The organism is Facklamia lactis, from assembly GCF_015863205.1.
GTDB classification, from domain to species: domain Bacteria; phylum Bacillota; class Bacilli; order Lactobacillales; family Aerococcaceae; genus Facklamia; species Facklamia lactis.
This window is the reverse complement of record NZ_JACBXQ010000002.1, coordinates 173,015-230,685: the sequence shown is the minus strand read 5'-3', so window position 1 is coordinate 230,685 and position 57,671 is coordinate 173,015. Positions and strand designations below refer to the sequence as shown.

Annotated in this window: 55 protein-coding genes (2 of these 55 running past the window's edge); 46 read left to right on the top strand and 9 right to left on the bottom strand. The window is 35.6% G+C overall.

Annotated features, from left to right (window positions below; genetic code table 11):
* A protein-coding gene (gene selB, locus HZY91_RS04015) for a selenocysteine-specific translation elongation factor (RefSeq protein WP_197114984.1) crosses the window boundary here: on the top strand, positions 1-473 show its 3' portion. 1,441 nt of this gene lie to the left of the window's left edge; 473 of the gene's 1,914 nt are visible here — the last part of the coding sequence; its start codon lies beyond the left edge, outside the window; its stop codon occupies positions 471-473.
* Positions 473-1,861 (top strand): L-seryl-tRNA(Sec) selenium transferase, encoded by a 1,389-nt coding sequence (gene selA, locus HZY91_RS04010; protein ID WP_197114983.1) that lies wholly within the window; start codon positions 473-475, stop codon positions 1,859-1,861. Before selB ends, selA begins: the two co-directional genes overlap by 1 nt.
* 48 nt (positions 1,862-1,909) lie before the next feature.
* On the opposite strand, the gene HZY91_RS04005 is transcribed toward selA, so the two are convergent.
* The 4 genes from HZY91_RS04005 to HZY91_RS03990 form a co-directional block, all read right to left on the bottom strand.
* The gene (locus HZY91_RS04005; RefSeq protein WP_218958239.1) at positions 1,910-3,634 is read right to left on the bottom strand and encodes an ABC transporter permease; all 1,725 of its coding nucleotides are present in this window, start codon (positions 3,632-3,634) and stop codon (positions 1,910-1,912) included.
* 1 nt (position 3,635) lies between these two features.
* Entirely contained in the window at positions 3,636-4,658 is a 1,023-nt protein-coding gene (locus HZY91_RS04000; RefSeq protein ID WP_197114982.1) for an ABC transporter ATP-binding protein, read from the bottom strand.
* Between the two features lie 71 nt (positions 4,659-4,729).
* Positions 4,730-5,788, bottom strand: coding sequence for an extracellular solute-binding protein (locus HZY91_RS03995; protein ID WP_197114981.1), 1,059 nt, complete (start codon positions 5,786-5,788; stop codon positions 4,730-4,732).
* 168 nt (positions 5,789-5,956) lie between these two features.
* Positions 5,957-7,189 carry a glycosyltransferase family 4 protein gene (locus tag HZY91_RS03990; protein WP_197114980.1) on the bottom strand — a complete coding sequence of 411 codons (1,233 nt, stop codon included), beginning with the start codon at positions 7,187-7,189 and terminating at the stop codon, positions 5,957-5,959.
* A 258-nt stretch (positions 7,190-7,447) separates the two neighbouring features.
* Here HZY91_RS03990 and grdA point away from each other — a divergent pair, with 258 nt between their 5' ends.
* The 3 genes from grdA (at position 7,448) to grdD (ending at position 10,786) form a co-directional block, all read left to right on the top strand.
* Complete coding sequence (gene grdA / locus HZY91_RS03980; protein WP_235991453.1) at positions 7,448-7,921, top strand: glycine/sarcosine/betaine reductase complex selenoprotein A; 474 nt, start codon at positions 7,448-7,450, stop codon at positions 7,919-7,921.
* A 144-nt stretch (positions 7,922-8,065) separates the two neighbouring features.
* Positions 8,066-9,616 carry a glycine/sarcosine/betaine reductase complex component C subunit beta gene (gene grdC / locus HZY91_RS03975; protein ID WP_197114977.1) on the top strand — a complete coding sequence of 517 codons (1,551 nt, stop codon included), beginning with the start codon at positions 8,066-8,068 and terminating at the stop codon, positions 9,614-9,616.
* Between the two features lie 15 nt (positions 9,617-9,631).
* Positions 9,632-10,786, top strand: coding sequence for a glycine/sarcosine/betaine reductase complex component C subunit alpha (grdD, locus tag HZY91_RS03970; RefSeq protein WP_197114976.1), 1,155 nt, complete (start codon positions 9,632-9,634; stop codon positions 10,784-10,786).
* Between the two features lie 51 nt (positions 10,787-10,837).
* Here grdD and HZY91_RS03965 read toward each other — a convergent pair whose 3' ends face one another.
* The 3 genes from HZY91_RS03965 to yedE form a co-directional block, all read right to left on the bottom strand.
* Positions 10,838-11,365: a TDE2712 family protein gene (locus tag HZY91_RS03965; RefSeq protein ID WP_197114975.1), complete on the bottom strand. Its 528-nt coding sequence runs from the start codon at positions 11,363-11,365 to the stop codon at positions 10,838-10,840.
* 86 nt (positions 11,366-11,451) lie between these two features.
* Positions 11,452-11,679, bottom strand: a complete 228-nt coding sequence (locus tag HZY91_RS03960) for a putative Se/S carrier protein (protein WP_197114974.1) — start codon at positions 11,677-11,679, stop codon at positions 11,452-11,454.
* 31 nt (positions 11,680-11,710) lie between these two features.
* A complete protein-coding gene (yedE, locus tag HZY91_RS03955; protein WP_197114973.1) occupies positions 11,711-12,799 on the bottom strand; it encodes a YedE family putative selenium transporter in 1,089 nt (362 codons plus the stop codon).
* 124 nt (positions 12,800-12,923) lie between these two features.
* Between yedE and HZY91_RS03950 the strand changes: the two genes are divergently transcribed.
* The 30 genes from HZY91_RS03950 to HZY91_RS03805 all read left to right on the top strand — a co-directional run bounded on the left by HZY91_RS03950 (position 12,924) and on the right by HZY91_RS03805 (position 40,801).
* Entirely contained in the window at positions 12,924-13,451 is a 528-nt protein-coding gene (locus tag HZY91_RS03950; protein ID WP_197114972.1) for an SGNH/GDSL hydrolase family protein, read from the top strand.
* 26 nt (positions 13,452-13,477) lie between these two features.
* Complete coding sequence (locus HZY91_RS03945) at positions 13,478-14,383, top strand: ROK family protein (RefSeq protein WP_197114971.1); 906 nt, start codon at positions 13,478-13,480, stop codon at positions 14,381-14,383.
* Positions 14,384-14,649: 266 nt separating this feature from the next.
* Positions 14,650-15,048 (top strand): GrdX family protein, encoded by a 399-nt coding sequence (locus tag HZY91_RS03940; RefSeq protein WP_197114970.1) that lies wholly within the window; start codon positions 14,650-14,652, stop codon positions 15,046-15,048.
* Positions 15,049-15,081: 33 nt separating this feature from the next.
* Positions 15,082-16,368, top strand: coding sequence for a glycine/sarcosine/betaine reductase component B subunit (locus tag HZY91_RS03935; RefSeq protein WP_197114969.1), 1,287 nt, complete (start codon positions 15,082-15,084; stop codon positions 16,366-16,368).
* Between the two features lie 23 nt (positions 16,369-16,391).
* Positions 16,392-17,693 carry a glycine reductase complex selenoprotein B gene (gene grdB, locus HZY91_RS03930; protein WP_235991589.1) on the top strand — a complete coding sequence of 434 codons (1,302 nt, stop codon included), beginning with the start codon at positions 16,392-16,394 and terminating at the stop codon, positions 17,691-17,693.
* A 243-nt stretch (positions 17,694-17,936) separates the two neighbouring features.
* Positions 17,937-18,347: a DUF4418 family protein gene (locus HZY91_RS03920; RefSeq protein ID WP_197114966.1), complete on the top strand. Its 411-nt coding sequence runs from the start codon at positions 17,937-17,939 to the stop codon at positions 18,345-18,347.
* Between the two features lie 16 nt (positions 18,348-18,363).
* A complete protein-coding gene (locus HZY91_RS03915; RefSeq protein WP_197114965.1) occupies positions 18,364-19,569 on the top strand; it encodes an ABC transporter permease in 1,206 nt (401 codons plus the stop codon).
* Positions 19,570-19,581: 12 nt separating this feature from the next.
* Positions 19,582-20,274, top strand: coding sequence for an ABC transporter ATP-binding protein (locus tag HZY91_RS03910; protein WP_197114964.1), 693 nt, complete (start codon positions 19,582-19,584; stop codon positions 20,272-20,274).
* A 90-nt stretch (positions 20,275-20,364) separates the two neighbouring features.
* Positions 20,365-21,525, top strand: coding sequence for a double-cubane-cluster-containing anaerobic reductase (locus HZY91_RS03905; protein ID WP_197114963.1), 1,161 nt, complete (start codon positions 20,365-20,367; stop codon positions 21,523-21,525).
* A gap of 1 nt (position 21,526) precedes the next feature.
* The gene (locus HZY91_RS03900; protein ID WP_197114962.1) at positions 21,527-22,327 is read left to right on the top strand and encodes an acyl-CoA dehydratase activase; all 801 of its coding nucleotides are present in this window, start codon (positions 21,527-21,529) and stop codon (positions 22,325-22,327) included.
* Positions 22,328-22,470: 143 nt separating this feature from the next.
* On the top strand, positions 22,471-23,505 hold the full coding sequence (locus HZY91_RS03895; protein WP_197114961.1) for a uroporphyrinogen decarboxylase family protein: 1,035 nt from the start codon (positions 22,471-22,473) through the stop codon (positions 23,503-23,505).
* Between the two features lie 19 nt (positions 23,506-23,524).
* Entirely contained in the window at positions 23,525-24,757 is a 1,233-nt protein-coding gene (locus HZY91_RS03890) for an ABC transporter substrate-binding protein (RefSeq protein WP_197114960.1), read from the top strand.
* Complete coding sequence (locus HZY91_RS03885) at positions 24,758-25,633, top strand: carbohydrate ABC transporter permease (protein ID WP_197114959.1); 876 nt, start codon at positions 24,758-24,760, stop codon at positions 25,631-25,633. It abuts the gene before it with no gap.
* The gene (locus HZY91_RS03880; protein WP_235991588.1) at positions 25,614-26,450 is read left to right on the top strand and encodes a carbohydrate ABC transporter permease; all 837 of its coding nucleotides are present in this window, start codon (positions 25,614-25,616) and stop codon (positions 26,448-26,450) included. The genes HZY91_RS03885 and HZY91_RS03880 overlap by 20 nt, the downstream gene beginning before the upstream one ends.
* A 5-nt stretch (positions 26,451-26,455) precedes the next feature.
* Positions 26,456-27,502: an ABC transporter ATP-binding protein gene (locus HZY91_RS03875; protein ID WP_197114958.1), complete on the top strand. Its 1,047-nt coding sequence runs from the start codon at positions 26,456-26,458 to the stop codon at positions 27,500-27,502.
* Positions 27,503-27,534: 32 nt separating this feature from the next.
* Positions 27,535-28,440, top strand: a complete 906-nt coding sequence (locus HZY91_RS03870) for a DUF7916 family protein (protein WP_235991451.1) — start codon at positions 27,535-27,537, stop codon at positions 28,438-28,440.
* 135 nt (positions 28,441-28,575) lie between these two features.
* The gene (locus HZY91_RS03865; protein WP_197114957.1) at positions 28,576-29,364 is read left to right on the top strand and encodes a uroporphyrinogen decarboxylase family protein; all 789 of its coding nucleotides are present in this window, start codon (positions 28,576-28,578) and stop codon (positions 29,362-29,364) included.
* Between the two features lie 25 nt (positions 29,365-29,389).
* Positions 29,390-30,040, top strand: a complete 651-nt coding sequence (locus HZY91_RS03860; protein WP_197114956.1) for a corrinoid protein — start codon at positions 29,390-29,392, stop codon at positions 30,038-30,040.
* A 22-nt stretch (positions 30,041-30,062) separates the two neighbouring features.
* Positions 30,063-31,703 (top strand): ASKHA domain-containing protein, encoded by a 1,641-nt coding sequence (locus HZY91_RS03855; RefSeq protein WP_197114955.1) that lies wholly within the window; start codon positions 30,063-30,065, stop codon positions 31,701-31,703.
* 7 nt (positions 31,704-31,710) lie between these two features.
* Positions 31,711-32,796: a uroporphyrinogen decarboxylase family protein gene (locus tag HZY91_RS03850; RefSeq protein WP_197114954.1), complete on the top strand. Its 1,086-nt coding sequence runs from the start codon at positions 31,711-31,713 to the stop codon at positions 32,794-32,796.
* A gap of 113 nt (positions 32,797-32,909) precedes the next feature.
* Positions 32,910-33,362 (top strand): YaiI/YqxD family protein, encoded by a 453-nt coding sequence (locus HZY91_RS03845; protein WP_197114953.1) that lies wholly within the window; start codon positions 32,910-32,912, stop codon positions 33,360-33,362.
* Between the two features lie 60 nt (positions 33,363-33,422).
* On the top strand, positions 33,423-34,280 hold the full coding sequence (locus HZY91_RS03840) for a glutathione S-transferase C-terminal domain-containing protein (protein ID WP_197114952.1): 858 nt from the start codon (positions 33,423-33,425) through the stop codon (positions 34,278-34,280).
* Between the two features lie 167 nt (positions 34,281-34,447).
* Positions 34,448-34,981: an NADPH-dependent FMN reductase gene (locus HZY91_RS03835; protein ID WP_197114951.1), complete on the top strand. Its 534-nt coding sequence runs from the start codon at positions 34,448-34,450 to the stop codon at positions 34,979-34,981.
* Positions 34,982-35,196: 215 nt separating this feature from the next.
* Positions 35,197-35,397, top strand: coding sequence for a cold-shock protein (locus HZY91_RS03830; RefSeq protein ID WP_197114950.1), 201 nt, complete (start codon positions 35,197-35,199; stop codon positions 35,395-35,397).
* Between the two features lie 229 nt (positions 35,398-35,626).
* A complete protein-coding gene (locus HZY91_RS11080) occupies positions 35,627-36,001 on the top strand; it encodes a PTS transporter subunit EIIC (RefSeq protein ID WP_268888812.1) in 375 nt (124 codons plus the stop codon).
* Entirely contained in the window at positions 35,899-37,110 is a 1,212-nt protein-coding gene (locus HZY91_RS11140) for a PTS transporter subunit EIIC (RefSeq protein WP_328752111.1), read from the top strand. The genes HZY91_RS11080 and HZY91_RS11140 overlap by 103 nt, the downstream gene beginning before the upstream one ends.
* 233 nt (positions 37,111-37,343) lie before the next feature.
* Entirely contained in the window at positions 37,344-38,012 is a 669-nt protein-coding gene (locus HZY91_RS03820) for an amino acid ABC transporter permease (protein WP_197114949.1), read from the top strand.
* Positions 38,013-38,018: 6 nt separating this feature from the next.
* Positions 38,019-38,807 carry a transporter substrate-binding domain-containing protein gene (locus HZY91_RS03815; RefSeq protein ID WP_197114948.1) on the top strand — a complete coding sequence of 263 codons (789 nt, stop codon included), beginning with the start codon at positions 38,019-38,021 and terminating at the stop codon, positions 38,805-38,807.
* A gap of 374 nt (positions 38,808-39,181) precedes the next feature.
* Positions 39,182-40,120, top strand: coding sequence for an AEC family transporter (locus tag HZY91_RS03810; protein WP_197114947.1), 939 nt, complete (start codon positions 39,182-39,184; stop codon positions 40,118-40,120).
* A gap of 27 nt (positions 40,121-40,147) precedes the next feature.
* The gene (locus HZY91_RS03805) at positions 40,148-40,801 is read left to right on the top strand and encodes a YggS family pyridoxal phosphate-dependent enzyme (protein WP_438940305.1); all 654 of its coding nucleotides are present in this window, start codon (positions 40,148-40,150) and stop codon (positions 40,799-40,801) included.
* 333 nt (positions 40,802-41,134) lie between these two features.
* Here HZY91_RS03805 and HZY91_RS03800 read toward each other — a convergent pair whose 3' ends face one another.
* Positions 41,135-43,420 (bottom strand): glycogen/starch/alpha-glucan phosphorylase, encoded by a 2,286-nt coding sequence (locus HZY91_RS03800; RefSeq protein WP_197114945.1) that lies wholly within the window; start codon positions 43,418-43,420, stop codon positions 41,135-41,137.
* Between the two features lie 675 nt (positions 43,421-44,095).
* Complete coding sequence (locus HZY91_RS03795) at positions 44,096-44,923, bottom strand: DUF368 domain-containing protein (protein WP_197114944.1); 828 nt, start codon at positions 44,921-44,923, stop codon at positions 44,096-44,098.
* Between the two features lie 148 nt (positions 44,924-45,071).
* On the opposite strand from HZY91_RS03795, the gene HZY91_RS03790 reads away from it, so the two are divergent.
* From HZY91_RS03790 to HZY91_RS03740, 11 genes are all read left to right on the top strand, one after another.
* Positions 45,072-45,308 carry a glutaredoxin domain-containing protein gene (locus tag HZY91_RS03790; RefSeq protein ID WP_197114943.1) on the top strand — a complete coding sequence of 79 codons (237 nt, stop codon included), beginning with the start codon at positions 45,072-45,074 and terminating at the stop codon, positions 45,306-45,308.
* 68 nt (positions 45,309-45,376) lie between these two features.
* The gene (locus HZY91_RS03785; protein WP_197114942.1) at positions 45,377-46,657 is read left to right on the top strand and encodes a hypothetical protein; all 1,281 of its coding nucleotides are present in this window, start codon (positions 45,377-45,379) and stop codon (positions 46,655-46,657) included.
* 16 nt (positions 46,658-46,673) lie between these two features.
* Complete coding sequence (cdd, locus tag HZY91_RS03780; protein WP_197114941.1) at positions 46,674-47,081, top strand: cytidine deaminase; 408 nt, start codon at positions 46,674-46,676, stop codon at positions 47,079-47,081.
* Between the two features lie 69 nt (positions 47,082-47,150).
* Complete coding sequence (gene gloA, locus HZY91_RS03775) at positions 47,151-47,540, top strand: lactoylglutathione lyase (protein WP_197114940.1); 390 nt, start codon at positions 47,151-47,153, stop codon at positions 47,538-47,540.
* A 411-nt stretch (positions 47,541-47,951) separates the two neighbouring features.
* Positions 47,952-49,850, top strand: coding sequence for a 1,4-alpha-glucan branching protein GlgB (gene glgB, locus HZY91_RS03770; RefSeq protein WP_197114939.1), 1,899 nt, complete (start codon positions 47,952-47,954; stop codon positions 49,848-49,850).
* A 44-nt stretch (positions 49,851-49,894) separates the two neighbouring features.
* Positions 49,895-51,046 (top strand): glucose-1-phosphate adenylyltransferase, encoded by a 1,152-nt coding sequence (locus tag HZY91_RS03765; RefSeq protein WP_197114938.1) that lies wholly within the window; start codon positions 49,895-49,897, stop codon positions 51,044-51,046.
* Positions 51,033-52,187 carry a glucose-1-phosphate adenylyltransferase subunit GlgD gene (glgD, locus tag HZY91_RS03760; RefSeq protein WP_197114937.1) on the top strand — a complete coding sequence of 385 codons (1,155 nt, stop codon included), beginning with the start codon at positions 51,033-51,035 and terminating at the stop codon, positions 52,185-52,187. Before HZY91_RS03765 ends, glgD begins: the two co-directional genes overlap by 14 nt.
* Positions 52,188-52,197: 10 nt before the next feature.
* A complete protein-coding gene (glgA, locus tag HZY91_RS03755) occupies positions 52,198-53,637 on the top strand; it encodes a glycogen synthase GlgA (RefSeq protein WP_197114936.1) in 1,440 nt (479 codons plus the stop codon).
* 177 nt (positions 53,638-53,814) lie between these two features.
* Positions 53,815-55,944, top strand: coding sequence for a transglycosylase domain-containing protein (locus HZY91_RS03750; RefSeq protein ID WP_197114935.1), 2,130 nt, complete (start codon positions 53,815-53,817; stop codon positions 55,942-55,944).
* Positions 55,945-56,050: 106 nt separating this feature from the next.
* The gene (locus tag HZY91_RS03745; RefSeq protein WP_197114934.1) at positions 56,051-56,395 is read left to right on the top strand and encodes a YlbF family regulator; all 345 of its coding nucleotides are present in this window, start codon (positions 56,051-56,053) and stop codon (positions 56,393-56,395) included.
* 119 nt (positions 56,396-56,514) lie between these two features.
* On the top strand, positions 56,515-57,671 hold the 5' portion of the coding sequence (locus HZY91_RS03740) for a metallophosphoesterase family protein (RefSeq protein WP_197114933.1). It continues 115 nt past the right edge of the window; the window shows 1,157 of its 1,272 coding nt (coding positions 1-1,157); the start codon lies at positions 56,515-56,517; the stop codon falls past the right edge of the window.

Sequence of the window (57,671 nt, the reverse complement as noted above, 5' to 3'; positions counted from 1 at the left end):
TTATTCAGACATTGGTAGATAGCGAAACGTTTGTAATTGAAGGGGAATTGATTCGGATGCAAGGTCATTCGATTGCGATTTCACCCGCACAAGCTAAGGCAAGGCAAGAGATTGAGGAGCAATTAGCAGAGAATCCTTTTGCTCCCCCATTGTTTGAAGAAGTGGTAGGTAAAGATAAAACTAAGCGAGAAGTCTATATGCAGATGCGTAAAAGTAATGAATTTTATCGTCTTGATAAACAAGTTGAATTGCATGTTTCCTATTATAATGAGGCACTAAGACGTCTAGCAGCTTTCTGTCAAGAACATGGTGAAATAGCATTAGCAGATTTTCGAAATCTACTTGGTACTAGTCGTAAATATGCTTTATTATTATTAGATGATTTCGATAAACGAGGAATTACCCAACGTATTGAGGATTCTCGAATTATGGATCCAAAATATTTAGATAATATTGAGGAGGCACTACTATAATGCGGCATTTGTTAGCCAAACTACCTAAAGTTGATAAAGTGTTACAAGAAGACTCGATACAGAAATGGCAACATAAATTAGATACTTCATACATTAAAGAAACAATTCAAAATGAAATTGATCAGATTCGTCAAGGAATTTTAGAGGGGGAATTAACTGACGAAAGCATTGCAAATTATGATTGTATACTGGAAAATATAAATAAATCCTTAGAAAATCGGGTGGCCTCCTCATTAAAACCAGTTATTAATGCTACGGGGACAGTTTTACATACTAATTTAGGAAGAGCGCTCTTATCTCAAGAGGTTATTAATTCAATTATAGAGCTGGGACCTTCTTATTCTAATTTAGAATATGACCTTGAGGCGGGGAAAAGAGGCTCACGTTATGTTCATTTGAAGGATGTGTTAAAACAGATTACTGGCGCAGAAGATGCCTTAGTTGTGAATAATAATGCAGCAGCTGTTCTGTTAATGTTATCCGCTTTAACAGATGGAAAAGAGGTCTTGATTTCTCGAGGAGAATTAGTTGAAATTGGGGGAGCCTTCCGAATACCTGAAGTCATTACTCGTGGAGGAGCGATTCTTCATGAGGTAGGAGCGACGAATAAAACGCACTTGAAAGATTATGCAGAAGGTATCAATGAAGAGACAGGGGCCTTACTGAGAGTTCATACTTCTAATTATCATTTAGTTGGTTTCACTGAAAAGGTGGATGACCGAGAACTAGTAGATTTAGCACATGAGAATGGCTTGCTCGCTCTAAATGATCTAGGCTCAGGATTGTTCTTAGATATGCAGCGATTTGGTTTGCCTTATGAACCAACAGTTCAGGAAGCTATTGATGCTGGTTTTGATGTCGTTACTTTCTCCGGTGATAAATTATTAGGAGGCCCACAGGCTGGAATTATTGTAGGAAAGAAGGCCTTGTTAGATAAAATGCGATCTCATCCGCTAACTCGTGCTTTACGAACAGATAAAGTTACTTTGATGGCTTTAGAGGTAACGATGCGTCAATATTTAAATCCAGAGTTGGCTTTAGAAAAAATTCCGGTTTTACAAATGATTAGTCAATCAAGGGAAGAACTAGATCAAAAAGCAAGAGAGTTAAGTGATCGTATTCAAACTATAGGAAAGCAATGGTCTGTTGAAGTTATTGTAGGTGAATCACAAATTGGGGGTGGCTCATTTCCAGGTGCGACCCTACCAACGAGCTTAGTTCAAATTGCTCATCATAGTATCAGTGCAGCTCAAATTGAAATGTACCTACGTTCATTAGCTAAGCCTATTATTGCTAGAGTTCACCAGGATGCAGTTCAATTTGATGTGAGGACACTTCGCAATGATGATATTGATCAGATAGTAGAGGCGTTAGTAGAAATTGAATAATAAAAATATAGGGCACACTTAACTTTAAAGTTAAGTGTGCTTTTTAAATTAAAGATGACCTGCTTTTTGATTTAACTGTTGGCTGCCAGAATTATAAACACAGTATAAGGCAAGGCCTTTAATGAACATTAAAATAACAGAGTAAACTGCGTTTATGGCTTGAGCGTTAATGTTCATGTCTGGATTAGCATTTTTCCGGATTTCAATACCTAAAGGAGGATTCGAAGACCTGTACAAGAAGACTGAAAGGTCATAATCATCAATTAATGAATTGAATTGAATAGCAATTAAAGCCAATAAAGTTGGAATTAATATTGGAATAATTATTTTCGTAAATGTTTGGATCTTCGAGGCACCTAACATTTTAGAAGCGTCTTCTAATTGATTGTCCACACCATAATAGGAAGCCTTTATATATCGCAAACTATTCGGTAACGAAACGACCATATAAGCTAGGGGCAAAATCCACCACGAACCAATCACAGAATGACCAAAAAGTAATTTAGTAGGTGAATCATAAGCGAATAAATAACCAAGAGCGAGTAGCAGAGAAGGGATCAACCAAGGAATATAAAAGCTGTATTCCAATAAAAAGGACCAGAATTTACGGCTGGAATTTTGGATGATACGTCCTACAATAGTCATTAAACTAACAGCAGAAAAGGCCGCTAGTGCAGAGTAGATAATGGATGTGAGGATAGGTCTATAACCTTTAATATTGGTTAACACATTTACATAGTTTTGAAGAGTGAATTGTTGAAAGGACAGTGTAAAGTGTCTCAGAGCTTCTGCCTTAGTAAATGAGGACAGAATGATTGCTATAAAAGGCAGTAAGAACAACAATAATAATAAGTATGCAAGAAAATGAATTCCCGTATTTAATAAAGGGGATGTTATTTTCTGTTTTTGAATTTTGGCCTTTGTTTTTGAAACAGATAAAAACTGCGATTTATGTTCATTTCTTGTTAAAAAATAAAGTAAAATGAGTTGACAGATTCCAAGAAAAATGGACATCAGTGCAGCAATTTCTCGTGATCGGGGACGATTAGCAAAAGTTAAAATAAGTGGCGAAATAGTTTGGAAATCTTTTCCACCAATCATAACAGGTGCTGAAAAAGCTCCGAGACCAGTTTGAAAAGTCATTATTAATAAAGTAAGTAGGACAGGTAGGATGGTAGGAAGAGCAACCTTAAATAATATTTGTATGGGATGAGAGCCTAAAATTTTTGCAGCTTCTAATAAATTAAAGTCAATTGAACGAATGGCATTTCTTAAGAAAAGCATATGAATATGGGTACATCCTAGTGTCATAACGAATAAGACTGCTCCATAACCTTCGAACCAATAAGAATCCCAATTAGGAATCAGTTGCACAAGTAATTTTGTAATGAATCCGTTTTTACCGTAGACTAGTAGGTAGCCAAAGTTCATAACTAGTCCGCCCATTAATAAAGAAGTTAAATAACCTAATCTTAGAAATTTTGCTCCTTTAATTTCGAAATATTCAGTGACTAGAACCATAAATAAACCTAATACATTACAGGTTATTGTTAAAGTGATTGCAAGAACAAAAGAATTTTTGATCGCGTTCATAGCTCGATTTGAGTTAAGAACTTTATAAATTGAATTGAGATTTAGGCCGTTTTTAGACCAAAGACTTTCACTGATTACGGCGGTGATCGGATTTATAATTGCCATAAAGATAAAATATATGAGAAAAATAATTAATAATGCAGTTAAAAATTTCTGTATTTTATTGGAAGCTTTAATCATTTTAATTTCCTCCAATGGGGTAATATAATACATCATCACGATTGAGGTACAAGGATAGTTTATCTCCGACTTGATAGTTATTACTTGAATGGTTAAGCTCTATAAATTTTATTTTTTCACCTTTTACAAGAACGGTATAGATAAATGAATTCCCTTGAAATTTCTGTTGATGGATTTCACCTATTAGTTCAATGTCATCTTCTCTTAACTTTTGACTATGAATATGTTCTAAACGGATATAAGCAATATTTTTTTCTGGAATCATCGGTGAAAAAGAATGGTTAAGTTGATTGACGAGAGTAGGTGTCAATTGATTTACTTCCCCAATAAAATTACACACAAATTCTGTTTTAGATTGATTATATACCTCAAAAGGACTACCTATCTGTTCGATTTTTCCATTATTAAAAACGGCAATCTGATCTGAAAGTTCTAATGCTTCTTCTTGATCATGGGTGACATAAACAGCCGTTAAGCCTGTTTTTGCTTGGATTTCTTTTAACTCATTTCTTAATTGTTTTCGGAGTTTTGCATCTAAGTTTGAAAGAGGTTCATCAAATAGAATTAGACGAGGTTCTTTAATGAGCGTACGAGCGATTGCAACACGTTGTTGCTGACCACCAGAAAGCTGGGAGATATTCTTGCTAAGTTGTTTCTCATTTAATTCAACAATTTCTGCTTGTTGATGAACAAGTTCTTTGATGATTTTTTCAGGTTTTCTTTCAACTCTTAAACCGTAAGCAATGTTATCAAATGCAGTCATAGTTGGAAAGAGGGCATAAGATTGGAAAACCATTCCAATATTTCTCTTTTCAGCAGGAACGTTTGTGATGTCTTGGCCTTGAAGTAAAATTTGCCCTTTATTAGGATTAGTTAATCCGGCAATTGCTCTAAGAGTTGTGGTTTTTCCACAACCTGAAGGCCCTAATAAAGTGAAAAAATCTCCCTCTTTAATTAGGAGGTTGATAGTATCGACAGCAATGAAATCTTGATATTTGATTTGGACGTTTTGTAATTCAATCATATTAGACTCCTTTAAAAAAGCATTTGCATTGAACGATGCAAATGCTTTTTAATAGCAAATTTATTAATATTTTATGGCATATAATCTAATTCTAGTTTTTCCACCCAAGCGTCTACATTCTCACGATAGAGATCCCAATCAACTTCCATTGGGGTTACTTGTTCAAGTAATGTTTTCATGGTATCATTCATTCCTTCTTTGGCAACATCAGTTAAAGGAACAAAACCAAATTCTTCTGCTAAAGTTTTTTGGATCTCATCAGAGCCAAACCAATTTACAAACCCTTCAGCAGCTGTATAGTCGTGATCTTTACCTTTATCAAGGATACCAATTTCTTCTGTCATGGTAAAGACACCATATTCAGGATCAATCGGTTTAATATTGTAGTCTTTGTTTTCATCTATTGCGACGGAAGTCCCTGAAGCGTGATGATAGTCGAATAACAAGGTCCCTTCGTTTAAAAGAGCAAAGTGGTCTTCATCTTCACGAATTTGATAGCCGTTGTTGATATAGTTTTCAACTTTTTGCCAGCCTTCTTCTGAAATGCCTAAATCACCATTTTCATCAGGGTATTGCATGAGAATGGTCAAAAGAATTTTTTGATGGGTTGAACCCGCGAGGTCTTCTGGAATACGGTATTTCTCTTTCCAATTATCACTTTCGCCTAATTCTTCTAATCGTTTTGGAATTTCTTCTTCGGAAACATTGTCTGGATTATATAGTCCAAAGATATATGATTCTGCAAAAGGGAAAAATTGACCACTGCCTAACAGTTTTGCTTCCGGTATATTTTCTGCCCAGACTGGCTCGAAGTCATGTAAGGCAATTTCTTCTTGTAAATTTAGCCAATTTGCTTCATCCAGTCCTATCACAACATCTGCTTGTGGATCATCTTTTTCGGCAAGGACACGGTTGTAAGTATCACCACCTGGAGCTGCTACTACTTCTAGCTTAAAACCGGCTTCCTTAGCTAATTCAGTGACACGCGCTTCGCGTGCCTCGTCAAATAGAGTATTAGAATAGACAACAACTGTTTGTTCTTCCTGTGCTGTGATAGATTCAACAGCTGTAGATAAGAGTGGTATACTGGATAAAATTATTGCAGAAGCTAAAGTAAAAACTTTTTTCATTATGATCCTCCTAAATATTGATTATCATTATTATATCATAAATGGAAAGAATCATTATTGCTTAGAAAACGGATATATTGGAAAAATAAATAATTATAGCGTTTATACCATATAATAAATGTATTAATATATATGATTTATGAATCATTGTGGAGTCAAACATGTATTTTAATCTTGTTTCAAACTTACTAGTAAACTATATTGCTTTTGAATAATTTTTGGCCAAGAAAACTGTGCAATATCTTCATAAATAGAGGCAGATAATTTATCTTCTTTTTTGATTCTATCAATTTGAATAGAAATGGCTTTTTCTAAATCTGATTGGAATTTTGGTAAATCATTTTTTACAGGTTGATCTAAATTAACAATTCTTGGCAAATCGACATATTCAATAATTCCTGATTCATTGATAGCATCTCCTAATAAGTCCTTTAAAGGTAATAAGTTTGTCGAGACCACTCTGAGTCCACATGCTAATGCTTCCAAAGCGATGGTAGCTAAGCCTTCATAATAAGATGGCAAGACAAAAAGATCGGAATTTTTCATCAGTTCAGCTAGTTTGACTTGTGAAATTGCATTTAAAAGCTGATAATCATTAGTATCAAGGCCTTTAAGAAGTTGAACCAAGTAATTAGTTGAGGTGCGATTTCCATTTCCTACAATAGAAAGTTCAATTTCAGGATATTTCTTCTTTAAATTAAGATATGCCTTGGCTAGTTCAAAGACTCCTTTACTTTCTGTAATTTTTCCAGCGTAAAGGATTTTGATATTTTTGTGATGAGAGGCAGAATTTTCTTTACGATTGAAAACGTAAGGATTATATCCGTTTCCTGTTACATGTATTTTCTCGGCTGGAATGTTAAAAACTGTTTGAACGGTTCTTTTATCTTGATGAGAAAGAGCGAACACCATGGCAAGTCGTTCCAATTCTTGTACATAAGAATTTTTGAGAATAGGACTGTGCTTGGCTTGACGTATATCTGTTCCATGACTTACTCCAACAACGGGACAGTTATCAAAAATATCAAGTGTCAGTGAGGTAAGAAACCATAGGTGATGGCTGATGACAATATCTGGTTGGAATTCATTTTTAGCTCTTATTAACTGCTGAGTAAAAGCATTGTGCCATGTTGAAATCTGATGATAAGTTAATTCAGAATATTTGGAGCTAGAATAGGGCATTGAGTCGGACATCCCTACAATAGGGAAGGGAAGTTTTTCTGTCATAAAGTGTACAGGATAAGTGGGAAAGTTGATGAATGAAACAGGGTTTTCTTTTTGTTCTGCATAAATCAGAGCATTATCTATCCCGTAGCTAGCAAGTCCATTTATCAAATTCTGGTAATAAATTCCTGATCCCGTTTGTCCAGGGAGTTGAGCTATTATATGTAAAATTTTCATAAGTCCTCCTAAATAGGAACTATATATTAGTAATAGTATACAATAATAGGTAATGAAGTATTTATTAAAATTCTTAATAGGAGTTGAATAGCTGTTATAGAGATAATTTGGGAGTGTTTGATCAATTATAATTAAGGAAACCCTTTTCATTTATAAAATATTTGACAATTTAAAGGATTGGTTATATACTGCTTATTGTAGTAGTGATATTGTTGTTGCGAAAACAATTTTATTTCAAATTTCTTAGGAGGTAATATAATGTCATTAGATAATAAAAAACTTCTAATCATTGGAGACCGTGATGGTATTCCAGGACAAGCTATTGAAGCATGTTTAGAAGGTAAACCAGTAGAGATTCTTATGTCATCAACAGAGTGTTTCGTTTGAACGGCTGCAGGAGCCATGGATTTGGAAAATCAACGTCGTATCAAAGAAGCCGCTGAGAAACACGGTGCAGAGAATCTAGTTGTAATCTTAGGTGGAGCTGAAGCAGAATCTGCTGGTCTAGCAGCTGAAACAGTTACCAACGGAGATCCTACATATGCAGGTGCTTTAACAGCCACTCCATTAGGATTAGCTGTATACCATGCAACTGAAGCAGAATTTAAAGAATATGCAGATCCAGACATTTACGATGAACAAATCGGAATGATGGAAATGGTATTAGATGTAGATTCAATCGCCGAAGAAATGAAATCAATTCGCGATCAATTTTCTAAATATACAGTTTAATTAGTTAAACAAACCATTATTAAAACCAGTATCAGCACTTTGCGGATGCTGGTTTTGTTTTAAATCCTTGTGAAAAGGCTTGCGTTTTAAAGGTTTATGTGAAATAATATACAATATAAAACTTAATAAAAAAGGAGAATGTAAATGACTTTTCCAGTATTAAAAGGCGCTGCATACACTTTAGCTCACTCACCAAATATGTTGATCCACAATGGGTCTACACAAACAACTGAGAAGATTACTACACCTGACTCTGAATATTTAAAAAATCTTCAAAATAATTTACGTACATATGAGGAAGTTTTAGCTGATCCAGCTAACCAGACTTATATCAACAATATGCACTATTCTGAATTAAAGCAAATTTCTGAACCTCGTTATGAAACAAAGGCTGAAGGTGGCCGTTATTCTAAACGTGGTGAAATTATGCCAGAAATGGAATTTTATGGATTACTTTCAGTAGTAGACGTTTTTGATTTAGTCTACTTAGAAGAATCATTCGCTGAAGAAGTAAAAGCTGTTTTTGCAGAAAATGATATGTTTAAAGATGATGTTGCAAAAATTAAAAATACGGAATCAGCTGAATGGTTACAAAAGCAAGTTGATGAGAAAGAAGCAGAAGGTTTATACTACGATGGTAAATTGGTAGGTGTGGTTGAACGCGCCCACGATATTGACGTTAACTTATCTGCACACGTAATGTTAGAGAACTTAGTCAATAAAGCTTCCGGTGTGTTATCATTACGTCATTTATTACGTGACAGTGAAGATATCAATGCAGAAGATATTGAGTATGTGATTGAATGTTCTGAAGAAGCAATTGGTGATGTTAACCAACGTGGTGGAGGTAACATGGCGAAAGCAATTGCTGAAATGTGTGGATTGAAGAACGCTTCAGGTTCAGATACACGTGCATTCTGTGGGGCACCTACTCATGCCTTGATCCTAGCATCATCATTAGTAAAAGCAGGAACTTATAAAGCGGTTGCTGTTGTTGCGGGTGGATCTACTGCTAAATTAGGTATGAATGGTAAATCTCACTATGAGAAAAACATGCCTTTATTAGAAGATTCAGTTGCAGGGGTTGCATTCTTAGTTGGACAAAATGATGGTAAGAGTCCAGTTATTCGCACGGATGTAACAGGTCGACATACTGTATCATCAGGGTCTTCGCCACAGGCTGTAATGACAGCTTTAGTTGGGGATCCATTAGACAAAGCTGGTTTAAGTGTTCCAGAAATTGATGTATTCTCTGTAGAAATGCAAAATCCTGATATTACTAAACCTGCAGGTGCTGGTGATGTGCCAACTGCTAACTTGAAGATGATTGGAGCTGTTGGTGTTCTTCGTAAAGAACTAGAACGTGCAGAATTAAATAACTTCGTAGCAGAGAAAGGTGTACCAGGATGGGCACCAACTCAAGGACATATTCCTTCAGGAGTTCCATACTTAGGATTTGCTTATGATGATATGACAGGTGAATCAGAGATTCAACGTGCTATGATTGTTGGTAAAGGTTCATTGTTCTTAGGACGTATGACAAACTTATTTGATGGTGTGTCTGTTATTATTGAACGTAACTCAGGAGAAGTTGAAACAGATGGTGGTTCAAGCGACTTGAAAGAAACTGTTAAGACAGAAGTTGCTAAAGCATTACGCCAATTTGCTGAGAACTTTTCATCAGAAGAAGAATAGGGGTGAGCATTACGCATGTCTAACCAAGTAAATCAAGCAATTAAAGATGTTTTTAACGAATTAGCTCATACTTTAGAGAGTGGACAAGTCGGTCCTTCAATTAAGATCGGTTTAACAATCAATGGTTCTGAATTAGGGTTTGATGTAATGCGTGAAGCAGCTGCACTTGCGAAAGCAGAAGGAATGTTTGATGTTGTTTTAATCGGAGAAAAATTAGATTGGACAGCAGATTATGAGCATTATGAAGCGAATGATGAAGCAGCTGTAGAAGAAACTTTGGATAAATTATTATCTGATGGCACTATTCATGGTGCTGTAACTCTTCACCATACATTTCCAATTGGTGTTTCAACTGTAGGTCGTGTGATTTCACCAGCACTAGGTCGTGAAATGTTTATTGCAACGACTACAGGGACAACCGCTACTGTTAGAGCAGAAGCAATGGTATTAAACACAATTAATGGGATTGCAGTTGCTAAAGCTAAAGGAATTGAAAATCCGACTGTTGGGATTGTGAACGTTGATGGTGCTAATACTGTTGAACGTGCATTGAGACAATTACAAGAAAAAGGATATGATATTACCTTTGGTGAGTCAGCTCGTTCAGATGGTGGAGTAGTTTTACGAGGAAATGACTTGTTATTAGGATCTGCCGATGTAATGGTGTGTGATTCATTAACAGGTAATATCTTGATGAAATTATTTGGCTCATACACTTCAGGAGGAACATACGAGACGACTGGTTTCGGTTATGGACCAGGTGTAGGAGATGGTTTTGATCAAATTATCAATATTATTTCTCGTGCTTCAGGAGCACCTGTTATTGCAAATGCTTTAAAATTTGCTTATCAAATGGCTAAAGGTAAATTACCACAAGTAGCTAAAGCGGAATATGCAGCAGCTAAAAAAGCTGGTTTAGCAGATGTTCGTGAAGGGTTACAACCAAAAGCTTCAGCTGTTGAAGAGGAAATAAAAGCTCCAGCAGCAGAAGTAGTAACAGCTTCATTATCAGGAATTGATGTACTGGACTTAGAAGATGCAGTAAAAGCTTTATGGAAAGAAGGCATTTATGCTGAGTCAGGTATGGGATGTTCCGGACCAATCGTGATGGTTAGTGAAGCAAATGAAGCCAAGGCTCAAGAAGTTGTTAAGGATGCAGGTTTCATGTAGGATTTGAATAAAAGTAAAGCCTTGAGTTTTAACTCAAGGCTTTTTTTGATACTATAAAATATCTTTTAGTCGACTCGCAATATATTCTTTAAGAGGCTTTCCTTCAAGTAAGACGGTTTCAAAGTCAGTAAAATCAACACCTAATTTAAAGAAGTTAATGGTCAAGACGTTGTCTTCAATTTTATCAACAAGATTATAGGCTGGAATAAAGTTGATTTGTACTTCTTCAAATTTGGTATCACCTGCAAATTGCTCTTTAAATTCATTTACATTGAGCGTTTTGACAGTGGGTAAGACAAGCTCAACATTGCCTGGGTCATCAGCAAAGAATTTATTAGATTGATAGAATTCAATTTCTTTTTCTGTTCCTTCATTGACAGGTTCATAATTAATAACTGCTGACAATACTTTTCTGACAGAATTAGAATCAAAATCGTCCGTATAGATGGTATTCATTTCTGGACGATTAGCAATATCTAATAAATAAGAATCAGCTAATTTTTCTCTTCGAGCAGCTGTTTGCCAATAAAAATCCATTAGTTCAATGACTTCAAAATTAATCTTAATTGATTGTAACATCATCAAGTCTCCTCTATGTATAGCTTATTTTACTAATAATTATAACAGATTTATTATCTTTTAAAATATTAAAGTAAAACAACCTGCTAGATGATCGCAAGTTGTTTTAGAGATAGGCTATTTTCATCGGCAGTTTTTTCAATTAGGTCTTTCCAATTTGGTTCTGAACGCCAAGCCATTCCGCACCCTGCAGAAAGTTCTCTTGGAATAATGACTAAACGACCAGGAATTCCTTTAGATTTAAAGAGACTCTCTGCCTCAATGGAATCAGTGGTGGTATTAAAAGTGACATAGAGGTATTCTTTCTGTTTCAATTGTTATCCAACTTTCAAAAAGTATTTATCGCTATTTTGCTTTATTATTATTTGCTTGTTTAACCCCATAGAAAGCAATGAAAAATAAAAGGATGATCGAAATGAACATTAAAATTTGACCATTGATTCCAGGTCCTCCAACAGCATCAGGACTAGTGGGTGTCGAAGCGATGTCAAAATTATGGGAAATAGCTGCTCCTGAAAACATACCTAAAACACAAATGCTGGCATCAGAAGAGCCGGTCCCAGACATAATTATTTGACGTACTGGACATCCTCCAGCAAGAACTCCGGCAAAGCCTACAACAAACATACTGATAATGTTCCAGAAAGTTTGAGTATGGGCGATAGGACCAGCTGCTTGGAAAGCAAAATTACCGACAATGATATTATATACTAACATTATAGTAAAAATACCAGCAATTGGAACCAATCGAGTATAATCTTTTGCTAAGAACACATCTCGGATTGATCCAGTAAAGCAAAGGCGAGTTTGATAGGCAATAAAACCAAAAATTAGACCTGCAATTAATGATAGCCAACGATTAGCATACATTGATCCTGGACCTTCGGTTGACCAAGCGAAAAGGTTCGGACTGGTTATGGTTAAGATGAAAACTCCTGATAATAGCATTGGCAATAAGAAACCTTCAGCTGGATAACTTTCTTCTTTGCTACCTAATGAATATCCTTTTTTGATGAAGAAAGTACCAGTTCCGACCCCAATTAAGAGACCGAATAAGCCGATATAGGATGAAAGATCTCCAGATGCCATTCTTAAAACTAGTCGAAGAGTACAACCGAGGAAGACCAGGGCTCCAAACATTAAAATATTTCCAAGAAGAAATTGGATGAGCACATTTTTGGAACAAGTAGCCTTATATTCTTTATGTGCTAATGCAAGTCCCATACTACCTAAGATCATCCCAAGAATTTCTGGTCGAAAATATTGTGTTTTAGCTGCAGTATGAGACTTCATTGCACCTGCTGAATCTCTAATGAAACAAGCTGTACAGAGTGCCATATTTTTAGGATTACCAGCAGATGCTAAAATTACCATAATTATTCCAGCGATTATACCCAGTAAGAGTAAGCCTTTTTTTGTATTTAATATTTTCATAGCGTCTCTCCTATTTTATTTGTTACAAACGTTTGTATGGGTATTATAGAAAGAATGAAAAGGCTTTTCAAGATGAGCTTAATCTGCCATAATATTTATTAAATAAGATAATGGATGTGGTAGAGTGAAAAAAATTTTATTTATTGGGCACTCTGTACTAGCATTTTATTCTAAAGAGCAGATAGACCAATGGCAAATAGTAAATAGAGCTAAGCAAGGAACGATTGCAAAAGATGGTTGGAAGCTTATTGAGGAAGAAGAGATACTCATTAATGAATTTGAAGCGGTATTCATCATGTATGGAATTAATGAGGTCTATTATCAATTTAATGAACGATTGGTAACGGATTATCTAGAAAAAATTGTCCGTAAAGTAAGGGATAGTTCTGGACATCTTCCACTTATAATAGCTCCTATTATGAAAACTTGGCCCACTAAGAGATTACAGCCTTTGAAAATTCAAAAAATCAATCAAAAAATTATAGAATTAGCTAGAGATTATGATTGTGTTCTGTTTAATTGGGAAGAATTTTATGATTTAAAAGATGAAGCGGATAAAAAATATAGCATGGATGGAATCCATTTAAATTCAGCGGGATATCTGTTGTTTGAAAGGGGACTTTCCCGAATTTTAGCTAATTTATATAATTAATTAATAATAAGTTAAGGAGGAGAAGGATGTCATATTTTGTGATGGATGTTGGTGGAAACTATATTAAGTCTGCTTATGTGGATGAAGATGGAGAAATCATCCAAAAATTTCCAATTTGTAAAACTCCAGGGACTAAAGAAGCTTTTATACGAGTGTTGGAGAAGGTCCTAGAGAATCTGCCTGTGAATTCAAGGGGGGTGGGAATTAGTCATACTGGCATTGTGGATAATTCGGAAGGGAAAGTTGTTTTTAATGGCTCTCTACCATTTTTGAAAGGGTTTAATTATCGTTCTTTTATTCAAGCAAATTTTAATATTCCGGTAGCGATCATTAATGATGGGCAGGCAGCTGTTTTGGCAGAATCATATACAGGAGCCTTGAAAGGAATAAAAAATGGGGCAACTTTGGCACTGGGAACCGGTCTGGCATTGGGTGTTATTATAAATGGAAAACTCTATCAAGGGACAAACAATATTGCAGGGGAAGTTTCATTTCTTCTATCTTCTTATCGTGATGTCCCTCTGGTTAGAAGAGCAGGAATTTTTAACTTCGTTAGACCTGCCAATGAAATAATGGGCAATAAAGATATAGACGATGCCCGGTTAGTGTTTGAAGCAATTAAAAATGAAGAGTCACAAGAAGTGCTTCAAATGTTTGAAGAGTACTGTCAAATAATAGCCAATCTTATTTATAATCTCCATGTTATTTTAGATTTAGAATGTATTGCAATTGGCGGAGGTGTGTCAAGTGAGCCTCTACTGATTGACAAGATCAGAGACCTGTACTTAGAGTTATATCGACAGCACCCTTCTTTTGTATTTAGAGAGGAAATTTTTCAGCCTGTCCCATTAACTGTATGCCGATTCAAAAATGATGCTAATTTATTAGGAGCACTCTTTTATTTAAAAGACATCTATAATGAAATTCAATGAAAACGTGAAGCAAAGGAAAGTGAAGCATTGCACAATACTCCTATCATAAAATCTTATAAATTAGTCAAAAGCTGTTAGACAAAGAGCTAAACTAAGCACGTAACTTTATTTAAAAGATGAGTTGTCAAATTTATTAGTTTTTGTTATAATGTTCACAAGAACTAGGATAGTGCGACCGTGAATGGTTTTGTTCTTATCAATAATCAAAAGGGATGAGTGTGTCTTTTTTTGATTGTTGTAAAGCACTAGTGTTTTGAGGTGAAAGCATGCAGATTATATCGAATAATCCCAAAGTCAAAGAACAAATTTCTCAATGCCCCGTTATTTTTGTGGATGGAACATTTGAAGAGGTTCTTCAGCAAACTTATAAAAAGATTGTGGAAGATCATCATGTGATGTTAACTCATCCCTTAAGTAGCTCTATTAAACCAAATGAAACTTATTATAAATCAATCATTATCACTACTACTACACAATCACAGATTGATTATGAAAGTTTAGAATTGATAGAGAATGCTTTAGCAACGCATGAGAAGTTTAATAAGGATAAGAGAACACCACAATGGACTGATCAAATCCTAGAAGATTTTGCGACTATTGATTTAGATCTAATGGAGAGTACTCTACAACGTATTCGTTTTTCACCAGAGATTCGCTTTAACTAATCCTGTTTAGAAAATAACAATAGAGGTGATTGAATGAAACTTGAATTAGGAAAGATTCAAATTAATGATGTACAACTTGCTTCTGAATCAAAAGTTGAGAACAATGTATTATACATTAATGAAGATGAAATCAAAGAGATCGTTCTAGAAGACGATCATATCGCAAGTGTTTCAGTAGAAATTGCAAAACCTGGTGAAAGTACTCGTATTACACCAATCAAAGACGTTATTGAGCCACGTTATAAAGTTGACTCAAGTTCTAACGTTTTCCCTGGTGTTATCAGTAAAGTTGACCAAGTAGGGGAAGGTCGCACTCATGCTCTTAAAGGCTGTGCAGTTGCTACTGTTGGTAAAATTGTTGGTTTCCAAGAAGGTATCGTGGACATGCAAGGTCCAGGTGCTGAATTAACACCTTTCTCTCAATTAATCAACATTTGTTTAGTTGTTGAACCTGCTGAAGGAACAAAAACTCATATGTACGAACAAGCAGTTCGTGAAGCTGGTTTGAAAGTTGCATTATACTTAGGTAAATTGGGTGAAGCAATTGAACCTGATGAAGTTGTAACTTATGAAACTAAGCCATTATTAGAGCAAATTGAAGAATATCCAGAATTACCAAAAGTTGGTTATGTATACATGTTACAAACTCAAGGTTTATTACATGATACTTATGTATATGGTACAGATGCTAAACATATTGTTCCATCAATCTTATATCCAACAGAAGTAATGGACGGAGCAATTTTATCTGGTAACTGTGTATCTGCATGTGATAAAAACACAACTTACCATCATTTAAATAATCCGATTATTGAAGATTTATATGAGCGTCATGGAAAAGATATTAACTTCATGGGTGTAATTATCACTAACGAAGCTGTTTACTTAAATGACAAGAAACGTTCATCTGACTGGACTTCTAAATTATGTAAGTTCTTAGGATTGGATGGAGCTATCGTATCTCAAGAAGGTTTTGGGAATCCAGATACTGACTTGATCATGAATACTAAGAAGATTGAAGCGCAAGGCGTTAAGACAGTTATCGTAACTGACGAATATGCTGGACGTGATGGAGCTTCACAATCATTAGCGGATGCTGATCCAGCTGCAGATGCAGTTGTAACAGGCGGAAACGCTAACGAAGTAATTGTATTACCTCCAATGGATAAAGTAATCGGTTCATTAGATTATGTTGATACAATTGCTGGTGGATTCGACGGTAGCTTACGTGAGAACGGTGAAATTGAAGTGGAAATTCAAGCTATTACAGGAGCTACAAATGAATTAGGCTTCAACAAACGCACTGCTCGCGGTGTCTAATAAGAAATAAGGGAGGTTAAACCATGACTAAAAAACGTGTAGTACATTATATCAATCAATTCTACGCTGGTATCGGTGGAGAAGAAAAAGCTGATACAACACCGTTTAAAGAAGATGGCCAAAAAGGACCAGGTGTAGGAATTAACGGTGCTATTTCTGAAAATGCAGAAATCGTTGGGACAGTAGTTTGTGGAGACTCATACTTTAATGAGAATCCAGAGGCTATCAACGAAGTATTAGAAATGATTAAGTCATTTGAACCAGATTTAGTAATTGCTGGACCTGCATTTAATGCTGGTCGTTACGGAGTTGCTGCTGGTGCGGTTGCTACTGCTGTAATCGAGCAATTAGGAATTCCTGCTGTAGCAGGTATGTATGAAGAGAACCCTGGAGTTGATATGTATAAGAAAGTTCCTTATATTGTTCAAACAGGTAACTCTGCTGCTACAATGCGTAAAGCAATTCCAGCAATGGCTAACGTAGTTAACAAAATTTTAACGGAACAAGAATTAGATCCTACAACTGACGGATACTTTGAGCGTCATCGTAAGAACTTCTTCACTGAAGATCGCGGATCAAAACGTGCAGTGGATATGTTAGTTAAGAAATTAGCTGGTGAAGAGTTTAAGACAGAATATCCAATGCCTGATTTTGATAATGTTGAACCAGGTAAAGCAATTGCTGACTTATCTAAAGCTAAGATTGCAATTGTTACTTCAGGTGGTATTGTTCCAGCTGGAAACCCTGACCACATTGAATCATCTTCTGCTTCTAAATACGGTCGCTATGACATCTCAGGTGTTGAAGACCTTAAAGAAGGCGAATATGAAACTGCTCACGGTGGACATGACCCAGTATATGCAAACGAAGATGCTGACCGTGTCATTCCAGTGGACGTTTTACGTGAGAAAGAAAAGAATGGCGAAATTGGTGAATTACACAACTTCTTCTATTCTACAGTAGGTAACGGTACAGCAGTTGCTTCTGCAAAAGCATATGCAGCAGAAATTGCTAAGGACTTACAAGAACATAATGTGGATGCTGTTGTATTAACTTCTACCTGAGGTACTTGTACTCGTTGCGGAGCAACAATGGTAAAAGAAATTGAAAAAACTGGTATCCCTGTAGTTCACATGTGTACAGTTACTCCTATTTCATTAACTGTAGGAGCAAACCGTATTATCCCTGCAATTGCTATTCCTCACCCATTAGGTAACCCTTCATTATCTAAAGAGGAAGAGTATAAATTACGTACAGACTTAGTAGATAAGGCCTTAAAAGCTTTACAAACTGAAGTATCTGAACAAACAGTTTTTGAAGACTAATTAGTAGCCCTTCAAACTAAATAATTACATTTTAAGAATCACTAGTAATTGCTAGTGATTCTTTTTTTATTGAGAAAGAGCTTTAAAAAATTAATACGAATACATAAAATATAAAATTTTAATTATTTGTTTTATTAATAAATAACTATTAAAAGATATAAACTCAGTAAATGCCGTTGTTAAAGCGTTCATACTATGCTAACATACTAAATGTTGTAAAAAAACGTTTTAAAGGAGCAAGTTATGAAAAAATATAAATGGGTTGGAATGGTTACTTTGGTGATAGGTATTCTTTTGTTAATTGCATTATTTACATTTGCAGTGCCTTGTACAGCAGCTGAAGGTGAAAAGCCAATGAAATGTTATTGGACTCATCAAGCTATGAAGGGAATTGCAATGGTAGTTGGTGGAATCGGAATTGGCCAGATTCTTCAGAAGTATTTTGTTGGAATTAAAGCTTTAGCTTGGGCGAATTTATTAGTTAGTATCCTAGGAATTGCGCTTGTGACTTTCTTGATTGGTACATGTATGAAAGAACAAATGATCTGTAATTTATATTTAAAACCCACAGGGTTAATTGTGATGGGAATTAATGCAATCATGAGTATGATTGTCTTATTGATGAAAGATCAAAGCCCGTCCTATATCGACTAGTTTAAGTGGTGGGAAAATGAACTTATTTAGAAAATTACCCTTATTAAACATTCAAAGAAAACCAGGGCGGTCATTACTGATCGCCTTGTTGATTGCTATTTTGGCAGCTGCTTTATTTGTAACTTCTTATTTAACTCTATCAATGTCTAAGGGAATGGATCAGTTATCTGGTCGATTGGGAGCGGATTTGATTGTTATTCCTAGTGAAGCAGAAGAAGAGTATAAGGGAGCATTAGTTGCGGGAGAACCTTCAACGTTCTATATGGGACACGAAGTATTAGAAATTGTAAGAGAACATCCCTCAGTAGAACAAGCATCACCACAGTTATATTTAGCAAGTTTGGATGAAGGATGTTGTTCTTTTCAAGTACAATTGATGGCCATTGATTATGAAAATGATTTCTCGATAAAACCTTGGCTGAGTCAGGCTCAAGCTATAGAACTAAAGTCAGGCCAAGCAATTGGTGGTAGCGATTCTGCTACTAAAATTGGTGATAAAGTGAAGTTTTATGCAGAAGAGTTTGATATTGTGGCGAGTTTAGATCGAAGTGGCTTTGGTATTGATAATACTATTATTTTTAATTATGAAGATGGGTTGCGCCTAATTGAGAAGGCTAAAGAAATTGGAGGAGCGGCTAGTGAGACACCAAAAGATTCGATATCTGCAGTAATGGTTAATGTAAATACCTCAGACTCTTACTCTTTAGTTAAAATTATGCGAGACTTAAATATGAGTCTTAAAGAAGAAAATGCTCGTGTGATTCGCTCGAATCAGTTAATTGATAAGACAAGTGAACAAATTACTAGCAACGTTCGCCTAATGCGTTGGATTATCATTGCAATTTGGCTGGTAGGTTTAGGGGTCCTTTTAATAATTTTTCCTCTATTAATTAAATCACGTAGTAAAGAATTAGCATTACTTAGAATATTAGGGGCGAATAAGGTTCAATTACTTCATCAAATTCTTAAAGAAATAAGCTTACTGTCAATTATCGGTTCATTTGTAGGAACTTTAAGTGCTTTTGCTACGATGTATCTTTTTCAAAATGCTATTATTGAAAGTATGCATATGCCATTTTTGGCTCCTACTACCAGTGGTTTTCTTGTACTTGCGCTTATTATTTTTTTAATAACGAGTTTAGTTGGGCCACTTGTATCTTTAATTCCTTTAGCTCGATTTAATCAAAAAGAGATTGCGATTGCAGCAGTTGAAAACGATTAGGAGAGGAACAATATGTTTGAAGTAAAAGATTTATGCAAAAGTTTTATGCGAGACGGTGAGACGATATCCCCTGTTGATCATTTGAATTTCACATTAAATCAAGGCGAGATGGCTGTAATCATGGGAAAATCGGGGGTAGGTAAGACCACCTTTTTGAATTTATTGGCATTATTTTTAAAAGCAGATCAAGGAGATATTTTGTATCAAAAAAAATCCATTATTGAACTGGATGATCAACAAGCCTCTCTTTTTCGTAATCAAGAACTTGCTTATTTAACTCAAAAAGTTGAAACGTTATCTAGTCTTAATGTGTTAGAAAATGTAATGTTACCCAGTTATATTTCTAGTGGAGAGAAGAAGGGTGTTAATGAAATTCGTCAGAGGGCAGTTGATTTATTAGAGAAGCTGGGAATTGGTGACTTAAAGGATCAAGCGGTTCGTCAATTATCAGGTGGTGAGAAAAAAAGAGTGGCTCTAGCACGAGCCTTAATTAACCAACCTAAAATTTTACTCTTAGATGAGCCCACTGTTAGTCTTGATGAAGCAACTTCCTTAGAATTAAGAGATTTGTTGGTGGATCTAAATAAACAGGGAATGGGGATGTTAATTGTCACCCATGATCCAATTTTTAAAGACTTAAAGCAAGCAAAGCTTTTTCATATGGTGGATGGTCATTTATTAGAAAGCACTTCAAAACTTGCATAATTATTGAAAAGACTGATTAGGAACTCCCTAATCAGTCTTTTATAATAGATATGCTAATTACATCACAAATAAAATGGAGGACTTATTATAATGAAAGTTAAAACAGAATTACCTAATATTTTTCAAGAGTTTAATGATGCGAGACGAGAAGGTTTCTTGAAAATTAAGGAATTTAAGGAAGAGGGACATCCAGTTGTAGGAGCTTACTGTACTTATATTCCTGAAGAATTTGTAATTGCTGTTGGGGCAACGATGATTGGTTTATGTTCTACCACTGAGGAATCGATTGATGATGCAGAAGAAGACTTACCAAGAAATCTTTGTCCACTTATTAAGTCATCCTATGGAATGGCAAAGATGGATAAATGTCCATACTTTCATTTTTCAGATTTAGTAGTAGCTGAAACAACTTGTGATGGCAAAACGAAAATGTATGAATATATGACTGAATTCAAAAAGCTTTATTTGATGGAAGTTCCACGTTTTCGGCATCAAGAACAGAGCAGGATTCTCTGGTATCAAGAATTAATTCGTTTTAAAGAATATTTAGAAGATTATTTTCAAAAAGAGATCAGTGATAGGGCTCTTGATGATGCAATTGATTTAATGAATCGTTTTAGAACTGCTAAACGTAATTTTTATCGTTTAGGAACTTTATCGCCTTCAGTTCTATCAGGGCATGATATTTTTAGTGTTTGTTATGGTTCAGGATTTACTTTTAATAAGGAAGAAACGATCAAAAATTTTGTCTTATTAACGGAAGAGGCTTTGGCCCGCTATGAAGTGGGGGATACTCTTGAAGCACGCCCCCGTATCCTGATAACGGGCTGCCCTATGGGGGGAGTAACAGAGAAGATTATTGATGCGATCGAAAATAATGGTGGTCGAGTAGTGGCTTATGAAAATTGTTCCGTTTCAAAATCTGTGGAACAATTAGTAGATGAGGACGAACCTGATAAAGTTAAGGCTTTAGCAGATAAATATTTAAATATTGGCTGTGCTTGTGCCTCAAGTAATGATACTCGAATTGATTTAATCGATGAGATGATTGATGACTATCAAGTTGATGGTGTGATTGATATGGTTTTACAGAACTGTGTCCCATTTATGGTGGAATCCTTGAGGATTAAACGGTTTTGTCAAGATAAGAGAGAGATCCCTTATATGTATTTAGAAACAGATTATTCTCAATCGGATATTGGTCAATTAAATACACGTGTTGCGGCATTTATTGAGATGTTGGAGGGGTAGAATGTATTATATCGGTTTGGATTCGGGATCGACTACTACGAAAGCTGTTATGTTTCATCAAGATCAATTGATCGATAAATATTTAATACCAACAGGAGGACGCCCAAAAGATGCAATGGAAGAAGTGATGGCATATTTTACAGAAATGCATCACCTTGATAGAGAACAAATGAGAGTTGTGACAACCGGTTATGGAAGAGAATTATGGGAATCAGATTTAGTAATGACCGAGATTACTTGTCATGGTAGAGGAGCTGAATATCTTTATCCGGGGATTCAGCAAGTTGTGGATATAGGAGGGCAAGATTGTAAGACCATGAAGCTCAATGGTAAAGGGTTGGTCATGGATTTTAATATGAATGATCGATGTGCAGCAGGGACAGGGCGCTTTGTAGAAGTAATGATGAATACCTTAGGAGAAAAGGTAGAAGTTTTAGACTTATTTGTAGAAGGTGCTCAACCAGCAAAGATTAATGCAACATGTACTGTTTTTGCGGAATCAGAAGTTATTAGTTTGTTAGCTAAGGGGATCTCTCGTTCAGACATTGCTCTGGGAGCACTTTATTCAATAACACAAAGAATTAATGGTCAATATGCAAAATTGCGTTCTACAAAGGGATCCCCCCTATTATTTACAGGAGGGCTTTCTAGAAGCAAAATCTTTGCGAAAATTCTATCTGAAAAGTTTGAAGCCCCCGTTTATACGCATGGACTTGGGCAGTTTGCCGGAGCGATTGGTGCTGCTAAGATTGCAGAAAAAAGATTAGGGGACACTGTCGGAAATAGAAACAAAATAGGCTGATTGAGCTGGATTTATAAGAAAAACTAATAAAAAACAAGTGTTATATTCTTCTTGTGTATAAGCAACCTACTTTTTCATTAAAAAAAATTAAAATAATGTATACTTATTTAAGTATTGGATTAAAGAGGGGGGTGTTCTGATTAATGTTATCGTTCAATAGAATCGATTCTTATATGAACGGACAAAAAGTGGAAAGAAAACCGGTAGTATTATTTGAGAATATATTTGCAGCTAAACTAATGGGATTATCTTATGCTGAATCAGAAAAGACTGCTGAGCTGATTTCACAAAAAATAATTAATTGTTATAAACAATATGATGTTGATGATGTGTCTTTATCTTTTGGTACCAAAGGGATCACGGTTCCTTTAGGAGCTAAGCTAAATACTCACTCAAAGTTACCAGAATCTTTAAGGACTTATCCGCTTAAAGAAGTCCATGAGATTGAATATATTGACTTGGCGAACATAAGACCGTCTAAAAATCCACGTTTACAAAAATTATTAGATGCATACTCTTTAATTAACCAGCACTTCAATCAGTTGATTTCAGTGAGAATTTGTATTGGGGCTCCTTTTTCGCTGGCGAGTAATTTAATTGGACCTGAGAAGTTTTTGCGTTTATTACGAACGGAACCTAAAGCTAGCCAAGGATTATTATCATTTGCTAGTAAAGCGATAAAATTGGTGATTGACGAGTGGTCAGTTTTTGCCAATGTTCATTTTCATTTCTCAGATCCTTTTGCATCTGGAGATTTAATTTCACCCCGAACCTATGAACAATTTGCACTCCCCTATACCGAGGAAGTGGTGAAATATCTTAAAGAAAAGAAGAAAAATTCAAGTCTTCATATTTGTGGTAATACAAGTAGAATCTTATCTTTAATGGCGGATACGGGAATTGATTGTTTGAGTTTAGATCAAAAAGTGGATCTCGAGCAAGCAAAAAAAGAAGTGGGTCATCGGCTTATTTTACTTGGTAACGTGGATCCGGTAGCTGTACTTCAAAATGGTAATAAAAAAGAGATCTATCAAGCGGTTAAAGCTTGCTTTGAATCTGCGGGAGAGAGTCCTAAGGGATTCATTATTGCTCCGGGATGTGATTTAACTTATGATACACCAGCAGAAAATATTCAATATTTTGTTGAAGTCGCTAAAAAGTTTGCTCTTAATATCTAATTTTAAAAGGAGAATATAAATGAATAAAAAAATACAGACTTTAATTAAAAGCTTTATGGTGTCTAGTTTATCTTTATCTTTTTTGGCTCCGATTTCTGCATTTGCTGAAGAAGAAGAGTCGCAGGATAGTAATAGTACGACTCTACAAATGTTAGTTCCTGGTTATGATACGGGGTATTTGGCAGAGCCATTAGATAATGCCGTTCAGCAATATCAGGAAGAGAATCCAGAGATAACCATTGAGATTGTATCCGCTGGTTGGGATGAACTAAATTCAAAGATTGTACAACTTTATCAAGCGGGACAAGCACCTGACATTATGTTGGTTGGATCGCGCTCGATTCGTCAATTCGCTGAACTTGGTGTTCTAGAAGATTTAAGTCCTTATATGACAGATGAATTTATAGAGACTCGTATTGAGAATGTGATGGATACCGCTAAAATTGAGGACATCCAATATGGAATTCCACTAGCTTTGTCTTCGCGTGCTTTATTCTACCGTTCGGACATAGTAGAGACGCCACCCACCAATTGGCAGGAATTAAAAGAAACAGCAGAACAGATTAAAAATGAAGAAGATATGTACGGCTTTGCTATTCCAACTGACTCACGTAATGGTGTAGATGAAATGTTAACTTTCTTCTATCAAAATGAAGGTCGGATGGTGGATGAGGAAGGGAATTATACGTTAAATACACCTGAAAATGTTCAAACACTTGAGTATTTAGTTGAATTAGCGGATTTTATACCTGAACCAGTGGGAACTAAGCGAGATGACCAAGTTCAAATGTTTGGGAATGGGGATTTGGCAATGTTCATTTCCGGAGGTTGGGAATTAGAAGAGCTAGATGCTAATGCAGAAAATGCTCCTTATGCAGCAGCTTTGGTTCCTGAAGGAAAAACTAAAGCGGTTACTTTAGTAACAGATTCTTATGTCATGTCTTCAATTTCTGAAAAGAAAGAAGCAGCTTGGAAATTTATTGAATTTTTAGGAACGGAAGATATTCAACGTACTGTTTCAGAAGCTTATGGCTGGTTACCAGTTACGAAAGCTGAGTTAGAAGATGAACGATTCACTACTGAAGCAATGAAACCAATGGTGGAAATTTTAGAATATGGGGTACCAGAACCTCAAGTATCAAATTGGGATAAATTCAGTCAGAGCTTCTCTATTGCCGTTCAAAAAGCTTTAACTGGGGAAGCTTCTGCTCAAGAAGCTTTAGATACTGCCCAAGAGGAGGTAACACAGTAAATGAAACAGCGCATGATTGCGCCATATTTACTATTGTTACCAGCGACCTTACTGTTATTAGTTTTATATGCTTATCCAATTGCTATAACGATTATTCAATCTTTTAGTAAGGTTAATTTGCTGACCGGTCAATCAGAAAATGTTGGTTTGTCGAATTATCGGCAAGCCTTTTCTGATCCCGGTTTTTATAATACATTGTGGATTACTCTAAAATATACGGGAATAACAGTTGTGCTTAAAATGTTCTTGGGGTTGCTTTATGCGGCAATTTTGAGCGGAGATCTTTATTTTAAGAAGGGATTACGGTTAATCATGTTAATTCCATGGGCTATTCCACAGGTAGCAGTAGGAACATTATGGATCTGGATTCTTAATGGTCAATATGGCTATTTAAATTATTTTTTGTCGCAATTTAATTTGATTGATTCACCGATCGCTTTTTTATCGGAACCAAAGACAGCGTTTTTTTGTGTTTCATTTGTAGACGCATGGGTAGGAATTCCTTTGATTGCTTTGACTCTAATGAGTGGTTTTGAATCTATACCGAGATCCTTATATGAGGCAGCTGCTTTAGATGGGGCAAACCGTTTAGAACGCTTTAGAGATATTACTCTACCTGGTATCAAAAATGTTTTTATGAGTCTATTAACTTTAGTTAGTATCTGGACATTTAATTCTTTTAATATTATTTATATTTTAACTCAAGGGGGTCCGATGCGAGCGACCGAAACGCTAATGATACGAATTTATCGTGAAGCTTTCAGTAATTTTAATATTGGATTGAGTGCTACATTGACGGTCATTGCTGTTACGATACTAACTATTTTAACCCTTTTTTATATGAAGGGAGGTCAGAATGATTATGACGCAGAGTAAAGCGAATAAATTGATTAATACGGCGATAGCGGTATTATTTGTTTCGTTATTAATTTTCCCCGTTATTATTTTGCTAAATACTTCGTTGCAAACTTATGAGGAAATTCGGTCTTGGCCCCCCACTTGGTTTACTAATTTAAAGTGGGAGAATTATGTAAGTGTTTTACAGGGGGATAAAAGTATTATTGAACCTGTTAAGAACAGTGCAATTGTATCTACAGCCTCTATGTTGATCTGTGTATGTGTGGGAACACTAGCTGCTTATGCCGTATCAAGATATCGTTTCTTCGGATCAAAATTTTTTCTGATAATAGTTATTTTGACACAAATGTTTTCTCCAGTTATTTTGGTTACTCCTATGTATGTGATATTTAAGGAATTGGATATACTTGATACTTTATTAAGTTTGATTATCGCAAATACCGCTTCGTCTTTGCCAATGACAATCTGGCTTTTAAATTCTTATTTTTCAGCTATTCCTAAATCTTATGAGGAAGCTTCTTGGATGGATGGTTCTAATCGTTTGCAAGGGATTTGTAATGTCATTGTCCCGATTGCATTACCTGGTATTCTAACGGCGGGAATTTTTGCATTTATTCAAAGTTGGGGTGATTTAGTATATGCACAGTCTTTTATTCTGTCTCCTGAATTACGAACCATTTCTCTTGCCCTAACTGATTTTAAAGATTTATATAAAACGCAATGGGAAACTCAGATGGCAGCTTCTTTTTTGAGTAGTATCCCAACCGTTATCATTTTCGTTATAATTCAGAAGCATTTGATCCGTGGAATGTCTAATCAAGGATTGAAAGGATAGAACTGATGAGTGAAATTATTTTAGAAAATATATACAAAACTTATGATCAAAAGACATATAGTGTGAAAGACTGCAATCTAAAGATTCATGACGGTGAGTTTATTGTCTTAGTTGGACCGTCCGGATGCGGTAAATCCACAACCTTACGGATGATTGCTGGTTTAGAGAGCATTACAGAAGGGACCTTAAGCATTGACGGTCAAAAAATGAATCATTTACCACCAAAAGATCGCGATTTAGCGATGGTATTTCAAGATTTTGCCTTATATCCTAACTTAACCGTAGAAAAAAATATGGCCTACCCTTTAAAAATGCGCAAAGTAGATAAAAAAAGTCAGTTAGAAAGAGTAAAAAAGGTTGCAGAAACATTGGGAATTACAGACTTACTAAAGCGTAAACCTTCACAGTTATCGGGGGGACAGAAGCAAAGAGTCGCATTAGGACGAGCCATTATTCGTGAACCGAATGCTTTCTTAATGGATGAGCCTCTATCGAATTTAGATGCAAAATTGAGGGTTCAGATGCGATATGAAATATCAAAACTTCATCAACAGCTGAAAACCACGATGATATATGTGACACATGATCAGACAGAAGCTATGACAATGGCTAATCGAATTGTGGTTATGAATCATGGTAGTATTCAACAGGTGGGTAGTCCAGATGAAATTTACCATACTCCAGCAAATTTGTTTGTTGCGGAGTTTATGGGAACACCTAAAATGAACATACTGACTGGTTTGATTAAAAAACAAAGAGTAATTTTGGATATAGGTAAAGATTTTGAGCTAGATCGTGCTTATCCCACTCAAAAAGTTTTGATAGGGGTTCGCTCTGAAAATATTCGGATTGTAGAAGGCCGCACTTATCAGATTTCATTAATTGAGAATCTTGGAGAAAAGTTATTGGTTTATCTGGAGAAAGCGAAAGAAAAAATAATTGTTCAAGCTGAATATGGGGTAAAGATAAGTGTTGGTGATCGTGTATCGATCGAAATAATTGATTTTAAGAAAGTATCTATTTTTAATCCTGATACGGGACAAGCCCTTTAGTTAAAAAATTAGCAGAATAGGAGATTCAGACAATGGAACAAAAAGTAAAGCGCTTATTAGATTGTACAGCACAAGATTTTCAGAGAATGAATTGTCAAGAATTGTTACAATCTATTAAGGCAGCTGAGGGACGAGTGATTATGTCAGAAGTTCAAGCAACCGTTAATCCAGTACCATTTAATGTAACAAATGCAGAAATTGCTCGTGCATTTTCTGCAGATTTAGTCTTACTGAATAAATTAGATGTGCAACAACCATTTATTGGCGCATTGCCCGAAAGTGAACACCCCATTCAGTTATTAAAGAAGTTGGCTGGGTGCCCGATTGGTGTAAATTTGGAACCGGTGGATCCCAATGCTGAAATGGTTTCTGAATCTAAATTGATCCCGAAGGGGAGACAGGCAAATAGAGAAAACTATCAGAAGTGTCAAGAAGATGGATACGATTTTATTTTATTAACGGGCAACCCTTCTTCAGGTGTGACAAGCAAAAAAATATCAGAATCTATTAAAGAGATGCGCCGATATTTTAAAGGGATAATTATGGTAGGGAAAATGCACACTGCCGGGGTTGAAGAAGACTTGTTTGATCAAAATATTCTGAAGAGCTTTATTGATAATGGAGCTGATATCATTTTACTGCCTGCGCCAGGAACGGTACCAGGGGTCACAATTGACAAATTGGCTCAAGCAAGCCAGTATATACACGCCAGAAATTGTTTAGTCATTTCTGCTATTGGGACAAGTCAGGAAGCGAGCGAAAAAGAAACGATTCAACAAATCGCTCTCTGGAATAAAATGGCAGGAGTAGATATTCACCATATTGGAGCAACTGGGTATGCTGGAATGGCGCCTTATGAGAATATCTATACCTTGTCTATGGCAGTTCGAGGACTGAGACATACTGTTCACCGAATGGCAGCGTCTAATGATCGATAAATGATAAAACTTCTGAATGAATGTTCAGAAGTTTTTTTAAAAATGTAAAGATGAAAATTATGGTAGAGTTTTCATTTCTGCTTATTATTGGGTATAATGGCTTTATCTATACATAGATTTGAAAGGGATGAGTAAGTGAGACCAGGGAATTGTCGCTTAATTTCCAAAATGATGAAGTATCCTGAAAATTTTAAAGATTTAGACTGGAATAATGTGACAGAGAATCCTGAACTTCTAGCAAATAAAGCGATCGAGTTAAAAAAATTTCAGTCGAATCAACGAATTACTTTGCCGATTCAAGATGAACCCTTTCAGAGAGCTTTAGGAGTCAAACTTGAATATAATTGGCGTTTGGGAATAACAGTTAATGAAAATGGATGGTCAGAAGAGAAAGCAAGACTTCAACTCCAAAATTTAAAATTGCAAGAATCAGATCTTAATCATTTTCGTAAAACGATTGAGTTATTAAAAGCACAAAATGAGACAGTGTTAGTTGAAGTCTCAGGGGTATTTACCACCATGAATGCTTTTTTGCCCTATGAGAAATTAATCGTCATGACGCGAAGATCTCCAAATGAATTTGAACAAATTACAGGGCGGATCATAGAAATTTTACGAAACTATTTAGTGTGGCTAGATAGTTGGGGCGTTGACTATATTTATTTTACGGATGCCGTTGCAGGAGTTGATATTGTGGGACCAAAATTTGCTCGGAAGTATTTGGGACCTTTACTATTGAAGATTTTACCAGTCGTTGAAGAGTTTCAGCAGGCAAAGGTATTACTTTGTCCTAGAGTTTTTTTGACGCTAGAAATCATGGATAGTATACGACCGTCCAAAGTGGGGCCATTTTATGCCTCTTCATGCTCTGCCTTTAAATTAGAAGTTCCAATCGAAGAAGGCTATCAATTGATTTCTTTATAAGAAAATAATATTCAGGGAGTGGAAGATGAAAAAAGAAGACTATTTTAAACAATTATCTGATTTAGTATTTGAGATGGAAGAAGATAATATTATTCCATTGGTAGAAGATTATTTGTCAGAGGGTTATGATGCGATGGAAGCAATCGATCATGGTTTAATTCCAGGTATGGATCGAGTGGGAGTTGCTTTTGATGAAGAAGAATATTTTGTGACAGATCTTTTGTTTGCTGCGGATACCATGTACATGGCATTAGATATTTTAAAACCGTGCTTAAGTCATGGTGATGAAAAACCTAAACTTGGTAAAATTGTAATTGGTGATATCCAAGGAGATACCCATGATATTGGAAAGAATTTGGTCAAAATGATGTTAGAAACAGCAGGGTTTGAGATGATTGATTTAGGGAAAGATGTTTTAATAGAACTTTTTGTTGAAACGGCTATTGAAGAAAAAGCCCAAATGATCTGTATGTCTTCTTTGATGTCAACTACGATGGAGAATATGCGGAAAGTTATAGAAATGTTAAAAGAGAAAGGAGTGCGTGATCAATTTAAAGTGATGATTGGGGGAGGTCCAGTTACAGAGAAATATGCTCAAGAAATCGGGGCAGATGCTTATGCCGCCAATGCTACTGAGGCTGTCATTGTTGCAAAAAAAGTGTTAGAAATTGCCTAATGCTTGATGGGAGATGGTTGCAGTGATAATAAAAAGTAAACGGGTGAATTTGTTTAGAGAATTAAGTGAAAAAAACAAGGTGGTCTTTCCCTGCGGTGGAGGAGGTACGTGTGGTAAATGTAAGGTAAAAGTACTTTCTGAAAAATCGCCCCCTATTCAGGCAGCTGATCGGAAAATTTTATCCCAACTTGAAATTGAGCAAGGATATCGTTTAGCTTGTCATATGGAGGGAACAGAAGAAGTAGAAGTGCTCTTTGAGTCAGATGAAATCGTTCAAGATCAAAATACAAAGATTATTTTGCATGAGGGTAAGTATGCACCTTTTCTTCTTGACCCTGTGATACGTTATTCAAAAGATGAGCAAACGGTCTTTTTTAATGAAATGCGAATTGAAAAACTTGCTATTAAACCGATATTAGCTTGTTTAGTCGTCGATATTGGTTCTACAACGATTGTTGTTTCTTTAGTGGATGTTGAACGGGGCCTGGAACTAGCAACGATGACCAGCTTAAATCCTCAGCGTATATATGGTCAAGATGTGATGTCTCGTATTACGGCTATTCAAAGAGATGATAAAAAGTTGAAGGAAATGCAGACGATGGTAATTGAAACGATTCAAAACTTAGGTGAACAATTGTGTGTTTCAAATGATATCGCCCTAACCTCTATCTACGGGATTTTCATCGCTGGAAATGCCGTGATGAATCACATTGTATTGAATGTATCCCCCGAGTCACTTGGGCTTGCGCCTTATAGCTTAGCCGTTACAAGCTCGCAAGAGTATTCTTTTGAAGCGTTAGGTTTTAAACAATTTGGCAAAGGGATAGTGATGACATTGCCAAATATTTCAGCATTTGTTGGAGGCGATATTGTAGCGGGGATTATTGCAACAGCCCTTTATCGTTATTCAGGTACGGCTCTTTTGGTAGATATTGGTACAAACGGTGAGATGGTTTTAATGGATCGAGGACGTCTTTATTCTACATCTTGTGCTGCGGGACCGGCCTTAGAAGGAATGAATATTGCTTGCGGAGTGACTGCTCAATCTGGAGCGATTGAAGAAGCGAGTTTTGTAAGAGGGACTCTGCGCTATAAGACAATTAATTGTAAGAAAGCAGTTGGGATTTGTGGCTCAGGTATTCTCGCTTTGGTAAGGGAATTTTTAAAAGTGGGCTTAATTACATCAAGAGGAAATATTGCGAAAATCGATCAGATTGATGAGCGTTTAGCAAGGTACATTGATCAAGAAAATAAGCGCGTATGGGTTGATAAAAAAAGAAATATTTATCTCTCACAAAAAGATATTCGACAGATCCAATTGGCGAAGGGAGCTATTTTATCGGGAATACAGTGTTTGCTTCAAGTTTCAGAAACAGATGAAACATCCATTGAAGTTGTTTATATTGCAGGACAATTTGGATCTTATGTTACACCAGATTCATTAGTGGGGGTTGGATTGATTCCTCAAGGGATGAAGGAGAAAATTGAGTATGTTGGAAATGCTTCTAAAGCCGGTTGCTATATAGTAGCATTAAATCGAAGAATATATGATCGGTCTAATGAAATCGTGGACAGTATTCAACACGTTGAACTTTCTTACTTAGAAGATTATGATCGAACTTTTGCTAAAGCGACTGTATTTCCAATTGAAAAGGAGAAATAGGTAATTAATGAAGAAATTAGAGAAACATCCAGAAGATCAAATGACCCCTATCGAGCGGGCAGAAGCAATCAGAAAAGGAGAAAGTTTTGATCGAATGCCTGTTAATCTATTTATTCCTGATATTAAGTCAAAGCTTATTGATTGTAAGGTTAAAGACTTGTATTTCGATGTAGATAAAATTGTCGAGGCTGAATTTAGAGCCTATGATGATTATGGAATGGATTGGTTGTTTACGGGGCCTAATTCAAGGGGGATTGCAGAAAGTCTTGGGGCAGAGGTAAAGTATTTAGACGATGATTTGCCAAAGATTGCTTCATATGTATTAGGTGATTATGGACAGATGAAGGGGATCGAAATGAATTTCTCAGATAACCATCCAAGGATAAGGCTATATCACAAGGTAGTTGAAAGCTTATCGGATGGAGGGGCTGGTATTGTAAATATTGGCACATCAGTTGGGGGACCTCTCACAATTGCCTCTTATTTAAGAGGGACTGAGACGCTGCTTAGAGATATGAGACGTAATCCGGAACAACTAAAGCAACTGCTCGAACTAATTGTCCAAACCCAAAAAAGAATCGTAGATGCTTATAAAAATATTCCTGGCATTACTTTTGCTCTAGCTGATCCTGTTGCATCAGGTTCTCTCCTGCCTCCCAAATATTTTAGAGCGTTCGCCTATCCTTATTTACAAGAAATAGTAAATTATATTAACCATTCTGCTGGTCATAAACCTAGCTTACATATGTGTGGAAATGTTGAGAGAATTTGGCCAGAGATTAAAAGTCTTGATCTTTCCACTTTTTCCATTGATAATGCTAGTGATATTAAGCAAGCAGTAGATTATTTTTCGGATAAGTTTACTATTACAGGAAATGTAGCACCGGTTGAAGTGATGTATAAAGGTAGTAAACAGGAAGTGTATCAAGCTGTACAAAATTGTGTCGAGCGAGTTTATGGTGATCCTTCTAAAGCCACTCTAGGATTAGGGTGTGATATGCCTTTAAGAGCGCCTTTAGACAATATCCAACATTATATGGATGCTGTACGCTACTATGCAAGTTATGAACAAGTTGTTAGACTTTATCGCTAAAATTATTCAATCATAAAAAAACAAAGCACAAGATATCACTGTTTGCTTTAATTGTAAGATAGAATGAATGGTAAAAGGTACATGGAGAGGAAAGTGAAGGGGAGGATGAATGATTGAGAATATTAGTGGATGCAGATGCCTGTCCTGTAAAAAATGAGATTATAGAATTAGGTCAAATGTTTAATATTTTTGTAGTGATGGTGACAAGTATCGATCATTATCCTTCAACTAAAGAGGGTGATAACAAAGGAATAAAATATTATTATGTTGATCCAGGAAATGATGCAGTGGATTATAAGATTGTAGCTTTAGCTTCGCCTGGAGATATTTTGGTCACGCAAGATTATGGCTTAGCAGTATTGATGATGGATAAGATTCGAGTATTCCATCATTCAGGTGAAGAATACACCGAGCATAATATTAATCGGTTGCTTGAGCAACGGCATCACTCGCAGATAATGAGGAAGGCAGGAAAGCATACAAAAGGGCCTAGTAAGTTTACAAAAGATCATCGACAAATTTTCTATAAGCGTTTTACCTTGATATTAAAAGAAATAAAGCAATAAGTTCGCTATTAATTGAAATAAGTTGATATAATAGAATTATCAAGATCAAGGAGTGATAAGATGTCTAAAGTATATAACAAGGATTTTCAATATCCCGTAGAGTCAGGGCGTTATCGTTTAGTTTTTGCATTTCCCTGTCCCTATGCTCAAAGAGCAGAAATTGCTAGAAGACTCTTAGGATTAGAGGAAGCCGTATCGTTAGCAGTCACTAGTCCAATAAAAACAGCTAAAATATGGGATTTTACTAATCAGGAAGGATCGAAAGACCCAGTTTTGGGTGTGACTTATGTTTCCGAACTTTATAAAAACACACATCCAGCATATGAGGGACCTTTTTCAGTTCCAGCTCTAATTGATACTAGTAATAATACAGTAGTAAATCAGGAGTCTTTGGATATTTTAAGAGATTTTGCAACACGTTTTAAACCACTTCACAGTGAGGACGCTCCTGATATCTATCCGGAAGAATTACGAGCAGAGATAGATCAGTGGATTGAGAAAATTGCAAAAGATGTTCTTGGTGCAGCCAATCGGGCTGGATATGCACGCAAGCAGGAAGAATTTGATGAGAATGCAGAAGCTTATTTTAATATTTTAGAAAAACTCGATGCGCATTTTGAAACAAATGAATTTGTTATTGGCAATCAGATTTCTGCTGCTGATATCGTTCTTTATACGCCTCTTATTAGGCATGATATTCTTTATGTACCGGTATATGGATTAGCTAGCCGAAAGCTACAAGATTATCCAAATTTATGGCGTTATATGAAACAACTTTACAATATGCCTGCTTTTAAAGAAGCTACTAATTTTGAAGAATATGTGATAGGTCAATACTCTGGTAAAACAGGGAGAATCTTTTTCAAACGAGAGGTCGTACCGTTATTACCAGATATGTCCTATTGGGAAGAAGCATAAATAAATATTGAAAAACTTACTATAAGGTTAGTAAGTTTTCTTTTTTTGTTAAAAATATAAAGGGAAGCATTGGAAGAGCAAATCACTTGCAGATGATTCGAATTCGAGATATAATAAAATTAGTTCGTTACGATAGATATAAGAAAACAATAGAAAAGGATGAGAATATGACAAAATTAGGAATAATCGTTGGTTCAACCCGAGCAAATTCTTTTTCAAAACAATGGGCAGACAACATTGCACCATTGTATCCTGAAGGAACTGAAATTGAATATTTAGATATTGCAAATTTACCACTATATAATCAAGACTTAGATGCTAATTCTCCACAAGAATACACTGAATTTCGTCAGGATGTAGAACGTCAAGATGCTATCTTGTTTGTGACACCTGAGCATAATCGTTCCATTTCAGCTGCTCTAAAGAATGCATTAGATGTTGCTTCGCGACCATGGGGAGAGTCAGTGTGGGGAGGTAAGCCAACCTTGATCGCTTCACACTCTATTTCAGGAATATCAGGTTTTGGAGCTAATCATCATCTTCGTCAAATTTTAACATTCTTAGGAATGCCAATGGTGACTCAACCAGAAGTTTATTTAGCAAATTCACAAGAATTATTAGATGAAAATGGTAAGGCTCCACAAGATACCTTGGACTTTCTGCAAACGGCTGTTGATGCGCATATTTCAATGGTTAAATAGTTGTTAGTTTATCACGAAAATAACAAGTTATTAAATTAGAATTCTTGTTAGTAAAAAATATATATCTTGACTTATAATAAAAAAAGAGATATGATACTTCTTGTAGACATCTTTAAATATTTAAAAGTTTTTAATTCATAATTAATCCTTTTCTTTATCTTAAATGTACTGCAAAAAATAATAATAGCGCATAGCGCAACAAGGAGGATTTCATTATGAATAATGGAACAGTAAAATGGTTTAACTCAGACAAAGGTTTCGGCTTTATCGAACAAGAAGGCGGAGAAGATGTTTTTGTACATTTCTCAGCAATTAATAAAGATGGCTTCAAAACATTAGAAGAAGGACAATCAGTTTCTTTTGATGTAGAACAAGGACAACGTGGTTTACAAGCAACTAACGTTACTCTTAACTAATTATTAACTAAAAGATTCAGCCGTGTAGCTATGCTATGCGGCTTTTTTTATTTTACGAGGAGTTTTGAGGTTAAAGAAATTTAACTTTTGGTTGTTTTAACATTATTATTCTTACATGAATTAATAATTTATTATTATAATAAATTATTGACTTTATGTGGAAACGCTTTAAAATATGAATGCATGTAAATTTATTATGTGTCAATATTATAATGTAAGGAGTGACGGCATGTTAAACTATTTACAAAGATTAGGTCGATCATTGATGTTGCCGGTTGCGGTACTGCCAATAATGGCGCTTCTGCTTGGAATCGGATATGCTTTTGACCCTGCGGGTTGGGGGACTGGGAGTCAGATTGGTGGATTTCTGATTACTGCTGGTGGAGCTATTATTAATAATCTTGCAATTTTGTTTGCAGTTGGTGTTGCTTTAGGGATGTCGAATGACCGAGATGGTTCAGCTGCTTTGGCTGGGATTGTTGCTTATTTAATGGTTACGGAATTGCTTTCAGTGGAATCTATCTCAATGTTAACCGGTGTGGAGATAGAAGAGGTTCCCGGCGCTTTTGCTCAAATTGGAAATGTATTTATTGGAATGATCTAGGTATTGTTGCGGCAACTTGCTACAATCGTTTTAGCAAGACGAGATTACCAGATGCATTAGCCTTTTTCTCTGGCCGTCGGCTAGTACCTATTATTACTGCTGTAATAATGATCGCTCTTTCTGGGATATTATATTTTGTGTGGCCTTTAGTGTATGATGCTTTAGTTGCGTTTGGAACTTGGTTCTCTGGTATGGGCTGGATTGGTGCCGGCTTGTATGGCTTCTTTAATCGCTTGTTAATTCCAACTGGTTTACATCATGCCTTGAACGCTGTTTTCTGGTTTGATTTAATTGGAATTAATGATATTGGAAATTTCTGGGCTTCTGAAGGGGTTAAGGGAGTCACAGGTATGTATCAAGCTGGATTCTTCCCTGTAATGATGTTTGGTTTGCCTGCTGCTGGATTTGCTATGTATCGTCAAGCGGATCCGAAATATCGTAAACAAGTTGGTTCTCTGTATTTAGCAGGTGCTATTACAGCATTTGTTACGGGTGTGACAGAACCCATTGAATTCTCCTTTATGTTTGCGGCTCCCATCTTATTTGTAGCTCATGCCGTATTAAGCATGTTGTCTTTAGGATTTGCTGCCCTTATGCAGTGGACCGCAGGTTTTGGTTTTTCTGCTGGAGCGATAGACTTCCTCCTTTCATCACGAATTCCGATCGCCAATCAGCCTTATATGCTTTTGTTACAAGGATTAGTCTTTGTTGTTCTTTATTATCTAGTCTTTACTTTCTTAATAAAGACACTAAACCTCTCTTCACCAGGACGTAAAGGGCCTATCTCGACAGATATTGCAATTGAGGATACAGTGGGAGATGAAATGGATAACAAAACGGAAGAAGGAATTGTGAGCAAGGAAGCTCAACAAGCTAGAACGATTTACGAAGCACTCGGAGGTAAAGAGAATATTATTAACTTTACGAATTGTGCCACTAGATTAAGATTGAATCTTGAAGACTCTTCCGTTATTGATGAAAATAAAATAAAATCAACAGGAACACCAGGGGTTAATATCCTAGGTAAGAATGCAGCCCATGTTATTATTGGGACAAATGTTCAGTTCGTGGCGGATGAACTCGAAGAGATAATTAAAAAAGAACAATAACCACATAAAAAAAGTCATATAAAACTATATGGCTTTTTTTATATTTTCTTTAGGGAAAAAATTCCATGTTAAGGAGTAAGTAAAAGGGGAATGTGATAAGTTGTGATTGATGTGTATTATTAAAACTCCAATATTAAAATCTGCGATAAATAGTAGTCATATATTAGAAATAATGATTTAATTATCAGCAATTATTGACGTATATTAGAAGAAGTGTTGGGGGAAGAGGAGGGGTGTTTATATTTGATTTTAAATATTTGATTGAAAGTTTATTGATCGTAATTAAAGCAGTACCTACCACTTTAAAAGTAAGCATGGTGTCGATGTGTATATCATTAGTGATTGGAACAATAGCTGGTGTTATACGTTATCAGAAAATTCCTATTTTAGAAAAAATGGTTTCAATTTATGTGTCAATTTTTCGATCGACACCGAACATTGCACAAATATTTTTGTTTTATTATGGTATTGGTCAGTTTTCACAAATTGTAAATCAAATGGATCCATTGGTGGCAGCTGTAATTGTATTAAGCTGTAATGCAGGAGCTTATATAACTGAAAGTATTCGAGGAGGGCTTCTTTCAGTTTCAGAAGGACAGATCGAGGCAGGTAAAGCGTTAGCTCTGCCACAAAGTATTATCATGAGACGAATTATACTGCCTCAGGCCTTTCCGATTGCTCTTCCGGCTTTATTTAATAATTATGTTGATATTATTAAAGGAACTGCTATCACTTTTATGATTGGAGTTCCTGATATTATGGGGGTAGCACGGACAGAAGGTTCCTTATCCTTTAGATATTTAGAAATTTACATGGCGGTAACGATTGTATATTGGTTTTTAGTAAATGGATTTCAGTTATTCTTTAGTTTTATTGAAAGAAAAATTCAATTTGAAAGGTAGTTTATTATGAAAAAAATTAAAATAGTATTTCTTATAGGAATGGTTTTATTAGTTATGTCATATACTTTTCTGAAAGTAAATGCTGAAGCAGATAAAGTAATTGTGGCTACATCAGGAACTTCAGATATCTTCTCTCAAATTATGCCTGATTCTGGTGAATGGACGGGTATTGACGGTGAAATATGGCAAGCAATTGAAGAAAAAACAGGATGGGAAGTTGAAGTTAAGCAGGTAGAGTTTGATGGTTTGATAGGCGAATTGGAGACAGGTCGCTCAGATATCATTTCCAACCATATGGAAGTTACTGATGAACGATTAGAAATAGCAAAAGCTTCTCAAGCATACTCCAGTGAGGAAACGGTTTGGGTTGTATTAGAAGATAATAAAGAAACGATAACAGGTGTTGAAGAATTAAAAAATAAAAAAGTGGGGGTAAAGTCTGGACAAGCGGTTCAGCCGAAAGTAGTAGAGTTATCCAAGGAATATGGATTTGAGGTTCAAACTTATCAGGATAATGCTTCAATGTACAACGATCTAGCAAACGGAAGAGTCGATGCTGTGGCAGGCATGTTGTCACAAATGGAATCGAATAGTAAAAAATTAAATGTGAAGTTTATTAACACTGGAGAATCTCTGCTATCTGGAAATGTTGCATTCTTTCTGCAAAATAATGAAGAAGGCGAAACTTTAAAAGAAGAATTAGATGCAGTAATTCAAGAGTTATTAGAAGATGGAACGATTAAAGAAATTACTGAAAAATGGACAGGACAAGATTTGACAGCTGGAATTAAATAGGAAAGTAAAGAAGAGACTTTCGAACGATTTTTGATAAAAAGCCCTTAAAAGTTAGATGCAATCTAATTTTTGAGGGCTCTTTTTATGGTAGAATAGATGTATGTTTGTAAAATAAGTGATCTCAAACGGTAAAAGCTTATCTTTGAACGAGTAAAATTAACAATAAATAAGACGTTATTGTCACTTAACTATAAACTTTAAAAATATGATGAATTAAAAAATGTAAGAATCGCTTTCTAATTTTGTTGCTCTTTTAGGAGGATATTTTTTAATAAAAGTTATGGCTAAAAATAAAGCCATTTTGCTAGTCGAAGGATAAAGATATATATGGCTCCTTAGCGACATAATGGATAAAAGGCTGAAAGGATGTTTATATGGAGTTAGCCGTGATTATTTTTCAGCAATTATTGATTTTAATTGGAATTTCTTTTATAGGTTTTGTGTTAGTTAAACGATCCGTCCTATCTCAGCAAACGATCTCTGAAATTAACCAAATTATTATTAAATATTTGACACCTTTATTAATTGTTGAATCTTTTTTTCAGCCTTTTGATCAAGGTCAAACACAACAGATGCTTATTGCTATGTTAGTTTATGGCGGAATCATGCTTATTCGAGTGGTGGTGGGCAATCTGATATACGGAAGATTTCAGGAAGGCGTTTCAAAATTTGCGACTGTATTCGGAAATGTTGGTTTTATTGGAATTCCTTTAACTCGAGCGGTTTTTGGTCCGTCAATGGTCATTATTACCACAGGAATCTTGATTATAAATAATTTTATTTCATGGACGATTGGTCTCGATATGATTAGTGTCAAAGAAACGAATCGGCAACCAAAATTTTTACAAAATTCAATTATCTTTGCTTTTGCCATCGGACTTTTTATTAGACTTTTGAATCTTTCTTTACCTCCAATTATGATTAAAGGAGTGGCTCAGCTAACTTCTATTTATTCCCCACTTGCCATGATCGTCTTAGGTTCTTATTTTGTAGATTTGCTAGCTTGGGAGGAATATCGAGATCGGAGATTGTGGTTAACCGTTGTATTAAGATTATTAATATGGCCATTTCTTACTTTGGGAATTTTGATTTGGATACCTCATTTATCTTTTGAAACTTTTTATATTTTAATGATGATCTTATCTGGTCCTTGTGCCATGATGACGTCATTGTTGAGTCAAATAGTTGGAGGAGACTACCTTTATGGAGCAAAGTTGGTTCTCTTAACCACTGTTGGGTCAACGGTCACTACACCCATCATGTTATATTTATCGAGTTGGTTATATCAATCGTATTATCCCTATTTAAATTAATTGGAGGAATGTAAATTGAATGAACAAATATTAAAACAGAACCTTACAAATATTCAAAGTAAGATAGGGGAAAAGGATGTTACATTAATAGCCGTTACAAAGTTTGTAGATGCTGAAACGACGAGGCAAGTTTATCAAGCAGGAATTAATAATTTAGCTGAAAATCGGACGGATAAATTTTTACAAAAGAAGGAAGCCTTATCCAATCTTGCACCCGATATTAAATGGCATTTTATTGGTCATCTTCAATCGCGCCAAGTGAAGCTCATTATTAATGAGGTGGATTATTTACATTCACTTGATCGCGTTTCTTTAGCGAAAGAAATTCAGAAACGCGCTAATCATCCAGTTAATTGTTTTCTTCAGGTTAATATATCTGGAGAAGAGAGTAAAGGCGGTTTTGAACCTAGTCAGGTTGTAACGGTGATAGAAGATCTAGCAAAATATGATAAGGTAGTAGTCATAGGATTAATGACGATGGCACCCATTGATGCAAGTCCCGTTCAATTACATGAAATTTTTGGGGAATTAAGAAATTTACAGAAAGAAATTGCTTCAAAAAAATTATCTTATGCTCCTTGTCAGGAATTAAGCATGGGAATGTCTCGAGATTATGAAATTGCACTTGAAGAAGGAGCAACTTTTATTAGGGTCGGAACAGCTATCTATGATGAAAAATAAAATTAAAATATGAATTAGAAACAAAAACGCATGGAAGTTCATGCGTTTTTGTTTAAGGATAATTGTATATAGGTTAGGGGTTAAATTTCATGTAAGTTCCTCACAATATAGTCATGTGGATTTTAACCATGCAGTTGAAAATTTTTTATTTTTGATTTGGAGATATTACTACAGCCTAATAAAAGTTGGATGGATTTTAGGCTTGGTAATATAAAACTAAAGTTAGAAAATAATAGATGGCTATTTCAATGAATAGAAAATAGCCAGTCCTCTACTAGCAAAAGCTTGTAAGTGACTAGCTACTTTATACCTTTATTATAGTTCAAAAATTATCTATTCTTCTCCATAGGAAACCGGTAAATGCCAAATTGTATCATTATAATTGGCGATGGTTCGATCGCTAGAGAAGAAACCTGATTTAGCAATATTGACAACTGATTTTTTGTACCAAGCATCAATGTCTTCATAATCGCGTAGCATCTGTTCCTTCGTTTCAATATAATCTTCTAGATCAATTAATGTCATGAAATAGTCTTTGGTGACCAGTTCATTATGCAGACGATAGAGTCTTTCTTCATTACCAAAGTAAAGCATGCCATGGCTAATAATGAAATCTACTAAGGGTTTGATTTGTTCTCTTGTATAGTATTCATGAGAGTTGTAAGCATTTTGATTATAGAGATCGATAATTTCATGACTTTCTTTACCAAAGATATAAATGTTATCATCGCCAACCTCATTTCTTATTTCAACGTTTGCTCCATCTAGCGTGCCAATGGTAAGTGCCCCATTTGCCATCAATTTCATATTGCCTGTGCCAGAAGCTTCTTTTGAAGCTAAAGAGATTTGTTCTGAAATATCAGCAGCAGGAATTAGATATTGAGCATACGTGACGTTGTAATTTTCAACCATGATTACTTGTAAATGGGGGGCAACCTCATCGTCAAGACGAATCAATTCTGATAGGGTGAGGATTAAATGAATAATGTCTTGGGCGATAGTATAGGCGGGAGCTGCTTTCCCACCAAAAATAACCGTAATAGGCGTTTCAGGTATGTTTCCATTCTTAATATCACAATATTTATAAATAACCCATAAAGCGTTCATTTGCTGACGTTTGTATTCGTGCATTCGTTTAATTTGAATATCGATGATAGAATGTTCATCTAAATCAATACCCATCCGATCTTTTAGACGTTTCTTCAGTCTTAATTTGCTATTATGCTTGATTGCACGTAGTTTGGTTAAGGTACGCTCATCATCTTTAAAGTCAAGAAATCCTCTTAAATCAGCATTTCGATGCCATAATGTCCCCACTTTTAGGTCGAGATATTCAGAGAGTTCTTTGTTGGCATCCATTACCCAGCGGCGGAATGTTATACCATTTGTCATATTATGAAATTTATCTGGATAAATATCGTAAAAGGGCTTGAGAGCAGAAGTTTTAAGAATTTCGGTATGGAGCTCAGCGACACCATTCACTGAAAAGCCATAATGAATTGCCATATTAGCCATATGGACAGTCGAATAGTCATCAATAATCCATGTTTCCGGGTTATTAGGATATTTTTGACGAATGTTGTCATCTAGTCGTCGGATTTCATCTACTAAGTGAGGCATGACACATTCAAGGTCGCTAATCGGCCATTTTTCTAAAGCTTCTGCCAAAATCGTATGGTTGGTAAAAGCAGTGATAGAGCTCACAATGTCTGTGGCTTCATCAAAATCAATCCCTTTTTCAACTAATAAGCGAATTAATTCAGGAATGATAAAAGTAGGATGCGTATCGTTTATTTGAATAACAGCGTAGTCAGCTAGATCATGTAAATTACTACCCTTTTCTTTTGCTTCATGTAAGATTAGTTGGGCGCCATTTGAAACCATAAAGTATTGTTGGTAAATTCTTAGTAAACGACCTTCATGGCTTGAGTCGTCAGGATAAAGGAAAAGGGTAAGATTTTCTTTAATATTATTTTTATTAAAGTTAATGGTTCCTTCTTCAATGATGTTAGGATTTACACTGTCAAGATCAAATAGACGTAAGCGATTGCGGTGAGTTTGTTTATAGCCAAGTATGTTCAGATCATAGAGAGTAGATTTTAAAACAAAGTCACGATAGGGAACTTCGAAGGAAATTTGAGTTCTGCGAATCCAATTTTTATCTGTTAACCATTCATCGGGAACTGTCACTTGTTGATTATCATCAAATTCTTGCTTAAAGAGCCCGAAGTGATAGTTCAGTCCGACTCCATCTCCGTTAATTCCCATTTTTGTAATAGAGTCCACGAAGCAAGCGGCAAGTCGGCCAAGTCCTCCGTTTCCTAAAGAGGGCTCTTTTTCTGTATGTTCAATATCCATCAAACTTTTCCCATTTGCGATGAGTTCATTATTGATTTGATTGTAGATTCCTAAATTAATTAAATTATTACTTAATACTTTTCCGATTAAAAATTCCGCTGAAAAATAGTAGAGTTTTTTCTTTTCATCCTGGTCTCGGGTAGGAAGTTTTGCGGTTTCGTCTGTTACAAGTTCCATTAGTAAATTATAAATTTCAGTATTGTCACAATCATAAACTTTTTTGTTGTACATGCGCTTAGCATAATTTTCTAAAATACTCATGTTGTTAGCTCCTCTCAATGTACAATGTTATTCTAGCAAAAACAAACTCGAATAGGAAAAAATACATCGTTTCCTTATAATAATCTAATATAGATAGTAATTGTTCAAAGCATCAATGTAAAATGATCTGGATGATGTGTGGGGAAATTAATCAGTAAATCCGATAGATAACCCGGGTTTATTATAATATATTAAGAAAAGAATGCCAATTTTTTCATAGAAAGAGAGATTTTTTTCATATTTATATAAAAAATTGAGAGGAACATGTTAATGAAAATGAAAAAATAGTGGTTGTTATTAGTGCCTTTAATATTTTTATTGGCCTATTTATATTCAAAAGAAATACTATTTATAATATTATTTCTTCTTTTTTTACCTGTTGTTGTATCTGTAATATCCCGAAATATGGAAAACCGTTAAACTTTTATATATAGATTATTTTGGCAATTAGATGTTTTTGTATTTTAAATTAATAAGCTACCCCTGAAGATTAAATTTTCAAAGATAGCTTCTTTTTTTTTATATAGGTACGCTATTTTATCAATTGTAAATATATTGAGCAATTTATTTATAAAAAATAAAAAAGCCATAATGTGGAATTGTACTGACCGCCAATGGTTAGATTTTTGGTCTAACTTTTGGGGGACGGTACAAATAAAGGCTTTTTTGTTAGAATTATTTTTTATATTTTTCTTCTAATTTTGACATCCACCAGCCAAGTAAACTTCCTGCAATCAACATTAAGAAAGCCAGAAGATAATGTAGAAGAGAAAAACCACTATAATCGGTTGGAATAATCATAAAAGTTGACGCGACGACGACTCCAAAGACGAAGTGGAAAAACTTGCTGTAATGATGATTAAAAATCTTTTCAATCATTTTGGAAAAGAGTAAAACCGTTAGTAAACCACCAATTCCGATCGGGATAATGACCGAGAAATCAAGCGATTTAAAGCCATCTGACATGGCTTGATATAAGCCCATATAAAAGATGAAGTTAGAAGGACTAAGCCCTGGCACTAAAACACCTAAGGCAATTAAGCCTCCGGCAATAAGCCAAGCTACAAAACTTGGATTGACTTGACCACCAAAGAGTTGTTGACCAAAGCCTAGAATGATTGTAGCAATAAAGATTGTAATTCCCATAAAAATAAGGTCGCTCTTATGACGCCCTTTCTCACCTGCTTCTTTCCATAAGGAAGGGAGCATCCCGACAATACAACCTACAAAAAACCACATGACAAGGGTCTGATAATTTTCTAATACATGGCTCACGCCAAAAGATAGAATGACAATACCGGCTAATGCCCCTAATCCTACAGGAAGGAAAAAAATAATATTATTAACGAAATCTTTTGTTAGGTTAGCCAAAAAGCGAATAATCCGTTCATATAATCCAAAAATTGCTGCTAATGCCCCTCCAGAGACACCGGGTAAAATAAAACCAGAACCTATGAACATTCCTTTGACAAACCGCCAAAACCAATCTTTGATTGTTTCCATATTGAAAGCCTCCAATTATTAAATACTTCATTAGTTTAGCTTGTGGTAAAAAAATTATCAATGAAAGTCTATGAAATTCCTACAAAAGTAGGAGAAGTGAATGGATTATTGTATAATAAAAACTAATAATACTAAGGAGATGAGTAAAATGTCAACAATTCTTTATTATTCTGATAAGTGTCCTAATACTTCTGACTTTGTAACAAAATTAAAAAATAGAGGGATTGAGTATCAGGAAGTTAACATTACAGACTCTATGAAAGGGCTAAAAGAATTTCTTAAATGGCGTGACGCACGTCCTGAGTTTGAGGATGTTAAAAAGCAAGGACTTGTTGGAGTGCCTGTATTATATCAAAATGATCAATTTTATTTTGAACTTGATTAGTGATTTGCAGGAATGGAGAGAGCATTATAAAAGTATATTTTAAAGAAAAGCTATTTGTAGGATTATTATTGATTTTATCTTTGCCTATTTTGAAAAGCTCAGCTTTAGAAGCTTCCTATGATTGGCAAGCCGCAAATGAAGTCTTTACGAAGTTCAATTCAAAAAACAAATATTTTGATCGCCATTCAGATGCTAAGGAGGACTATTACCAAGTTTTTGAGGTTGAAGAAGCGATTGAAAAAGTCCAAGAAAAATATGAGGAGATTGAGGTTAAAAAACACGATCTTCTCTTTAAAGAAAAAGCATTTAAAGGCCAGTCAATCGAATTGACGCAGAAATCAGAACAAGAAAGTCTGGCAGAAGTTGTGGTGATCTATTATGAAGATCGGTTAATTTATTTGGCTATTGCTTATTTTGGAGGTGACTTAACTGAAGGCGATCTTCTAGCTAAGGCCTGGAGTGCTAATCGAAGTGTAGAGATCTTTAAACGTAAAGATGAAGTAGAAGATCATAGTCTAGAGATTGTGATTCAGGATTCGAAAAATAAGAAGCAAATAACGAGTCATTATCCTTTAGTAATGTCTGAAGTGCAACCATTAATGGTAAACACGCTCTTATCAGAATGGCCAGTCACAATTGAAAATAATCATCAAACGTTTGAAACCTTACCTACAATCAATGAAGAAATTGAGGAAATAAAATCTAATTCTTTATTTGAGGAAGTGAGTACTTCTGAGAATATGATTGTGGACGAAACCTCTTCACTGAAAGAGAAGATGAGAGGGTTATTGCCTGCGCATCTAAAGGAATCTTCTTTCAAAAATTTTAGTGAATTTAAGAATAAATATATGAAGTTGTCTCAATTTTTAGGTGATATTCAGTTAGATAACTCAAAAAAATTGGTTGAGGGAGTGAAAGAATCTGATCAAGAATTAACTCCAGTCACTATTAATGATGTTCTTGAAATAGTAGGAGAAGCTACTGAGAGTCAACAGTTGGATGAAATAACTCAAGTGGATCATTACTATGCTTTATCTGATGAACACGTTTATATAGTGGAATTAGTCTATCGCGATAAGCAATTGGTCATCGCAACATTTAATCATTATCAAGAAGAAACATTTAAAGAATTGCCCGTCGACCAGTTCAAGACAGAAGAATTAAAGAGTCAATTACCTATTTCTTTGGTGACAATGGAGGAAAAATTTGGTGTTCCTGATGGAAAGATATTCTATCTGGGGAGCAATCAGAATTATTGCACCTGGATATCTTTTGCAGATAATCGGACTATGGTGCTTCAAGCTAAGATACAAGCCGAAGAAGTAGTGGATTTAATGTTAATGGAATAAAGAAAAGAGGTTATTGATGGATAAAGTAATCATTGAAAAATTAGTACAAGAGGCTAGAAACGTGATGAAGAATTCTTATTCTCCCTATTCTAAATTTCCAGTGGGGTGTGCTATTTTGACTCAAGATGACAGAATATATACAGGAGTGAATGTTGAGAATGTCTCCTTCGGAGCCACAAATTGTGCAGAGCGGTCGGCAATTTTTACAGCTGTTTCGGATGGGGAACGACCAGGCTTTATCAAAGCCATTGCAGTTGCAGGGGATACAGAAAGCTATTTACCTCCCTGTTCAATTTGTCGTCAAGTTTTAGTAGAAATGGCTAACCCCCAAACTCCAGTTTATCTCACTCGTCATGACCAACAGATCTTAGAGACAAGCGTGGGCGAACTCGTCCCTTTAGCTTTTGAAAAAATGGAAATGTAGCATTCTTTTTGTAGACTAGAGTGAAGTTTGTTATATTGATAGTAACTTAAGAAGGGGAAGGTGTTTATTTTGGTACAAAAATTATTGCACACATGCTATCGAATTGTTGATCGTGAAGCAAGTTTAAAATTTTATACAGAGATTTTTGATTTTACGATTAGTAGAGATCGTAAATTCCCTGAACATGGATTTGATTTAGTGTATTTAGTGGTTCCGGGCTCTGATTTTGAGTTAGAATTGACTTATAATTATGACTCGGAACCATATGAAATTGGAAATGGATTTAGTCATATGGCAATTGGAGTGGATGATCTTCAAGCGCAACATCAAAAATGCCTTGATGCAGGATATGAAACGACTGAACTAAAAGGGCTACCGGGCCATGAACCGTCTTATTTTTTTGTGTCAGATCCAGACGGATACCGTTTAGAGGTAATGTTGAATAAAAAAGATGCATAAAATTGTTATGTTAAAAGTTTGATCATGATAGTTATTTTGACAAGTTAGGATACTTATGATAAGATCTTTGCATGCGATGAGTCGAATACAATCTGGTAGATTGGAAGCAAGCTGCCTGGAACTAAGAGTTCAAACCAGGAAGGTGGCAGGTCAAAGCTTGATGTGAACAAGTTTTGAAGTATTCTTAAAAGAATATTTTGCGATTCGGAGTACTTAGTACTCAAAGAACACTTTGAATTTCAAAGTGTTCTTTTTTTATAAAAAAAGAAAAAATAATTAAGATGGTTATGCTTTCAAACTTTTCCAAATTAAGTTAGAATAAAGATATAGGTTAGATTAAGTAAAAAAATACAAACGCTTTCCTCTTTTTTGTCAGGATAATAGCGTTTTTTTGTAAAGGAGGGTTGCTAAATGCTTAGTCAGATGTACCCGGATAATTTATTAGAAGATATATATTATTTTAATGAAGGCAACCATCGGTATGCTTATCGTTTCTTAGGTTCTAAGAGACAGGTGTATGATGGAATAGAAGGTTTTCAATTTAGTGTCTGGGCTCCCAATGCTTGGCAGGTTTATTTGCAAGGAGATTTTTCTTCATGGGCAAATATACCGATGGTCAAGTTAGATGGTGGAGTTTGGACACTTTTTTGTTCGAATGCCGAACAGGGTCAATGTTATAGATATGGGATTGATCATGGTAATGGGCACATTGAATATAAAATAGATCCATTTGGCATGAATTTTGAGATCCCTCCTAAAGATGCATCGGTAGTTTGGGATTTAGATGACTATCATTGGGACGATCAGGTTTGGTTAGATTCACGTGCAAAAAAGGATAAATTTGGAACTCCTTTACAAATCTATGAGGTTCATCCTACATCTTGGCGACAACATCCTGATGGTCGCTATTATACGTTTTATGAGTTAGCGGGTAGCTTGATTCCTTATGTAAAAAAAATGGGATATACTCATATAGAGTTTATGCCATTGATGGATCATCCATTAGAAGCTTCATGGGGATATCAAATTACAGGTTATTTTGCAGTAGCAGGCCGCTATGGAACGACTGAGGAATTAAAGTATTTTATTGATCAGGCTCATCAGGCCGGTATAGGAATTATTTTAGATTGGGTGCCAGGCCATTTTAATCGGAATGCCAATGCTTTAGCCTATTTTGATGGAACTCCTACTTATGAATATCAAGATGAAAATCGTGCTACTAATCGTGGTTGGGGGACCTTAAATTTTGATTTAGGTAAAAATCAAGTCCAGTCATTTCTAATTTCCAATTTATTTTATTGGATTGAAGAATTTCATGTAGATGGGGTCCGAGTTGATGCAGTTTCGAATATGCTTTATCTTGACTTTGATCCTGGCCCTTGGACTCCCAACGAAGAGGGGAATAATATTAACAAACAAGGGGTCGCATTTATACAAAAGATGAATCAGGCTATTCATGAAGTTTTCCCTGATATTTATATGATTGCAGAAGAATCGACAAGTAGAGAAAAGATTACTCAAGCAGTTGAAGAAGGTGGTTTGGGGTTTGATTATAAATGGAATATGGGCTGGATGAATGATGTGCTTCGCTTTTTTGAATTAGATCCATTGTATCGTCCTGAAAACTTACGACTTATTACTTTTGTATTTATGTATCAGTATAAAGAGCGTTATATCCTTCCTTTTTCACATGATGAGGTGGTTCATGGCAAGCGTTCTTTACTCGATAAGATCCCTGGTAGTCGTCAGGATCAGTTTGCCACGCTTCGGCTTATGCATGCCTATATGCTCGCTCAACCAGGAAAAGTTCTACATTTCATGGGGAATGAATTAGGCCAGTACTTAGAATGGCGATATTATGAGGAACTTGACTGGGCGGGGTTACAAAGGCCTTTTAATAGTGAATACCATTACTTTATGAGTACGCTTAATCATATTGGACTAGATTATCCAGAATTCTATCAATTGGATCATGATCCAAAAGGTCTGACAGTGCTAGAAGCAGATGATTTAGAAAATGGTATCTTATCTTTTATTCGGCATTCTGAATTTGAACATGAATTTACAATCGTTATTTGTAATTTCACTCCTGTCACGCGTTCAAATGTACAAGTTGGCGTACCAATTTCAGGAAAATATAAAGTTTTAATGAATTCGCAAGACCAGCAGTTTGGTGGCTGGGTAGAAAATAGCCGAAGTGAAGTGATTCAAAGTCAAGGTAAACCATGGAACCATCAGGTTGACTCGATTTTACTTGAGCTTCCAGGCCTATCAGTTCTATATATTCAATTACAATCTGAGTCAAATTAATATTGGAAAGGAGAAAGAAAGTTTTTACACTTTCTAAAAGACATATGAAAAACCAAATAATAGCTATGATTCTAGCAGGTGGTCAAGGGACTCGATTAGGTCTACTGACTAAACATATTGCCAAACCAGCAGTTCCTTTTGGTGGCAAATATCGTATTATTGATTTTGCATTGAGTAACTGTGCCAATTCTAATATTAATAATGTGGGGGTGGTGACTCAGTATCAACCCCTAGAGTTGAATGAACATATTGGCAATGGAGCTTCTTGGGGATTAAATACACGCGATGGTGGTGCAACCATTCTTCAACCGTATTCTTCTTCTGATGGTGAAAAATGGTTTAAAGGGACAGCAAATGCTATTTTTCAGAATATTTCTTATATTGATTCAAAAAATCCAGAGTACGTGCTGGTTCTATCTGGGGATCATATTTACAAGATGGATTATTCAGCAATCTTAGACTATCATAAACAAAAAGAATCGAGCTTGACCGTAGGAGTTATTCCTGTTCCCATAGAAGAAGCATCCAGGTTTGGGATTATGAATACTGATCAAGGTGGAAGAATTATTGAGTTTGAGGAAAAACCAAAAGAACCTCAATCGAATCTGGCATCAATGGGAATCTATATTTTTAATTGGTCAATCTTACGCCGATATTTAGTTGAGGATGCTGCTAAAGATCGTGAATTAGAAGATTTTGGTAAGAATGTGATCCCAACTTATCTTGAGAATGGGGAGCCTTGTTATGCTTATTCATTTGAAGGTTATTGGAAGGATGTCGGAACGATTTCTAGTTTATGGGAAGCAAACATGGAAGTTCTAGACTTAAATCATCCTTTATATCAGTCAGAAGCCTCGTGGAGAATTTATTCTCATACGCCAGTTTCTCCACCACAAGTGATTACAGAGCATGCCGCAGTTTATGATTCCTTCATTACAGATGGTTGCTATGTTGCGGGAGAGATTCATCATTCTATACTATCTCAAAATGTAAAAGTAGGACTTGATTCTTATGTTAAAGACTCAGTTATAATGGCCAATGCGACCATTGGGGCATCTTGTACGATTGAATATGCCATTATCGGGGAAAAAGCAACGGTTGCTGATGGTGCCTTGGTAGTGGGAACAAAAGATAATATTGCAGTTGTTGGATTTGGAGATAAGGTAGGAGGTCCGAAAAACGATGGTGAAGAATAAAACATGTGCGATCCTAAACTTAACAGCAGATAATCGTTATATTTATCCTTTGACATATAACCGTCCAATTGCTGCCTTGCCTTTTGCAAGTCGCTATCGAATTATTGATTTTTCTCTCTCTTCATTGTCATATGCCGATGTCAATTCAGTAGCCTTATTTATTGGAGAATCTGGCCGTTCTATCTATGATCACGTTCGATCAGGAGAATCTTGGGACTTTGATTCAAAAATTGCAGGAGGAATTTTTACTTTTTCGCAACAGAAATGGAAGGCTGCTCATCATTTAGAGAATGATTATGAGGATTATTATTTTAATCACCGTCTTTTCCTTGAGAGATCAGAAGCGGATTATGTTTTTGTGTCAGGATCTAAAATTTTAGCGAATATTGATATTAGAAGCATGCGTAGTCATCATATAGAATCAGGTAAAGATGTTACTATCGTGTATAAGAATATTTTGGCTTCAAGAGTTGGTAAAGATGATCCGAATGAACGGATACTTGAATTTGATGATCATAAAAGATTAGTTAAACTGATGCAAAATTCAGAAAAACCCGCAGTAGATACGGTTTCGGCGAGCATGAATATGTATTTTGTTAGTGTAGAATTTTTAATTGATTTAATTGATGAGGCGCTTGCTAATCATTTATTCCTTGAATTGGATGATTTGATTCAAACCAAGCTACTAGATTATAGTGTAAATGCTTATGAATATACTGGGTATGCAGCAAATATTAATAGTGTCGAGTCTTATTTTGAAGCGAACATGGATATGTTAAATCATCAGTCTTTTATGGCTTTATTTCATACTAGTCAGCCAGTTTTAACTAAAACAAAGAATGGAATACCTACCTACTATCATGCACGTTCTTATGTTAGAAATGCGATTATTGCTACAGGAGTAACGATATATGGTGAGGTAGTTGACTCCTTATTAAATCGACGGGTAGTGGTGGAAGAGAATGCCATTGTTCGAAATTCTGTGATTCTCCAAGGCGCCCAGATTGGTGAAGGGGCAAGAATTGAGTATGCGATTTTGGATAAAAATGTGATAGTAGAACCTGGAATTTCGATTATGGGTAAACCTGATGATATAAAAGTGATTGCGAAGAATGAGCGTATCGCTACCAGTATCAAGTAAGGAGTCGAAAATGAAAATTTTGTTTGCATCCGCAGAATCAGCTCCCTTTTTTAAAACAGGTGGTCTGGGAGATGTTTCATATGCTTTGCCTAAAACGTTAGCTAAAGAACCAGAGGTTGATATTCGAGTGGTGCTCCCAAATTATTCTCAGATGCCACCGAGATATAAAGAAGAGTTGGTTGAATTAAAGCATTTCCGATTCCAATTAGGACATAAAAATGTCTATTGCGGTATAAAGCAATTAGAATTGGATGGGATTATCTTTTATTTTATTGACAATTTAACTTATTTCGATCGAGCAGGATTATATGGAGAGTGGGATGATGGGGAACGCTTTGCTTATTTCTCCACAGCCATTATTGAAATGTTAGAAGTAATTGATTGGATTCCCGATTTAATTCATTGTAATGATTGGCAGACGGCGATGGTTCCGGTTTTATTAGTAGATCGTTATCATTGGAAAAATCGTCTACAGAACATTCGAAAAGTGTTAACCATTCACAATATTCGCTTTCAAGGGAATTATGATGCATGGATGTTACCGAATGTATTTGGGACAGGGTACAATACTTTTACAGATGATGGATTGAAAATGGGGGATCGAATTAATTTCCTTAAAGGTGGAATCAACTTTTCTGATCGGGTGACAACGGTGAGTCCATCTTATGCTCAAGAAATTATGACACCTGAATTTGGAGAAGGCCTAGAAGGGGTCCTTCAGTATAATGCATGGAAAGTAAAAGGAATTGTGAATGGAATCGATTATCAGTTAAATGATCCAGCCACTGACCCCAAACTATCTGTTCATTTTTCTATTGAAGATCTGTCTGGTAAAAAAGAGAATAAAGTTATTTTACAGGAGAAGCTGGGACTAAAAAAAGATCCGAGTATTCCGATAATTGGAATGATTAGTCGATTAACGGACCAAAAAGGTTTTCAACTGATAGAAGAAGTACTGGATGAGTTGTTACAAGCAAGAGTTCAAGTGATTATATTAGGAACCGGTGATGCGAATTTTGAGCATTCCTTCCGATATTTTGAAAATCGTTACCATGATTCAATGAGAGCATGTATTCAATTTGATATTAATTTAGCTCAGTTAATATACGCAGGTTCAGATATGTTTCTAATGCCAAGTGCTTTTGAACCGTGTGGCTTATCTCAAATGATTGCGATGCGTTATGGTACCCTGCCAATTGTGCACGAAACAGGAGGTTTAAAAGATACGGTCCAAGCCTATAATCAATTTACGGGTGAAGGAACAGGTTTTTCATTCTCTGGTTTTAATAGTCGAACGATGCTAAATACGATTTATTTTGCTTTAGAAGTTTTTTACGATCATCCTGCTCAATGGGAGAAACTTATGAAACAGGCTATGAAAGAGAACTTTTCTTGGGAGAATCCTGCTAAGCAATACCTCAATCTATATCAAGAGTTATTATCTGAATAAAATTATTAACGACATCGCAAAAAGTGATGTTGTTTTTGATTGTTCAAGAATATTTACCAATATATTCTTATTTATCAGTTAAGATTAAATGGAAGCAAAAGTATATCATGCTAGGGTAGGATGCATAGATAACTAGCTCAGGTATAATAGAGTGGAATATGTGAAGTAGGTGAAAGCATGAATTTCAAGAAAAAAAGTACACAAGAAACATCAGACTCCAGAAAACATCGGTATTGGCAAGGATTTAAGAACCTTTGGCGCTATTATCGAGGTTGGAAATGGTTAATATTTATTGGTTTGAGTCTATCTTTATTCTTATCATCATATTTAGTATTGCTAGCTAAAATGACAAATGTTGATACGCTTCAAAATGCTTTACAGAATCAGACAACTATTTATGATCGATATGATCAAACAGCCGGAACATTATTAGCTCAAAAAGGTAACTATGTGCCCTTAGATCAAATATCACAAGAAATGCAAGATACTGTGATTTACACAGAAGACAAAAGATTTTATGAGCATAACGGGTTTGATACAATGGGGATTGGTCGGGCGATAGTTCGATTGTTAATTAATCGTGATACCTCCGGTGGGGGTGGGTCTACGCTTACCCAACAGTTAGCCAAGAATGCTTTTCTTTCTGCTGATCAAACGCTCCAACGTAAATTAAAAGAACTTTTTCTTGCTCTAGAGATTGAGAAAGTTTACGATAAAGACCAAATTCTAGAAATGTATCTTAATAATGCTTATTTTGGTAATGGAGTTTGGGGAATTGAAGATGCCTCGTTAAAATATTTTGGTGTGTATGCAAATCAATTAGACTGGAATCAAAGTATGATCTTAACGGGAATGCTTAAGGGTCCATCTATTTTTAATCCGATTGATGACTATGATGCGGCAATTGATCGTCGGAATGTTATTGCAGACTTATTAACTAAAGAAGGAGTTATCTCTTTTAATACTGCAGAAGAGATTAAAAATAATGGAATAGCACTTTATGATGCGTATATTCCAGCAAATAGCGGACATGAATATCCTCATTATTTCGATGCAGTAATTAATGAAGCGACTAAAGTTACAGATATCCCCGAAGATGACTTAATGTCTAAGGGATATACTGTGTATACGAATTTAGATCAGGGTGCTCAGAATAGTTTAGATTCATCCTATGCAGAAAATGATTATTTATTTAATGATGGTGGAGAAGATCTGCCGATTGTTCAGAGTGCGAGTGCCGTCGTTGATTCTGAAAGTGGTGGAATTATGGCTGTCTATGGTGGAAGGGGAGAATATATTTATCGTGGATTTAATCGAGCAACAGATATGTATCGAGCGCCCGGTTCGATTATTAAACCTTTAGCCGTGTATTTACCAGCTTTAGAAGAGGGGCTTCATATGCATTCTATGGTCCCGGATGTAGTGAAAGCCTATGGACCAGATGATTATATGCCAGAAAACTATAATCATTATACGGAACCTTCTGGGGAAGTTCCTTTGTATTATGCCTTGGCTCAGAGTAAAAATACTTCCGCCGTTTATTTGCTAGATCAGCTTGGAATTGATGTTGCCGTTGAAAAATTACGACAATTTGGTATTAAAGTTCCTAAGCAAGACATGCAGTTGACATTAGCCTTGGGAGCTTTCTCTACAGGCGTTTCTCCTGTTCAAATGGCGTCATCCTATGCTGCGTTTGCAAATGAGGGAATTCGACAAGATTCTTATTTTATTCGTCGTATTGAAGATGCATCAGGAAAAGTGGTATATGAGAATGAACGACCTGCCAGACATTTGATTATGACCAAAAATATTGCAGCGGATATGACGAGTATGATGTTAGATACTTATGGTGGATATGGAACGGGTTATGGCGCGGGTCCAGATAATGGTCTAATAGCTGGGAAGACAGGATCGACGGAAGTGTTTGATGGATCTTCTCAAACGAGAGACCGATGGATGGTGGGCTATACTCCTGATTTTGCCATTGCAACATGGGTGGGGCTTGATGATGTTGAAAGTGGAAATTTAGATGAAATTATGCCTGAAGGATTAGGTCAGCTATTTAAGAGTCAAACAACTTATCTAATTGCAAATTCTCCGCAAACACCATTTGAAGTTACTTATGCCTCACAGATGGAAGAAGACAGTAATTCCGTGGCTTCTACAGCTTGGTTAGATCAAATGGGAAAATTTGTTAGAAAGTTAGGAGAAGATATCAATCAGAATAGTCATCAATGGTTTCAAGATGCTAAAGAAATAGCAGGCGATTGGGGACGAAAATTATCTGATTTTTTACAAAGTTTTTAATGACAAAGTTTTTGTCAATTTGTTTAAATATTAATATTAATTAAAAGGGATTGATTGAAAAAATAGCTTTGAATTGATAAGATAAGGATACAGAAAAGAGGTTAATATGAATTCAAATATTTATGATACAGCGAATCAATTAGAACGAGAACTAAGAACATTTCCTGCCTATATTCAAGTGAAAGAGGCAATGGAAGAAATTCGATCCGATGAGGCAACGTATGCTTTATTTCAAGAGTTTCAAACAGCTACTTTTGAGCTCCAGCAGTTATCAGAGGAACCTAGTGAAGATAAGATAAAAGCGGTTCAATCGTTATATTCAAAAGTTGTTGAAAATTCTGCCATTAAGAAATTAATGGATAATGAACAACAGTTGAGTTTATTAGTGGAAGACATTAATCAAATTATAACCAAACCGATTCAAGAAATTTATCAAGCTCCAACAGAATAGACTTGTCTATCGGATGGCAACTGAAAGTCTGTCGATTTAACTGGTGATCGATCTGGCTTTCGGTTGCTTTTTATCACTTGCCAAATGAATTGATGATTATTGTTAGAAAGGAGAATTCTATGCGTTTTATGCATATATCTGACTTACATTTAGACAGTCCTTTTGTTGGAATGCAGAAAGATTATCCACAACTGCAAGAGATTTTGATCCAGGCCCCATTTAAAGCGTTTCAAGATGCAGTGTCTATCGCTATAAAAGAGCAATTAGATGCAGTTATCATAGTAGGGGATATATATGATACACAGAGACAAACGATATATGCTCAGCATTTTTTTGTTAAACAATTAAAACGCTTGAATGAAGCGAGTATCCCAGTTGTTATTTGTCATGGGAATCATGACTATTTAGAGAATCAACGAATGCCAATGCAGTATCCCGAAAATGTATTTGTGTTTACCAATCAAAAGATTGATTATGTTGACATCAATTTTAAAGATAAGACGACGGGGCGCTTTTATGGTTTTTCTTATCAAAATCGCTGGATTCACGAGCGGAAAGTTAGAGAGTTCCCTCGCAATCCAAAAGAAACTGACTATGTAATAGGCCTTTATCATGGTTCAGAAGAGGGAATGGAATCTCTGGCAGGTCATTATGCTCCTTTTGCTATTTCGGAGATGATCAATAAAGATTACGATTATTGGGCATTAGGTCATATTCATCAAGATGTATTATTAAATGAGGCACCTCCTATTCGATATTCAGGAACTCCCCAAGGGCGTAACCGTTTAGAAGTGGGAGATAAAGGAGCCTATATAGTGTCATTGGAATTGAATCGCCCGCCACAATTAAAATTTGTTTCTTTAGCGTCTGTTATTTGGCGAAACGAAATGATTGATTGCCAAGAAGATTGGCAAGCTAATGATCTAGTTGAATCGATTAATAACTTGGTTGAAACTTATCAGAAAGAGGTAGATTTGGGATTACCTTCTCAGATTATTAGCTTGACGTTGACTAATGCTCAACGATTACCCATTGCGTTACAAGAACAGATAGAAGCAGGAGAATTAGATTCAGTTTTACCAGAACCACAATCTGAAGATTCTTTTGTAGTCGTTATCCGTATTTGTTTAGAGCGGCAAATGCGTTTAGAAGCGTTTGAATATGATCAAAGATTAAAAATGAGCTTTCAAAATGCTTGTCAGAATGTGCAGGAGGGGTCTGCTTATTCGGAAACTATGCAAGATTTATGGGATCATCCATTAATTCGTAAGTGGCT

What these genes read in the sequence shown, in the direction of transcription:
- selA (WP_197114983.1), top strand. Translation starts at nt 473, where the DNA reads ATGCGGCATTTGTTAGCCAAACTACCTAAAGTTGATAAAGTGTTACAA.
- HZY91_RS04005 (WP_218958239.1), bottom strand. Translation starts at nt 3,634, where the DNA reads ATGATTAAAGCTTCCAATAAAATACAGAAATTTTTAACTGCATTATTA.
- HZY91_RS04000 (WP_197114982.1), bottom strand. Translation starts at nt 4,658, where the DNA reads ATGATTGAATTACAAAACGTCCAAATCAAATATCAAGATTTCATTGCT.
- HZY91_RS03995 (WP_197114981.1), bottom strand. Translation starts at nt 5,788, where the DNA reads ATGAAAAAAGTTTTTACTTTAGCTTCTGCAATAATTTTATCCAGTATA.
- HZY91_RS03990 (WP_197114980.1), bottom strand. Translation starts at nt 7,189, where the DNA reads ATGAAAATTTTACATATAATAGCTCAACTCCCTGGACAAACGGGATCA.
- grdC (WP_197114977.1), top strand. Translation starts at nt 8,066, where the DNA reads ATGACTTTTCCAGTATTAAAAGGCGCTGCATACACTTTAGCTCACTCA.
- grdD (WP_197114976.1), top strand. Translation starts at nt 9,632, where the DNA reads ATGTCTAACCAAGTAAATCAAGCAATTAAAGATGTTTTTAACGAATTA.
- HZY91_RS03965 (WP_197114975.1), bottom strand. Translation starts at nt 11,365, where the DNA reads ATGTTACAATCAATTAAGATTAATTTTGAAGTCATTGAACTAATGGAT.
- yedE (WP_197114973.1), bottom strand. Translation starts at nt 12,799, where the DNA reads ATGAAAATATTAAATACAAAAAAAGGCTTACTCTTACTGGGTATAATC.
- HZY91_RS03945 (WP_197114971.1), top strand. Translation starts at nt 13,478, where the DNA reads ATGTCATATTTTGTGATGGATGTTGGTGGAAACTATATTAAGTCTGCT.
- HZY91_RS03940 (WP_197114970.1), top strand. Translation starts at nt 14,650, where the DNA reads ATGCAGATTATATCGAATAATCCCAAAGTCAAAGAACAAATTTCTCAA.
- HZY91_RS03935 (WP_197114969.1), top strand. Translation starts at nt 15,082, where the DNA reads ATGAAACTTGAATTAGGAAAGATTCAAATTAATGATGTACAACTTGCT.
- HZY91_RS03920 (WP_197114966.1), top strand. Translation starts at nt 17,937, where the DNA reads ATGAAAAAATATAAATGGGTTGGAATGGTTACTTTGGTGATAGGTATT.
- HZY91_RS03915 (WP_197114965.1), top strand. Translation starts at nt 18,364, where the DNA reads ATGAACTTATTTAGAAAATTACCCTTATTAAACATTCAAAGAAAACCA.
- HZY91_RS03910 (WP_197114964.1), top strand. Translation starts at nt 19,582, where the DNA reads ATGTTTGAAGTAAAAGATTTATGCAAAAGTTTTATGCGAGACGGTGAG.
- HZY91_RS03905 (WP_197114963.1), top strand. Translation starts at nt 20,365, where the DNA reads ATGAAAGTTAAAACAGAATTACCTAATATTTTTCAAGAGTTTAATGAT.
- HZY91_RS03900 (WP_197114962.1), top strand. Translation starts at nt 21,527, where the DNA reads ATGTATTATATCGGTTTGGATTCGGGATCGACTACTACGAAAGCTGTT.
- HZY91_RS03895 (WP_197114961.1), top strand. Translation starts at nt 22,471, where the DNA reads ATGTTATCGTTCAATAGAATCGATTCTTATATGAACGGACAAAAAGTG.
- HZY91_RS03890 (WP_197114960.1), top strand. Translation starts at nt 23,525, where the DNA reads ATGAATAAAAAAATACAGACTTTAATTAAAAGCTTTATGGTGTCTAGT.
- HZY91_RS03885 (WP_197114959.1), top strand. Translation starts at nt 24,758, where the DNA reads ATGAAACAGCGCATGATTGCGCCATATTTACTATTGTTACCAGCGACC.
- HZY91_RS03880 (WP_235991588.1), top strand. Translation starts at nt 25,614, where the DNA reads ATGATTATGACGCAGAGTAAAGCGAATAAATTGATTAATACGGCGATA.
- HZY91_RS03875 (WP_197114958.1), top strand. Translation starts at nt 26,456, where the DNA reads ATGAGTGAAATTATTTTAGAAAATATATACAAAACTTATGATCAAAAG.
- HZY91_RS03870 (WP_235991451.1), top strand. Translation starts at nt 27,535, where the DNA reads ATGGAACAAAAAGTAAAGCGCTTATTAGATTGTACAGCACAAGATTTT.
- HZY91_RS03860 (WP_197114956.1), top strand. Translation starts at nt 29,390, where the DNA reads ATGAAAAAAGAAGACTATTTTAAACAATTATCTGATTTAGTATTTGAG.
- HZY91_RS03850 (WP_197114954.1), top strand. Translation starts at nt 31,711, where the DNA reads ATGAAGAAATTAGAGAAACATCCAGAAGATCAAATGACCCCTATCGAG.
- HZY91_RS03840 (WP_197114952.1), top strand. Translation starts at nt 33,423, where the DNA reads ATGTCTAAAGTATATAACAAGGATTTTCAATATCCCGTAGAGTCAGGG.
- HZY91_RS03835 (WP_197114951.1), top strand. Translation starts at nt 34,448, where the DNA reads ATGACAAAATTAGGAATAATCGTTGGTTCAACCCGAGCAAATTCTTTT.
- HZY91_RS03830 (WP_197114950.1), top strand. Translation starts at nt 35,197, where the DNA reads ATGAATAATGGAACAGTAAAATGGTTTAACTCAGACAAAGGTTTCGGC.
- HZY91_RS11080 (WP_268888812.1), top strand. Translation starts at nt 35,627, where the DNA reads ATGTTAAACTATTTACAAAGATTAGGTCGATCATTGATGTTGCCGGTT.
- HZY91_RS03815 (WP_197114948.1), top strand. Translation starts at nt 38,019, where the DNA reads ATGAAAAAAATTAAAATAGTATTTCTTATAGGAATGGTTTTATTAGTT.
- HZY91_RS03810 (WP_197114947.1), top strand. Translation starts at nt 39,182, where the DNA reads ATGGAGTTAGCCGTGATTATTTTTCAGCAATTATTGATTTTAATTGGA.
- HZY91_RS03800 (WP_197114945.1), bottom strand. Translation starts at nt 43,420, where the DNA reads ATGAGTATTTTAGAAAATTATGCTAAGCGCATGTACAACAAAAAAGTT.
- HZY91_RS03795 (WP_197114944.1), bottom strand. Translation starts at nt 44,923, where the DNA reads ATGGAAACAATCAAAGATTGGTTTTGGCGGTTTGTCAAAGGAATGTTC.
- HZY91_RS03790 (WP_197114943.1), top strand. Translation starts at nt 45,072, where the DNA reads ATGTCAACAATTCTTTATTATTCTGATAAGTGTCCTAATACTTCTGAC.
- cdd (WP_197114941.1), top strand. Translation starts at nt 46,674, where the DNA reads ATGGATAAAGTAATCATTGAAAAATTAGTACAAGAGGCTAGAAACGTG.
- glgB (WP_197114939.1), top strand. Translation starts at nt 47,952, where the DNA reads ATGCTTAGTCAGATGTACCCGGATAATTTATTAGAAGATATATATTAT.
- HZY91_RS03765 (WP_197114938.1), top strand. Translation starts at nt 49,895, where the DNA reads ATGAAAAACCAAATAATAGCTATGATTCTAGCAGGTGGTCAAGGGACT.
- glgD (WP_197114937.1), top strand. Translation starts at nt 51,033, where the DNA reads ATGGTGAAGAATAAAACATGTGCGATCCTAAACTTAACAGCAGATAAT.
- glgA (WP_197114936.1), top strand. Translation starts at nt 52,198, where the DNA reads ATGAAAATTTTGTTTGCATCCGCAGAATCAGCTCCCTTTTTTAAAACA.
- HZY91_RS03750 (WP_197114935.1), top strand. Translation starts at nt 53,815, where the DNA reads ATGAATTTCAAGAAAAAAAGTACACAAGAAACATCAGACTCCAGAAAA.
- HZY91_RS03745 (WP_197114934.1), top strand. Translation starts at nt 56,051, where the DNA reads ATGAATTCAAATATTTATGATACAGCGAATCAATTAGAACGAGAACTA.